General features: G+C 42.6%; 61 protein-coding genes, 1 tRNA gene and 1 riboswitch (2 of these 63 cut by a window edge). Of the genes, 47 read left to right on the top strand and 15 right to left on the bottom strand.

All coding sequences use genetic code 11. The annotated features are described in order from the left end of the window. The 4 genes from MKY17_RS27600 to MKY17_RS27585 all read left to right on the top strand — a co-directional run. Positions 1-565: the end of a DEAD/DEAH box helicase gene (locus MKY17_RS27600; protein ID WP_098370349.1), read on the top strand. It extends 1,037 nt beyond the left edge of the window; only the last 565 of its 1,602 coding nucleotides appear in the window; its start codon lies off the left edge, out of view; the stop codon is at positions 563-565. Between the two features lie 15 nt (positions 566-580). Then, positions 581-1,489, top strand: a complete 909-nt coding sequence (locus tag MKY17_RS27595; protein WP_098370253.1) for a phosphotransferase — start codon at positions 581-583, stop codon at positions 1,487-1,489. Positions 1,490-1,522: 33 nt separating this feature from the next. Next, complete coding sequence (locus MKY17_RS27590) at positions 1,523-2,710, top strand: class I SAM-dependent methyltransferase (RefSeq protein ID WP_260399669.1); 1,188 nt, start codon at positions 1,523-1,525, stop codon at positions 2,708-2,710. Positions 2,711-2,801: 91 nt separating this feature from the next. Then, positions 2,802-3,749, top strand: a complete 948-nt coding sequence (locus MKY17_RS27585; protein WP_098370252.1) for an alpha-L-glutamate ligase — start codon at positions 2,802-2,804, stop codon at positions 3,747-3,749. Positions 3,750-3,860: 111 nt separating this feature from the next. On the opposite strand, the gene MKY17_RS27580 is transcribed toward MKY17_RS27585, so the two are convergent. Next, positions 3,861-5,411, bottom strand: coding sequence for an ABC-F family ATP-binding cassette domain-containing protein (locus MKY17_RS27580; RefSeq protein ID WP_098370251.1), 1,551 nt, complete (start codon positions 5,409-5,411; stop codon positions 3,861-3,863). 214 nt (positions 5,412-5,625) lie between these two features. Here MKY17_RS27580 and MKY17_RS27575 point away from each other — a divergent pair, with 214 nt between their 5' ends. Continuing rightward, a complete protein-coding gene (locus MKY17_RS27575) occupies positions 5,626-7,818 on the top strand; it encodes a DNA topoisomerase III (protein WP_098370250.1) in 2,193 nt (730 codons plus the stop codon). Positions 7,819-7,958: 140 nt separating this feature from the next. Here the strand turns inward: MKY17_RS27575 and MKY17_RS27570 are convergent, their stop codons facing one another. Further along, positions 7,959-8,123, bottom strand: coding sequence for a hypothetical protein (locus tag MKY17_RS27570; protein ID WP_179891000.1), 165 nt, complete (start codon positions 8,121-8,123; stop codon positions 7,959-7,961). Positions 8,124-8,739: 616 nt separating this feature from the next. Between MKY17_RS27570 and MKY17_RS27565 the strand changes: the two genes are divergently transcribed. Continuing rightward, entirely contained in the window at positions 8,740-10,728 is a 1,989-nt protein-coding gene (locus MKY17_RS27565; protein ID WP_098370249.1) for an acyltransferase family protein, read from the top strand. 206 nt (positions 10,729-10,934) lie between these two features. On the opposite strand, the gene MKY17_RS27560 is transcribed toward MKY17_RS27565, so the two are convergent. Beyond that, positions 10,935-11,008: transfer RNA gene (locus tag MKY17_RS27560), tRNA-Arg, on the bottom strand. A gap of 204 nt (positions 11,009-11,212) precedes the next feature. Here MKY17_RS27560 and MKY17_RS27555 point away from each other — a divergent pair. The 22 genes from MKY17_RS27555 to MKY17_RS27450 all read left to right on the top strand — a co-directional run bounded on the left by MKY17_RS27555 (position 11,213) and on the right by MKY17_RS27450 (position 30,621). Next, entirely contained in the window at positions 11,213-12,085 is an 873-nt protein-coding gene (locus tag MKY17_RS27555) for a polysaccharide deacetylase family protein (RefSeq protein WP_260397937.1), read from the top strand. 86 nt (positions 12,086-12,171) lie between these two features. Beyond that, positions 12,172-12,347: riboswitch (cobalamin riboswitch) on the top strand. Positions 12,348-12,527: 180 nt separating this feature from the next. Further along, positions 12,528-13,493, top strand: coding sequence for an ABC transporter substrate-binding protein (locus MKY17_RS27550; RefSeq protein ID WP_098370346.1), 966 nt, complete (start codon positions 12,528-12,530; stop codon positions 13,491-13,493). Beyond that, a complete protein-coding gene (locus tag MKY17_RS27545; RefSeq protein ID WP_286176927.1) occupies positions 13,456-14,511 on the top strand; it encodes an iron ABC transporter permease in 1,056 nt (351 codons plus the stop codon). The genes MKY17_RS27550 and MKY17_RS27545 overlap by 38 nt, the downstream gene beginning before the upstream one ends. Before the next feature lie 6 nt (positions 14,512-14,517). Further along, positions 14,518-15,990, top strand: a complete 1,473-nt coding sequence (locus tag MKY17_RS27540) for a heme ABC transporter ATP-binding protein (RefSeq protein ID WP_098370248.1) — start codon at positions 14,518-14,520, stop codon at positions 15,988-15,990. Then, the gene (gene cbiB, locus MKY17_RS27535; RefSeq protein WP_098370247.1) at positions 15,987-16,952 is read left to right on the top strand and encodes an adenosylcobinamide-phosphate synthase CbiB; all 966 of its coding nucleotides are present in this window, start codon (positions 15,987-15,989) and stop codon (positions 16,950-16,952) included. The genes MKY17_RS27540 and cbiB overlap by 4 nt, the downstream gene beginning before the upstream one ends. Next, positions 16,927-18,000, top strand: coding sequence for a threonine-phosphate decarboxylase CobD (cobD, locus tag MKY17_RS27530; protein ID WP_098370246.1), 1,074 nt, complete (start codon positions 16,927-16,929; stop codon positions 17,998-18,000). The genes cbiB and cobD overlap by 26 nt, the downstream gene beginning before the upstream one ends. Next, positions 17,973-18,548 (top strand): bifunctional adenosylcobinamide kinase/adenosylcobinamide-phosphate guanylyltransferase, encoded by a 576-nt coding sequence (locus MKY17_RS27525; protein ID WP_098370245.1) that lies wholly within the window; start codon positions 17,973-17,975, stop codon positions 18,546-18,548. Before cobD ends, MKY17_RS27525 begins: the two co-directional genes overlap by 28 nt. After that, positions 18,545-19,336: an adenosylcobinamide-GDP ribazoletransferase gene (gene cobS / locus MKY17_RS27520; RefSeq protein ID WP_098370244.1), complete on the top strand. Its 792-nt coding sequence runs from the start codon at positions 18,545-18,547 to the stop codon at positions 19,334-19,336. The genes MKY17_RS27525 and cobS overlap by 4 nt, the downstream gene beginning before the upstream one ends. After that, positions 19,294-19,911 (top strand): histidine phosphatase family protein, encoded by a 618-nt coding sequence (locus MKY17_RS27515; RefSeq protein WP_339201160.1) that lies wholly within the window; start codon positions 19,294-19,296, stop codon positions 19,909-19,911. The genes cobS and MKY17_RS27515 overlap by 43 nt, the downstream gene beginning before the upstream one ends. Next, positions 19,827-20,291 (top strand): bifunctional adenosylcobinamide kinase/adenosylcobinamide-phosphate guanylyltransferase, encoded by a 465-nt coding sequence (locus MKY17_RS27510; protein ID WP_286176926.1) that lies wholly within the window; start codon positions 19,827-19,829, stop codon positions 20,289-20,291. The genes MKY17_RS27515 and MKY17_RS27510 overlap by 85 nt, the downstream gene beginning before the upstream one ends. A gap of 14 nt (positions 20,292-20,305) precedes the next feature. After that, positions 20,306-20,890 (top strand): cob(I)yrinic acid a,c-diamide adenosyltransferase, encoded by a 585-nt coding sequence (locus MKY17_RS27505; protein WP_098370242.1) that lies wholly within the window; start codon positions 20,306-20,308, stop codon positions 20,888-20,890. A gap of 2 nt (positions 20,891-20,892) precedes the next feature. After that, the gene (locus tag MKY17_RS27500) at positions 20,893-21,387 is read left to right on the top strand and encodes an ECF transporter S component (RefSeq protein WP_098370241.1); all 495 of its coding nucleotides are present in this window, start codon (positions 20,893-20,895) and stop codon (positions 21,385-21,387) included. Beyond that, complete coding sequence (locus MKY17_RS27495; RefSeq protein WP_098370240.1) at positions 21,384-22,082, top strand: ATP-binding protein; 699 nt, start codon at positions 21,384-21,386, stop codon at positions 22,080-22,082. The genes MKY17_RS27500 and MKY17_RS27495 overlap by 4 nt, the downstream gene beginning before the upstream one ends. 110 nt (positions 22,083-22,192) lie before the next feature. Further along, positions 22,193-22,357, top strand: coding sequence for a hypothetical protein (locus tag MKY17_RS27490; protein WP_142323945.1), 165 nt, complete (start codon positions 22,193-22,195; stop codon positions 22,355-22,357). 52 nt (positions 22,358-22,409) lie between these two features. Next, positions 22,410-22,796 (top strand): hypothetical protein, encoded by a 387-nt coding sequence (locus MKY17_RS27485; RefSeq protein ID WP_098370239.1) that lies wholly within the window; start codon positions 22,410-22,412, stop codon positions 22,794-22,796. Between the two features lie 156 nt (positions 22,797-22,952). Next, on the top strand, positions 22,953-24,497 hold the full coding sequence (gene gntK, locus MKY17_RS27480) for a gluconokinase (protein ID WP_098370238.1): 1,545 nt from the start codon (positions 22,953-22,955) through the stop codon (positions 24,495-24,497). 97 nt (positions 24,498-24,594) lie between these two features. After that, positions 24,595-25,071 carry a Cys-tRNA(Pro) deacylase gene (gene ybaK, locus MKY17_RS27475; RefSeq protein ID WP_098370237.1) on the top strand — a complete coding sequence of 159 codons (477 nt, stop codon included), beginning with the start codon at positions 24,595-24,597 and terminating at the stop codon, positions 25,069-25,071. An 88-nt stretch (positions 25,072-25,159) separates the two neighbouring features. Further along, the gene (locus MKY17_RS27470; RefSeq protein ID WP_098370236.1) at positions 25,160-26,278 is read left to right on the top strand and encodes a PRK06851 family protein; all 1,119 of its coding nucleotides are present in this window, start codon (positions 25,160-25,162) and stop codon (positions 26,276-26,278) included. 166 nt (positions 26,279-26,444) lie between these two features. Further along, on the top strand, positions 26,445-27,311 hold the full coding sequence (locus MKY17_RS27465; protein WP_098370235.1) for a Cof-type HAD-IIB family hydrolase: 867 nt from the start codon (positions 26,445-26,447) through the stop codon (positions 27,309-27,311). A 26-nt stretch (positions 27,312-27,337) separates the two neighbouring features. Continuing rightward, positions 27,338-28,429 carry a PQQ-dependent sugar dehydrogenase gene (locus MKY17_RS27460; protein WP_286176924.1) on the top strand — a complete coding sequence of 364 codons (1,092 nt, stop codon included), beginning with the start codon at positions 27,338-27,340 and terminating at the stop codon, positions 28,427-28,429. Between the two features lie 548 nt (positions 28,430-28,977). Beyond that, entirely contained in the window at positions 28,978-29,397 is a 420-nt protein-coding gene (locus tag MKY17_RS27455) for a MarR family transcriptional regulator (protein WP_098370233.1), read from the top strand. An 18-nt stretch (positions 29,398-29,415) separates the two neighbouring features. Continuing rightward, positions 29,416-30,621 carry an MFS transporter gene (locus MKY17_RS27450; RefSeq protein WP_098370232.1) on the top strand — a complete coding sequence of 402 codons (1,206 nt, stop codon included), beginning with the start codon at positions 29,416-29,418 and terminating at the stop codon, positions 30,619-30,621. A 146-nt stretch (positions 30,622-30,767) separates the two neighbouring features. On the opposite strand, the gene bshB2 is transcribed toward MKY17_RS27450, so the two are convergent. From bshB2 to pdxK, 3 genes are all read right to left on the bottom strand, one after another. After that, complete coding sequence (bshB2, locus tag MKY17_RS27445; protein WP_098370231.1) at positions 30,768-31,433, bottom strand: bacillithiol biosynthesis deacetylase BshB2; 666 nt, start codon at positions 31,431-31,433, stop codon at positions 30,768-30,770. A 97-nt stretch (positions 31,434-31,530) separates the two neighbouring features. Then, positions 31,531-31,878: a YojF family protein gene (locus MKY17_RS27440; RefSeq protein ID WP_076368396.1), complete on the bottom strand. Its 348-nt coding sequence runs from the start codon at positions 31,876-31,878 to the stop codon at positions 31,531-31,533. Positions 31,879-32,002: 124 nt separating this feature from the next. Further along, positions 32,003-32,830: a pyridoxine/pyridoxal/pyridoxamine kinase gene (gene pdxK / locus MKY17_RS27435; protein WP_179890999.1), complete on the bottom strand. Its 828-nt coding sequence runs from the start codon at positions 32,828-32,830 to the stop codon at positions 32,003-32,005. Between the two features lie 373 nt (positions 32,831-33,203). Here pdxK and MKY17_RS27430 point away from each other — a divergent pair, with 373 nt between their 5' ends. The 4 genes from MKY17_RS27430 to MKY17_RS27415 are packed head-to-tail and all read left to right on the top strand — an operon-like array spanning position 33,204 to position 35,563. Then, the gene (locus MKY17_RS27430; RefSeq protein WP_098370230.1) at positions 33,204-33,839 is read left to right on the top strand and encodes a molybdenum cofactor guanylyltransferase; all 636 of its coding nucleotides are present in this window, start codon (positions 33,204-33,206) and stop codon (positions 33,837-33,839) included. Next, on the top strand, positions 33,829-34,293 hold the full coding sequence (locus MKY17_RS27425; protein ID WP_098370229.1) for a molybdenum cofactor biosynthesis protein MoaE: 465 nt from the start codon (positions 33,829-33,831) through the stop codon (positions 34,291-34,293). Before MKY17_RS27430 ends, MKY17_RS27425 begins: the two co-directional genes overlap by 11 nt. After that, the gene (gene moaD / locus MKY17_RS27420; protein WP_098370228.1) at positions 34,286-34,519 is read left to right on the top strand and encodes a molybdopterin converting factor subunit 1; all 234 of its coding nucleotides are present in this window, start codon (positions 34,286-34,288) and stop codon (positions 34,517-34,519) included. Before MKY17_RS27425 ends, moaD begins: the two co-directional genes overlap by 8 nt. 24 nt (positions 34,520-34,543) lie before the next feature. Then, the gene (locus tag MKY17_RS27415) at positions 34,544-35,563 is read left to right on the top strand and encodes a MoeB/ThiF family adenylyltransferase (protein WP_098370227.1); all 1,020 of its coding nucleotides are present in this window, start codon (positions 34,544-34,546) and stop codon (positions 35,561-35,563) included. Between the two features lie 77 nt (positions 35,564-35,640). Here the strand turns inward: MKY17_RS27415 and MKY17_RS27410 are convergent, their stop codons facing one another. Together MKY17_RS27410 and MKY17_RS27405 are read right to left on the bottom strand one after the other, a co-directional pair. After that, positions 35,641-35,988: a general stress protein gene (locus MKY17_RS27410; RefSeq protein WP_098370226.1), complete on the bottom strand. Its 348-nt coding sequence runs from the start codon at positions 35,986-35,988 to the stop codon at positions 35,641-35,643. Positions 35,989-36,125: 137 nt separating this feature from the next. Then, on the bottom strand, positions 36,126-37,559 hold the full coding sequence (locus MKY17_RS27405) for a phospholipase D family protein (RefSeq protein WP_098370225.1): 1,434 nt from the start codon (positions 37,557-37,559) through the stop codon (positions 36,126-36,128). Positions 37,560-37,711: 152 nt separating this feature from the next. Between MKY17_RS27405 and MKY17_RS27400 the strand changes: the two genes are divergently transcribed. From MKY17_RS27400 to MKY17_RS27390, 3 genes are all read left to right on the top strand, one after another. Next, complete coding sequence (locus MKY17_RS27400; protein ID WP_098370224.1) at positions 37,712-38,392, top strand: uracil-DNA glycosylase; 681 nt, start codon at positions 37,712-37,714, stop codon at positions 38,390-38,392. Positions 38,393-38,584: 192 nt separating this feature from the next. Beyond that, positions 38,585-38,920 carry a YwdI family protein gene (locus tag MKY17_RS27395; RefSeq protein WP_063234197.1) on the top strand — a complete coding sequence of 112 codons (336 nt, stop codon included), beginning with the start codon at positions 38,585-38,587 and terminating at the stop codon, positions 38,918-38,920. 23 nt (positions 38,921-38,943) lie between these two features. Beyond that, the gene (locus tag MKY17_RS27390) at positions 38,944-39,312 is read left to right on the top strand and encodes a DUF423 domain-containing protein (protein ID WP_098370223.1); all 369 of its coding nucleotides are present in this window, start codon (positions 38,944-38,946) and stop codon (positions 39,310-39,312) included. 75 nt (positions 39,313-39,387) lie between these two features. Here the strand turns inward: MKY17_RS27390 and gerQ are convergent, their stop codons facing one another. Together gerQ and hemQ are read right to left on the bottom strand one after the other, a co-directional pair. Beyond that, positions 39,388-39,903, bottom strand: coding sequence for a spore coat protein GerQ (gerQ, locus tag MKY17_RS27385; protein WP_179890998.1), 516 nt, complete (start codon positions 39,901-39,903; stop codon positions 39,388-39,390). Between the two features lie 413 nt (positions 39,904-40,316). Further along, positions 40,317-41,066 (bottom strand): hydrogen peroxide-dependent heme synthase, encoded by a 750-nt coding sequence (hemQ, locus tag MKY17_RS27380; RefSeq protein ID WP_098370222.1) that lies wholly within the window; start codon positions 41,064-41,066, stop codon positions 40,317-40,319. Positions 41,067-41,325: 259 nt separating this feature from the next. Here hemQ and pta point away from each other — a divergent pair, with 259 nt between their 5' ends. After that, entirely contained in the window at positions 41,326-42,312 is a 987-nt protein-coding gene (gene pta, locus MKY17_RS27375; RefSeq protein WP_098370221.1) for a phosphate acetyltransferase, read from the top strand. A 34-nt stretch (positions 42,313-42,346) separates the two neighbouring features. Next, positions 42,347-43,195: a lipoate--protein ligase family protein gene (locus tag MKY17_RS27370; protein WP_098370220.1), complete on the top strand. Its 849-nt coding sequence runs from the start codon at positions 42,347-42,349 to the stop codon at positions 43,193-43,195. Between the two features lie 226 nt (positions 43,196-43,421). Here MKY17_RS27370 and MKY17_RS27365 read toward each other — a convergent pair whose 3' ends face one another. Then, positions 43,422-44,168, bottom strand: a complete 747-nt coding sequence (locus tag MKY17_RS27365; RefSeq protein WP_098370219.1) for an RsfA family transcriptional regulator — start codon at positions 44,166-44,168, stop codon at positions 43,422-43,424. Between the two features lie 291 nt (positions 44,169-44,459). Between MKY17_RS27365 and MKY17_RS27360 the strand changes: the two genes are divergently transcribed. The 3 genes from MKY17_RS27360 to MKY17_RS27350 all read left to right on the top strand — a co-directional run bounded on the left by MKY17_RS27360 (position 44,460) and on the right by MKY17_RS27350 (position 46,767). Then, a complete protein-coding gene (locus MKY17_RS27360; protein WP_048683566.1) occupies positions 44,460-44,681 on the top strand; it encodes a DUF1450 domain-containing protein in 222 nt (73 codons plus the stop codon). A 236-nt stretch (positions 44,682-44,917) separates the two neighbouring features. After that, positions 44,918-46,225 carry an HD domain-containing protein gene (locus MKY17_RS27355; protein WP_098370218.1) on the top strand — a complete coding sequence of 436 codons (1,308 nt, stop codon included), beginning with the start codon at positions 44,918-44,920 and terminating at the stop codon, positions 46,223-46,225. 32 nt (positions 46,226-46,257) lie between these two features. Next, positions 46,258-46,767, top strand: coding sequence for a hypothetical protein (locus tag MKY17_RS27350; RefSeq protein ID WP_076368383.1), 510 nt, complete (start codon positions 46,258-46,260; stop codon positions 46,765-46,767). 29 nt (positions 46,768-46,796) lie between these two features. Here MKY17_RS27350 and MKY17_RS27345 read toward each other — a convergent pair whose 3' ends face one another. Continuing rightward, a complete protein-coding gene (locus tag MKY17_RS27345) occupies positions 46,797-46,982 on the bottom strand; it encodes a 2-hydroxymuconate tautomerase (protein WP_034315897.1) in 186 nt (61 codons plus the stop codon). A gap of 157 nt (positions 46,983-47,139) precedes the next feature. Between MKY17_RS27345 and MKY17_RS27340 the strand changes: the two genes are divergently transcribed. Continuing rightward, entirely contained in the window at positions 47,140-47,796 is a 657-nt protein-coding gene (locus tag MKY17_RS27340) for a site-2 protease family protein (RefSeq protein ID WP_098370339.1), read from the top strand. A gap of 41 nt (positions 47,797-47,837) precedes the next feature. Further along, positions 47,838-48,347 (top strand): YwhD family protein, encoded by a 510-nt coding sequence (locus MKY17_RS27335; protein ID WP_098370217.1) that lies wholly within the window; start codon positions 47,838-47,840, stop codon positions 48,345-48,347. Between the two features lie 150 nt (positions 48,348-48,497). Here MKY17_RS27335 and MKY17_RS27330 read toward each other — a convergent pair whose 3' ends face one another. Further along, positions 48,498-50,567, bottom strand: coding sequence for a PBP1A family penicillin-binding protein (locus tag MKY17_RS27330; protein WP_098370216.1), 2,070 nt, complete (start codon positions 50,565-50,567; stop codon positions 48,498-48,500). A 207-nt stretch (positions 50,568-50,774) separates the two neighbouring features. Between MKY17_RS27330 and speE the strand changes: the two genes are divergently transcribed. From speE to argS, 4 genes are all read left to right on the top strand, one after another. Next, positions 50,775-51,602, top strand: coding sequence for a spermidine synthase (gene speE / locus MKY17_RS27325; protein WP_053348438.1), 828 nt, complete (start codon positions 50,775-50,777; stop codon positions 51,600-51,602). Positions 51,603-51,616: 14 nt separating this feature from the next. Then, positions 51,617-52,495: an agmatinase gene (gene speB, locus MKY17_RS27320; protein WP_034315888.1), complete on the top strand. Its 879-nt coding sequence runs from the start codon at positions 51,617-51,619 to the stop codon at positions 52,493-52,495. A 274-nt stretch (positions 52,496-52,769) separates the two neighbouring features. Continuing rightward, on the top strand, positions 52,770-53,210 hold the full coding sequence (locus tag MKY17_RS27315) for a DUF1934 domain-containing protein (protein WP_098370215.1): 441 nt from the start codon (positions 52,770-52,772) through the stop codon (positions 53,208-53,210). Positions 53,211-53,213: 3 nt separating this feature from the next. After that, a complete protein-coding gene (gene argS, locus MKY17_RS27310) occupies positions 53,214-54,884 on the top strand; it encodes an arginine--tRNA ligase (protein ID WP_098370214.1) in 1,671 nt (556 codons plus the stop codon). 50 nt (positions 54,885-54,934) lie between these two features. Here argS and uvsE read toward each other — a convergent pair whose 3' ends face one another. Together uvsE and cls are read right to left on the bottom strand one after the other, a co-directional pair. Then, a complete protein-coding gene (uvsE, locus tag MKY17_RS27305) occupies positions 54,935-55,888 on the bottom strand; it encodes a UV DNA damage repair endonuclease UvsE (RefSeq protein WP_098370213.1) in 954 nt (317 codons plus the stop codon). Between the two features lie 28 nt (positions 55,889-55,916). After that, positions 55,917-57,119: a cardiolipin synthase gene (cls, locus tag MKY17_RS27300; protein WP_286176923.1), complete on the bottom strand. Its 1,203-nt coding sequence runs from the start codon at positions 57,117-57,119 to the stop codon at positions 55,917-55,919. A gap of 291 nt (positions 57,120-57,410) precedes the next feature. Here cls and MKY17_RS27295 point away from each other — a divergent pair, with 291 nt between their 5' ends. After that, positions 57,411-57,671 carry the 5' portion of a (Fe-S)-binding protein gene (locus MKY17_RS27295; RefSeq protein WP_144549593.1) on the top strand. 1,869 nt of this gene lie beyond the right edge of the window, so the window shows 261 of its 2,130 coding nt (coding positions 1-261); its start codon is at positions 57,411-57,413; its stop codon lies off the right edge, out of view.

The following is a 57,671-nucleotide window of genomic DNA, read 5'->3' as shown; positions in this document are numbered from 1 at the left end:
AACGAAGGATTTACAGCTTTTAAGCGAGATTGAAAAAGGGATCTCCATGAAAATCGAAAGAAGGACGATTGAAGGCGTGAAAATGTTCCAACCCGATGAGGTGAGGCAAAAAAGGAAACGCTATGAAGACTCTTCTGATGAGGGTACCCGCCGACCGCGTTCGGGCGGGGGAAGGAAACACCGGGAACGGATAGATACGAGAGGACCGAATCGAGGCAGTCACCGTTCTGTAAATCAAGCGGACAATCGTGAATTCGAGAGGGAGAAACCAAGGGGAGGCCGGATGGAAAACAGCCACGGGCCAAAGCGTGAGGATTCACGGGGAGGTCGGATGGAAAACAGCCGCGGACCTAAACGTGAGGATTCACGGGGAGGCCGGATGGAAAACAGCCGCGGACCAAAGCGTGAGGATTCACGGGGAGGTCGGATGGAAAACAGCCGTGGACCAAAGCGTGACAATCCGCGAGGAGATCAAAGAGACAGCCGTAGAGCAAACAGTACACAAGGGCCAAGTAATCTTAGAGGTGGATCTGGCAGCAGCCCCAATAGAGGGAGAAACCGGTAAAAGGGGGAGACGGGAGTGGAAAAGCCTTGGTTGGCAGAATATCCGGTTTCGCTGGAGCTAGCGGGGAAATTGATCATGCTGCAGTTTCCGGAAATTGAGTTGAAAGAGATCAAGCAACTTGGGGAGGGCTTCGATAACACGGTCATACAAATCAATGGGCAATTTGTATTCCGTTTCCCCCGCCGCCCTATTGCGGTTACGTTGATTCAGGTGGAAAGTCAGCTTTTGCCTTCCATTGCAGGCACTTTTCCGCTTGCTATCCCTGAACCGATCTTTTTTGGGAAACCAAGTACACTGTATCCGTATCCTTTTACCGGTTATAAAATGGTAAAGGGACACTTGCCTGTAGAAGGATCAGTGGCAAATAAGGCCGAATCGGCAAAAAGGTTTGCTCATTTTTTGAAAGCTCTTCACAGTTTCCCTGTGGAAAGGGCTATGCGTTTAGGTGTGCAGCCTGATGGGATGATGAGGCTTGATGTATCCTATCGTAAGAAATCGCTAATGGAAAATGTCTCGAATCTATTAAAGCTAGGATTCTTTGAACAGGCGCATGCGGTTAAGGATTTTGTTGAAACCTTAGGTGAATTCGATGTTCAGCACCCGATTTCACTCGTTCACGGAGACATTCATATCCGGAATGTTTTACTCGATGAAGAAGGCGTTCTCGCGGGTATCATTGATTGGGGAGATGTTCATGTCGGGAATCCAGCCATTGATTTCTCCTTTTTATACAGTTATTTCCCCAAAGAAGTGCGCAGGGTTTTTTTTGATATCTATGGTGAAATCGAAAAGGAAACAGAGAATTTAGCCCGGTTCAGAGCAATATACATGCTTGTTACATTACTCGTTTATGGCATAGACCGCCATGATGAAGAGCTGATTGCCATTACGAATACGGGTTTGAAATTTGCTATAGAAGAATAATTGTCATGTTCTTTTGATGTTTAGGAGGTTCATATGAAGGTAAGTTATTATCATTCAATCACATTAATGGCGAACATGTTGGATCAAGCTAATATCCCATACCAATATACAGGTCGATCCGCTCTGTTCGTGCAAGGAGTGGACATCGATGAGTATAAGAAAATCGATATTGATGTACAATGGGATGTCTTTAATGAGGCTTTAGATCTTTTTTCCGAATACGCACCAACAAAGCCTGAAAGAAGTCCTGAGACTGCCTCCTTTCTAATGGATGTCGAGGGGGTTTCTGCCACTGTGCGCTGCCGGTTTAACACGACCATTAAAACGGACCCTTATCGTTTGTCCATTAAGATGGGCGATATGGAGGTTTGGTGCAGGTCGTTATACAGTTATTTATACGACGAAGAAATGAGAAAGTGCAGTTCCGAGATCCATGCTTACTTATCTGCCAAGCAGAAGGGGTTCACAGCGGAAAATGAACAGGCGTGGAACCAGAATAATTATTTAGCGCTGGTCAATCGTTATGGAGATCCCGTGGAATTGGCATCAAAAATCAAGCAAAACCCCAAATGGAGACTGCACCCTTTTTATAAATATATGGGAGAAATATCAGGTAAAAAAATCACTCATTTGATGGGATCGAACGGTGTTAAAGCAGTTGCCCTCGCCATATTGGGAGCTGAAGTGAAAGTCGTTGATTTTTCCCAGGAAAATGCAACGTTTGCAAATGAGCTGGCAAGTGGGGCCAATGTCTCCATCGAGTATATCGTTTCGGATGTCCTTTCACTATCATCCGAGCATGAATTAGGGAATCAGGATTTGGTTTTAATGGAGCTCGGTGTACTTCACTACTTAATAGATCTGCAGCCTTTATTTGAAAAAATTAAAAAGATGCTGAAACCTGGAGGCCGATTCGTCCTGCATGAATTTCACCCGATTTCAACAAAGCTCATTACTTCAAATGGTAAAAAACATAAAATAACAGGCAACTATTTCGCTCCGGCAATCGAAAACAATGAGGTCGCTTTTTCGAAGCATATGCCGGATGAGGAAAAAGGGAGCCTTTCAAAAGTTGTACAGCGTAAATGGACAATCGGGGAACTGATAACGTCAATAGGTCAATCAGGGCTTGTTATTAAAGTGCTCGAGGAAGAACCGAATCATAAAATCCATGATATTGGGCTTCCGAAAACATTTACATTAGTGGCGGAACGAGTGTAAGGATGCAGTCAAAAGTGTTATGCATATAAAAAGGATGTCTCTATGCCTCAGATAAAAACATAAAATTTTAAACAATCAGGAGGAACCTTTTATGAGTAAAATTTATATCATTCATGAAAATGAGGAATGGACTGCCCATTTAACCAAAAGAATGAATGAGTTAGAACTTCCCTATGAAGAATGGCATCTTGATCAGGGTGTGGTGGATTTAACAGAGGAACCGCCAGAGGGCGTTTTTTATAGCCGTATGAGTGCAAGCTCACATACTCGTGGGCACCGATTTGCGCCTGAAATGACAGAATCTGTGCTAGCGTGGCTTGAACAGCATAATCGTACAGTCTTCAATGGGTCACGAGCGCTTCGTTTAGAGGTCAGCAAAGTCAATCAATATACGGCACTGACAAAGGCTGGAATTAAGACTCCGAAAACGATCGCAGCTGTAGGTAAGGAAAATATCATGAAGGCAGCAGAGAAATTAAATGTAGCTTCGTTTATCACGAAACATAACCGTGCAGGTAAAGGACTCGGTGTTCAATTATTTCACTCAGTAGAAGCATTGAAACATTATGTGGAAGGTCCAGAATTCGATGAGCCAGTTGATGGGATTACATTAATTCAGGAATACATAAAAGCACCGGAGCCATTCATCACCCGTTGTGAATTCGTGGGTGGCAAGTTTATTTATGCGGTAGAGGTTGATACATCCGAAGGTTTCGAGCTTTGTCCTGCAGATGCATGCCAAATTGGTGACTTATTCTGCCCAATCGGTGAAGAGGTAGAAGAAAAACCAAAATTTCAAATTGTGCAAGATTTTCATGATCCGATTATTGAAAAATATGAAGCGTTTTTAAAAGCGAATGAAATTTCGATTGCAGGAATTGAATTCATTCGTAACAGCGATGGTGAAATCTCCACGTATGACATCAATACCAATACGAATTATAACAGTGACGCTGAGGAAGCAGCAGGCCAATATGGCATGCTTGAATTAGCGAAGTTTCTAGGATCCGAATTGGCGAAACAAAACTTGAACAAATAAAATAATAAAAAGTGATGCTGACTGAAAGGGGGATTTTATAACCATTTCAGTCTTTTTTGACATAAAAAGAAGGTGCCCCGTTTCAAGCGGGCACCCTCTAAATAGACCAAGTTAATTATTGTTCGACCATTCTTCAACATCCCATACTTTGGTAATCCAATCTTCATAGAAATCAGGTTCATGACAGACGAGGATAATCGTACCTTTATACTCTTTTAATGCACGTTTTAGTTCTTCTTTCGCGACAACATCCAAATGGTTCGTCGGTTCATCAAAAAGCAGCCAGTTACTTTCGGTAAGCATGAGCTTACACAAGCGGACCTTCGATTGCTCACCACCACTTAAATGGCTCATCGGACGTGTAATGTGCTCGTTTTTCAAACCGACACGGGCAAGGATCGCACGTACCTGCGGTTGGTCCAGATGCGGGAATGCATTCCATACTTCATCGATCGGCGTCGTATCGCCTGCTTTCACTTCTTGTTCAAAATAAGAAGAAAAAAGGAAATCCCCAAGTGATCTTTTACCGCCTAGAGGATCGATTTTACCCAAAATCGTTTTTAAAAGAGTGGATTTACCAACCCCATTACAGCCGACCACGGCAATTTTTTCTCCTCGTTCGATGGTCATGGATAGCTTCGGAAGCAATGGGCGGTCATATCCGATTTCCAAATCCTCCCCTTCAAATACATAACGGCTGCTCGCACGTGATTCTTTGAAGTCAAAAGTCGGTTTCATTGCAGTCTCCGGACGATCGATGCGTTCCATGCGGTTCAATTGCTTCTGACGACTCTTTGCCCGACCGGTCGTTGAGTAGCGGGCTTTATTTTTAGCAATGAAATCTTCCTGCTTTTTAATGAATTCACGCTGTTTTTCATATGCATTGATGTGCTGATTTTTATTCAATTCGGCAAGCTCCAGGAATTTTTCATAAGTTGCCGTGTAACGAGTCAATTTTGAAAATTCAAGATGGAAAATGACGTCGACGACTCCGTTCATGAACTCGGTATCATGCGAAATTAATAAGAATGCATTAGGGTATTCCTTTAAGTAGCTGCTCAACCAGCGGATATGCTCCACATCCAAGTAGTTCGTCGGTTCGTCAAGGAGCAGTACTTCAGGCTGTTCTAAAAGTAATTTGGCAAGTAAAACTTTTGTCCGTTGTCCACCGCTTAGGGCAGAAACGTCACGGTCCAATCCGATTGCATCTAATCCCAAACCGCGTGCTGCCTCTTCAATTTTAATATCTAGATTGTAAAAACCACCGGCTTCCAGCTTGTCCTGGATTTCACCCATTTGTTCTAAAAGTTCTTCAAGTTCTTCCGGTGTGGCTGTACCCATTTTTTCTGTAACTTCATTCAGTGCTTTTTCCTGCTCGAATAAAGGTAAGTATGCATCCCTTAAGACGTCGCGAATCGATTTACCTTTAGAAAGTATCGTATGTTGATCAAGATAGCCATATTCGACACCAGGTGTCCATTCCACCCGACCATCATCATGGATGAGTTGTCCTGTAATGATATTCATCATCGTTGACTTCCCGACACCATTCGCCCCTACCAGGCCTACATGTTCACCGGCCATCAGGCGGAAGGATACATCTTTGAATAAGGTACGGTCGCCAAAGCTGTGTGCTAATTTATCTATAGAAAGTAAGCTCATTTTATATTGAACCTCCCAATTAATTTGAAAAAATCCCTACGTTTCATCATACTAAAATCTGCACGGGATTGCTATCTAATCTATTAATTTACATATATGTGGGTGCGGGGAGCCCTGTTCGATCTGTTTATCAATGCCATGCTGTGCATTATCGCCCTGTCATAAATTATATGAGATAATAGAGGAACCAGTTTAAAAGCGAAAGGATGTTATTATGAGTAAAACAGTCGTACTGGCCGAGAAACCTTCGGTCGGAAGAGATATAGCTAAAGTGCTGAATTGCGGGAAAAAGGGTAATGGTTTTTTTGAAGGCGAACAGTATATCGTCACTTGGGCACTAGGTCATTTGGTCACCCATGCAGATCCGGAATCTTATGATGAAAAATATAAAACTTGGCGCCTTGAGGACCTGCCCATGTTGCCGTCTACTTTGAAGTTGGTCGTCATCAAGCAATCAGGCAAACAATTTCAATCGGTTAAAACACAATTGAACCGCAATGATGTCAAGGATGTCATCATTGCAACGGATGCAGGCCGTGAAGGGGAACTTGTTGCACGCTGGATTCTCGAAAAAGCGAATGTGAAGAAGCCGGTCAAACGGCTTTGGATTTCCTCTGTAACGGATAAAGCTATCAAAGATGGATTTAAAAACCTGAAGGATGGCAAGGAGTATGAAAACCTATTTGCCTCTGCTGTAGCAAGGGCGGAAGCAGACTGGATCGTTGGGATGAACGCGACTCGTGCCCTGACAACCAAGCACAATGCCCAGTTATCCTGCGGGAGGGTCCAAACGCCGACACTTGCGATGATTGCAAAAAAAGAAGAAGAAATAAAACAATTCCAGCCTAGGAAATATTATGGCGTTTCGGCAATAGCAGAACCTGATTTGCGCCTGATATGGCAAGATGCTCAATCAAAAGATATCCGCACATTTGATAAAAACAAGGCTGAACAGGTTCTTGCAGCCGTTAAGGGGAAAAGTGCAGAAGTCGCTGAAGTTAACAAGTCCCATAAGAAAAGTTTTGCCCCTTCTTTATATGATTTAACAGAACTTCAACGGGACGCCAATAAGAAGTTCGGCTATTCGGCGAAAGAGACGCTATCGATCATGCAACGCTTATATGAAAGCCATAAAGTCTTGACTTATCCAAGGACGGATTCACGCTTTTTATCAACGGATTTGGTTGATACGCTAAAAGAAAGATTACAAGCTGTAAGCATTAAACCATATGCCCAGTATGCATCGAGGATCCTCCGCAGCCCGATTAAGGTCAATAAATCGTTCGTGGATGATAGCAAGGTTTCTGATCACCATGCAATCATCCCCACTGAGCAAACACCGCTGCCGGGAAAACTTAGCGACAAGGAATCGAAAATCTATGATTTGGTCGTTAAAAGGTTCCTTGCTGTATTGATGCCGCCTTTTGAATATGAACAAACGACCATCACCGCAAAAATGGGGCAGGAGACATTCATGGCAAAAGGGAAGGTCGTCCTGAAGTCAGGTTGGAAGGAAGTTTATGATCACCAATTCGATGAGGAAGAAGCTAAAGATGGCCTTGCAGAGCAACTGCTTCCGAATGTTCAAAAAGGTGACCGTTTAACCATTTCGACCGTGAAACAAACAGAGGGTGAAACGAAACCGCCAGAACCATTCAATGAAGGGTCGCTTCTTTCGGCAATGGAGAATCCTGCTCGTTTCATGGCAGGGGAAAGCAAAGAGCTCATCAAGACCTTGGGTGAAACTGGCGGAATTGGAACTGTTGCAACGCGTGCTGACGTTATTGAAAAGCTGTTCAATAGCTTCCTGATAGAGAAGAGGGGAAAGGGCCTTCATGTTACCTCGAAAGGAAAACAACTTCTTCAATTGGCGCCTGAAGACTTGCGATCACCAGCTTTGACAGCTCAATGGGAGCAAAAGTTAACCGCGATTGCAAAAGGAAAGCTGCCAAAACAGGCTTTCATCGGAGATATGCGCACCTACGCTAAAAATATCGTCCATGAAATCAAAAATAGTGACCAAAAATTCAAGCATGATAACGTGTCAGGAACGAAATGCCCTGATTGCGGCAAGCTGATGCTTGAAGTGAATAGTAAAAAGGGAAAAATGCTTGTCTGCCAAGATCGTGAATGTGGCCACAAAAAAAGTGTTTCACGTGTAACAAATGCCAGATGCCCACAATGTCACAAAAAGATGGAAATGCGCGGTCAAGGAGAAGCGCAGACATTCACCTGTAAATGTGGTTTTCACGAAAAACTTTCTTCTTACAATAAACGAAGAGGGCAAAATAAAAATCAAAAAGTATCCAAAAATGAAGTCTCCAATTATATGAAAAAGCAAAATAAAGAAGAGCCGATCAATACTGCATTGGCGGATGCCTTGGCAAAACTGAAATTCGATAAATAAAAGAAAAGAGTCCTTCACCTTTAGCTCCATGGTGAAAGGGCTCTTTTCTTTTATTTGAAATGGCGAAATTCATATAAAAGAAAAAGACGGCAGAAAGGGATGGAGCGAGTGCTCCATCCCCTTCCATATATCTGCTTCTGTTAAATTTCATTCAGTACGGTGCCATGTAATTCATATTCAAGTGTTTTGTCAGTGTGTGTGTGTTTATCCGAATCTACTCGTGTGAGTGTACTGAATGGCTTCTGATCACCCGGACTGAAAATTGCTTCATCATTCTCTGGATTCCATAGGCTGTAAATACTCATGATCGTATCCTCCTCCTTTGGATGAGAAGACTAGTAATTCCCATAATTGATTATCATCTAACGCTTCAATTGACTCTAACGCTGATCACCGGGACTAAACACCGCTGCGTCATTCTCTTTGTTCCATTGGCTTCTGATTGTACTCATCATGCACATCATCTCCTTTGGTGAGAATGTCTTACAGTATTTATATACCCGGATGGGACAGGTTAAAACATATATTTTTTAAAAAAACATGATTTTATTCAGAAATCCATGTAATAAATCAAACTTCCTTTTACTATTAAACAGTTTGAATTGTATTGTTCGTTTTTGTGCGGGGATGTTCTTATGTTTGACAGTTTAACAAACCCGGTCAGTTGGAGCATGCCACGTTTTCGTTGCCCTTGGTGGACTGACTTATAAAGTAACGTTCTATTTCAATGAATGTAAAAGCGAGTGGGCTTCGTACCCAGGCAACGTACAATTTCTGTAAGGGGGGTCTGGTTGATAAGTTGGGAAAAGCTCCGAACTCGTGAAAATTAAAGAACCTTTTCTACTATATTGACAAATCATTATTGTAAAGTGATATAATTTTAAATTGTATGCATGACGAAAAAGTAGGAGATAGAATCAAATGAATCAACCATTAATTAATATTGAGAGTAAATTCAGACCCGAGATCGAAGGGCTACGCGTTGTTGCGGCACTGCTGGTAGCGGTATATCATATATGGTTAAATCGTGTTTCTGGCGGGGTTGACGTATTCTTTGTAATTTCAGGTTTTCTTATTACCACTTCAATTGTTTCCACAATTAATCGAACAGGGGAATATCGTTTTAGGCCATATGTCACAAAGTTAATAAAAAGATTACTTCCCTCTGTATTTTTTATTCTTGCAATTGTTCTGGCTTTAAGTTGGTTTTTATTACCAAAATCAATTTTAGATAAAACTATACATGAAGTATTTGCCTCAATGTTTTTTTACCAAAACTGGCAACTGGCTTTTTCTAGCACGGATTATTTAGATTCCAGCCAAATGAAAACACCGGTTGAACACTTTTGGGCTTTGTCAATACAAGGACAATTTTATATAATCTGGTTTTTAATATTCACTTTAATTTTATTTTTAATAAAAAAATATAAACTAACTAAAGTTAAAACATTAATCAATACTATTTTAGGAATATTATTTGTTTCTTCTTTTATATACTCAATATATTTAACCTCTGTCAATCAGCCATGGGCTTATTTCATTACGATGACACGTGTTTGGGAATTTGCTTTAGGCAGTTTGCTCTGTATCAATTTATCATCAATAAAGGTAAATAAATATATTGCTACCGTGATAGGCTGGCTCGGATTAATCGGTTTAATTTTAACTGGAATAGTATTCAATGTATCTGAAATGTTTCCGGGGTATATTGCCTTATGGCCAATGACCTGCGCATTATTCATTGTTTTGTCTGGTACATGCGATACGAAATATGGTGTCAAACGCTTTTTAGGTTCACCTGTAATGGTGAAGCTAGGTGGAATTGCCTTTGGAATCTATTTGTGGCATTGGGTATTATTGGAGTTCTATCGTTATAATGTCCAGGAAACTCCAGGATTCATCGTTGGTACTCTTATTATCGTTTCATCAATAGCCCTTTCGTTTTTAATGACTCGATATATAGAAGAACCAATCCGAAGCTCAAAGGACAATAAATACTCATTCAAGAGACTCGGGATAATGGGCAGTGTGAATGTACTCTTGATTGCATCTCTTTTAATTGGAGTATATATAGATCAAAATAAGCTGGAAAATAATATAAATGATAAAAATTATCCAGGAGCGTTAGCTGTCAAAAACCCTGACGATATACCTGATCAAGAACCAATTCCATCATATTCTGAAGTCTTTGATGATTTACCAAAAGCGCATTTGGACGGCAGTAACCAAGGGTTAAAGGAAAGTGACTTGAAAATTGGGGAATATGGCGAAACTGAAAATTACGATGCTACAATTGCCCTGATCGGCAGTTCCCATTCAGAGCATTGGTTAGGTGCCATTTTAGAAGCAACAAAAGATGACAATTATCGTGTATTGAATATGACTCGTTCAGGTACACGTTTTTCAACAGGTTATGCGGATGATGATTTGAAAGGTATCTGGGTCAATAATGTTCTCGATTATCTAAAGGATTCAGATGTAGATCTTGTCATTTCTCATGCCACAGCTTCTGATACGCCTAATAATAAAATACAACAACAAATGGTTGATCAGCTGCAGTATGTTAAAGATGAATATGGTATTGAAGTGTTAGCGATTCGTGATGATCCAAGATATAGTTTTAATGTACTGGAATCATTAGAAACAGATGGACTAGAAGAAACTACAAAAAAAATGAATTCAGTAGATAATCAGAAAGACGAAAGCTTTTGGAGCCAATTTGAAAAAGAGAATAAATCATTGCATAAAATTGACTTAACAGATTACTTCAAGGTAAACGGTAAATTTCAGCCCATTATTGGTAATGTTATAATTTACCGTGATAATAGACATTTAACGAATACTTATTCTGAAAGTTTCGGACCTGTTTTTGAAGAAAAAATCAACGAGATAGGCTTAGTTGAAAAGTAAGTATAGCTAAAGGGTAATTTGTTTCAAGTATAATATTGCTTATCTTGATATAAAAAATCTGAGTTCTGTGTTTTAAAGGGCTCAGATTTTTTTATATCTATAGGGATTGATGAAGTAGTGTTTACTTTGTCCAACCGCCACATAAATCACAGAAAAAACCCTGCTACTACACGGAAGAACCGCGTTGTAACAGGGTTTTTAATTAGCGTCCCAGATAGGAGTCGAACCTACGACCTACAGCTTAGGAGGCTGTCGCTCTATCCTGCTGAGCTACTGGGACATATATATAAGTCGACGACTTATTTATTATATTTCTTATAGGCAAACTTTTCAAGCTTATAGCACATACTTATGAAAAAAATTTTCATTAATGCTCAGCAGGTCACTATGCTCTCGTGTTTTCCTATTAATTCATTAAATGGAATACTTTATTATCCGCTAGTTTTCTGGTACTATTATACTAGAAAAAATTAGGGGAATGATTGTGAAAAGATATAGAGTTTTATGGATGGTGGCATTGCTGGGGATTTTAATTTTACCTGGATGTTCACAAGGGATTTTAGAGGGTATAGGCATAAAGACGGCTGCACCGATTGCGGAAGAAGACATTGAAGTGGTCGAAGCGGCTGAGAATGGGGCAGGGCAGGATTTGGAAGGCCAAATCGATACGGGAAACTGGGTAACGGCCGAGTCCGCTGTCCAGCTTCCAATCTTGATGTATCACAGCATTTCTGAAGGTAATGGCCTTCGGGTTCCAAGTGAGGAATTCCGAGCACAGATGGCTTGGCTTCGGGAGAATGGTTACTATACATTATCCCCTGAAGAAGCATACCTTGTTTTAACCGAGAATCGGATGCCAAGTGAGAAGTGCGTCTGGCTTACTTTTGATGATGGCTATACAGATAACTACACGGAGGCTTTTCCGATATTAAAAGAAAATGATATGAAAGCAACTGTCTTCATGATCGGTAAGTCCATTGATAAAGGTCATCACCTGACTGAAGATCAAATGTTGGAGATGAGCAGGAATGGGATTTCGATCGAAAGCCATACCATCAACCATTTGGAGCTGAACCGCATGACGGCAGTGCAGCAAGAAGCGGAAATGGTTCAGTCGAAGGAGCTATTCGACCGTATCCTCGGCCAGGACACGACGGTGCTTTCCTATCCGGTTGGCCGGTATAATGAAGAGAGTCTAAGGCTGTCAGAAGAAGTTGGATACAAGATGGCAGTCACTACCGAACCTGGGGGAGCTTCAAGGGACCAAGGGATGCATGCCCTGCATCGAGTTCGGATTTCACCCGGGTTATCAGTCGATGGGTTTGCGTCACTGATTGAAAATGCTTCAAAGCATTGAAGGTGGAAGGGTCATTTCGTACTTGTTCAGAAAAATCATATAATAATCGATTCTTACATGGTGTATAATGAAGGAAGTGAAAATTATATACATATGAACGATTTGGTGTCTTAATGACTTAAAAGGGAAGTTGGTGAAATGCCAACGCGGTCCCGCCACTGTATATGGGAGCTGACGGCTGTGTACCACTGTATGAGATATGGGAAGGTGCCGTTGACGATGACCATGAGCCAGGAGACCTGCCAGAATTCGTACACCTGTAACCTACGCGGATGGGAAGGTGTGTGGCAGACCCTAAGAAAGAGTCCGTAATGATATTGTTGCCATGCAAGCACCTTCCGTTTAACGGGAGGTGCTTTTTGTTTTGGGGGCATCTTCCAACCAATGCGTTTTCTTTATTTAGGTGGGAAGAAATTAAATGAAAAGATTGTGGGGAATGAAAATGAAAAAGATTTTTGGTCTGATACTGTTAATGTTGCTTACTGCAGGCTTGATGGTTGGCTGCAGTGACGCTAAGGATGAAGGAAAAGAAAAGCAGCAAACGAATCATGCTCAACACGAAGCTTTCCCGATTACGATTAAAGATGCAACTGGGGAAAAAGTAACGATAGAACAAAAACCGAAGAAAATCGTTTCATTGATACCAAGTAATACGGAAGTGGTCTTTGCACTTGGTTTGGGCAAAAAGGTCGTTGGTGTGTCCGACAATGATAATTACCCGGAAGAAACGAAAGAAATTGAAAAAGTTGGCGGAATGGAAATGAACACGGAGCTGATTGTCTCCATGAAGCCTGATCTTGTTCTTGCGCATGCATCAAGTGCCCATAATTCAAATGAGGGTTTACAGCAACTTAAGGATGCTGGAATAGATGTCCTCGTAGTCAATGATGCACAAAGCTTTGACCAAGTCTATAAGTCTATTGAGATGATTGGACAGGCAACGGGAGAACATGATAAGGCAGAAGAAATCGTTACGGATATGAAAACGAAACTCAAGGATATCCAGGAAAAGGCCAAATCCGTAAAGGAAGCGGATAGGAAGACAGTTTTAGTGGAAGTTTCGCCTTCACCGGAAATATACACACCTGGTAAAAATACTTTCATGAATGAGATGCTTACTATTATTTCAGCGGATAATGCTGCTGCAGAATTGGACGGATGGGCAAAAATTGATGAAGAGTCGATGATTGCTGCAAATCCGGATGTCATCATTACAACGTATGGTTACTATACGAAAGATTCAGTAAGTGAAGTGAAGGGCCGAAAAGGATGGCAAGACGTAAATGCTATTAAGAATGGCCAAGTCTTTGATGTCCATTCAGACTTGGTGACCCGTTCCGGTCCACGTTTAATAGAGGGAGTAGAGGAACTTGCCAAATCAGTCTATCCGAACCAATTTGACAACTAAATGGGCGTTTGCTTATTTGATTGCGTTGTTAATTTTGTTATTCGCAATGACGATAGGCATTTCCTTTGGTTCGGTGCCAGTACCGGTTCCCGTACTTATGCAAATAATCGGCAAGGAGATTTTCCATTTGCCGATTTCTGCTGATCCGGATATTATGCTTACGAATATCGTGATGAACATCCGCTTGCCGCGCGTATTGCTTGCGGGTTTGGTCGGGGCATCACTTGCGATTGCGGGTGCGGCTTTTCAGGGACTGCTCCGGAACCCGCTCGCTGATCCTTACACATTGGGTATTTCATCAGGAGCATCGGTCGGCGCCGTATTGACAATATTCTTGAATATTTCACTGCCGTTCATCGGTTTATATACTCTTCCGGCACTGAGCATCTTATGCTCAGTGCTCACGATGCTTTGTGTACTGACGTTTGCAAAAAAAATGGATCGATCGATGAAAGTGGAAACGATCATTTTAACGGGGATCATTTTTAGCTCGTTTTTAAGTGCCTTCATTTCATTGATGATTGCGCTGACGGGTGATGAATTAAGACAAATCATCGGCTGGCTGATGGGAAGCGTTTCAATGCGCGGATGGAATTACATTGCAATCATTTTGCCGTTTTTTATCATTGGTTCATTGATCTTGATCATGAATACAAGTGAATTGAATGCGATGACTTTCGGGGAAGACCGGGCAAAACACTTAGGTGTGAATGTTAAGCGGCGGAAAATGTGGATCTTGATAGCCGGTTCGACATTGACAGGTGCAGCCGTTGCCGTTTCGGGGGCGATTGGCTTTGTAGGATTGGTCATTCCTCATTTTGTCCGAAAGATTTGGGGGCCTGACCATAAACATTTACTTCCGTTGTCATTGTTGATAGGAAGCGGATTCTTAATATTGGCGGATTTTGTGGCACGAACGATCATTGCCCCATCGGAACTGCCGATCGGGGTGATCACCTCACTTATCGGGGCACCTGCATTTGCGCTGATTTTATTAAAGAGACGGAGAGAAGGGTAAAAACGGATGCTTGAAGTAAGAGGGTTAACAGGTGGATATCATAACAAAGCTGTTTTGGACTCTGTCTCTTTTGATGTACATAAAGGGGAATTATTCGGGATTCTTGGTCCAAATGGCAGCGGAAAAACGACACTTTTAAGCATGCTTAGCGGGGTGCTCGATTATAAAGGCGGAAGCGTACGGATAAGAGGTAGGGATTTGAAGGATTATTCGTCAAAGCAACTTGCACAGGTCATTGCTGTGCTCCCTCAACATTCCTCATTAGCTTTCTCTTATACAGTAAAAGAGACGGTCTCACTTGGGCGATATGCTCATCAATCAGGTTGGTTCCATAGTTGGTCCGCAGAAGATGAATCGATTGTCCAACGAGTTATGGAACAAACGGGAGTAGCTGATTTTCAGGATCTTCATTTTGAACGATTATCAGGAGGGGAGAGACAAAGGGTCTTGCTGGCACAGGCACTTGCCCAAGAGCCGGAAATCCTTTTTTTGGATGAACCTACGAACCACTTGGATCTTTCCTATCAAAAAGATCTTCTTGATCTAATGAGAAAAATGGCAAAAGAGCAGAAGTTGACCGTTATTTCAATTTTTCATGATTTGAATTTGGCAGGATTATATTGTGATCGGCTTATGTTGCTTGAGAAAGGGCAGATTCAGGTTGTTGATGTGCCGAACGAAGTGCTCCAACAGGAACGGATTCAGGATGTATATCATACGACGATCGAAAAACATCCACATCCCGCCCTTCCGAAACCACAGATGTTCATCGTTCCGGAAAAGCATGGCCATGATACTATCCCATTGGAAATCGATGGTTCTTATTTGACAGTCGGTCCTGAGATGATTCAATTGGATTCTCCGATCCCGCTTAGAACGATGTCTTCTGGAGTGACTGGTTCAGGGACGGGCTGGCATAAATATTTTGTGAATAGGCACGTCCATCATGGCTATGATTGCGAGGACCATCATGTTGAAATGGCCGACTATTTAAAGACTCATGGTTTTGAACCTCAGGAAACGGTAGGGATGATGACAGCTGTCTATCTCGATACGGTTGCTTTCAAGCTACTAAGAGCTGAAGATTTCTCGGTTTTTATTATCGTGACGGCTGGTGTAGGCAATGCCATCGACGCTTCTTTAGCAGACCGGCATTCTTGGAGTTCCGCTCCAGGAACGATAAATACTTGGGTATTCGTAAATGGGCATTTGGCAGAAGAGGCTTTCATCCACAGCATAGTTACTGCGACCGAGGCAAAAGTAAAAGCCCTTCATGATTTGCATGTCATGGATAAGGTGACAAATACATGTGCAACAGGAACATCGACAGACAGCATTTTGATTGCGGCAACTCAAAGAGGTGCAAAGCTTCAATATGCGGGCACCATCACTCCGTTAGGGAAGCTGATAAGTCGCGGTGTTTATGATTGTACAGTGGAAGCATTAAAGAATACTCGGAAACGGATTGAGGATTTATGATTTATCAGCATCTTTTTGCAGTTACGCTGGCGTTTTTCCTTGATCTATTAATTGGTGATCCGCCAAATTGGCCGCATCCAGTCAAATGGATAGGAACGATGATAAGCAAGTTGGATCTGGCATTCAATAGAGGGGCATATAAGAAACGGAATGGACTCTTCATGTTGATCATCGTCTTATCGGCGGTGTTACTGATTACTGGTCTTACCGTCTATTTGGCTTATCGGATCCATCCGCTTGCAGGTATCATTTGGGAAGCTGTTGTCATTTCTACTACGATAGCTCAGAAGGGCTTGAAGCAAGCTGGGATGGATGTTTGCCTTCCGCTTAATGAACGGGACTTTCCTGAAGCGAGGCTTAAGCTTTCCTATATCGTGGGCCGTGATACTGCTGATCTCGATGAATCCGAAATAGTCAGGGGAACCGTGGAAACCGTAGCGGAAAATACTAGTGATGGGATTACAGCACCGATGTTTTGGGCAGCATTTGGCGGTGCGCCGCTCGCGATGGTGTACAGGGCGATTAATACCTGCGATTCCATGGTAGGGTACAAAAATGATAAATATGGGCAATTCGGCTGGGCTTCAGCCAAGCTCGATGATATCGTCAACTGGATTCCCAGCCGCCTCACCGGATTCCTGATGTTGCTGAGCTCGAAATCCAGCCATCATGGATTTGGTGCCAGATGGAAGATATTATTCAATGACGCAAAAAAACATCCAAGCCCGAATAGCGGGTGGTGTGAAGCAGGCGTTGCTGCCATTTTGGGAATACAGCTTGGAGGCCGGAATATGTACAAAGGAATTGTTTCCGACCGTGCGAGGATGGGAGTTCCGCTTGTTCGATTGGAAGCAAAACATATACCAAAAACGATTACCATCATGCATCGGTCATCTTTTCTATTTCTACTGATGCTATGGCTAGGGGGACTTATTCTTGTTATTACCTTCTCATGGCTCTAATCCTCATTATCTTTACGAAGCGCTGGAAATCGAAATGCCTGAATCGGTTACCGACTTCAGTGCTAACATCAACCCATTGGGTCCGCCTTTACGCATAAAGGAACAGTGGTCTGGGTTTTTCGAAGGAATCCTTCAATACCCAGATCCGCATGCCATTGAACTGACAAAATCAATTGCAAAAAAAGAAGCACTTCCTGAGCAATCCGTTTTGATGGGGAACGGTGGTGCTGAAATAATCATGCTGGTAGCGAACGGATTAGCCAATCAAAGGGTGCTAATCATTCAGCCGGCATTTGCGGAATATGCAGAAGCTTGTTTGGCAGCCGGAAGTAAGGTCGATTTTCACCAGCTTGATGCTCCTGAGTGGCAATTGGACTTGGATCGATTGATTCCCCGATTACCCGAATATGATGCAATTTTCTTATGTACGCCTAATAATCCGACGGGTGTTTCATTTAAGCGGGATACAGTTAGGGAATTGATCATTGAATGCCAAAAAGCGGATTGCCTGGTTGTCCTGGATGAGGCTTTTTATGATTTTGCGGAGGATGCCTTTAGTTATGCTTCTTTAATCAATGTATTTCCACATTTACTCATTCTAAGATCAATGACTAAAATCTTTGCAATTCCGGGTTTGAGACTGGGCTATTTGCTTGCAGCACCTGACATCATAAAACGGGTAAGAAATTATAAACCTCATTGGAGCGTCAACCAAGTGGCACTTGAAGTAGGGAAAATCTGTCTTGCAGAAGAAGCCTATATGAGAAAGACAAGAGACTATATTGCATTGCAAAAGCAAAAACTATTCCGGTTTTATGAGGAGCAAGGGTTGCATGTCTCCGATAGCACAGTCAATTTTTATTTGGTGAAAGATGAATCCTTATCCCTTTTCCCCTTTTTGCTGAAAAAAGGAATCGTACCGCGCCATACCTATAATTTTCCCGGTTTGGATGGAAGGTGGCTTCGGTTTGCAGTGAAGAGTGAACATGATAACGAAGCACTGATGGAGGGGGTAAGACAGTGGAGAAAGCAAGGCTCTGTTTTATAACCGGGGGTGTCCGTTCCGGAAAAAGCAGCTTCGCAGAAAGAAAAGCCCTGGAGTATGCACTCCAATCGGATGGGAACTTGCATTACCTCGCCTGTGGCCGTATCAGTGATGTAGAGATGGGTGAACGCATCCTTAGGCACCGGAAAGATAGAGAAACCAGCCCGATTGCTTGGAAAACTTCCGAATACGCAACCGATATTACAAGAATAGGGGAGGACATTGATCAGGATTCCATCATTCTGCTCGATTGTCTGACAACCCTGCTTGACAACGAACTATTTGGCCCAGGTATTCCGCTTGAAGAAGAATTTTTAGATAGCGTTTTTTCAAAAATAATAACCGGAATCAATGAGATAAGAAAACAATCCAGCTGTTTAATAGTCGTGAGCAATGAACTGGTGCAGGAACCGATTTTCCAGGATGATTTCCTTCATATATACGGAAAAACACTGGGCCAGCTTCATCAAACGATCGTCGGGCAGGCCGATGAGGCCTATCTTGTAGAAGCGGGAATTCCGTTGCAAAAGAAAGGGTGCATGCAGGAATGAGCGGAGTGATTGGATTTTTAATTAACCTGCAGTTCTTTACGGTTTTTCCAATAAAGAAGCAGCTTCCGATGGAGAAGAAATATATTCACCGTGCCATTCAAACCTTTCCATTAGTAGGCCTTTTGCTAGGTTTGATATTGGGCGGTGTTTTGTATGCGCTCGTGGAATGGACCCCGTTGTCATCGCTTGCGATTGCCTTTTTCCTTTGGTTTTTGACGATGGCATTAACGGGAGGTTTGCATCTCGATGGCTGGATCGATGCAAGTGATGCTTTTTTTTCCTATCAGGATAAAGAGCGGCGATTGGAAATCATGAAGGATTCCAGGACAGGTGCATTCGGTGTCATCTCCGTCATAGTCCTATTGGCCGCCCGGTTTCTATTTATCTATGAAATTGTCGAAAGGGTAAATGAATGGACATACTTCTTGATCATTGCCCTTCCACTCTTAAGCAAATGTGTGATGGGTTATTTACTCATCCGGATGCCGCTGGCTAAAAAAGAGGGGCTCGGTGCTTTTTTTCAAAGTGCAGTAAAGAAAAGCAGTTTGCCCATTTATTGGCTGTACCTCCTATTAAGTCTGGCGATTGCCTGGATCATCGATTTTAAGCTTGTCACCTTATTTTTCATCATGTGTCTGGCTGCGGTGTTTTTCCTGGTTTATATAAAACGTAAAATCGTCAGGTGGTTCGGTGGGATAACGGGGGATGTACTGGGTGCATCCGTGGAAGGGGTTGAGCTTTGGTTATGGCTGATATTGTGGCTATTACACTACTTCGCCATGGGCTGACGGAAGCAAATGAGCGAAAGGCCTATTTAGGCTGGACGGATTCCCCATTAAGCGTCAAAGGAGAAAAGGAAATACTGGAATTGAGAGGCTCTTATCCAATATATGAAAAAATTCACAGCAGTGATTTGCTCCGCTGTGTGGAAACTGCACGACTGCTGTTTCCAAATGCAGTTCCGGTCAAAGACCCTTTGTTCCGTGAAATGAACTTCGGCAGTTGGGAAGGTCGGACGTATCATGAGTTGAAGACAGATCGAGAGTATCTTAATTGGCTGGAACGTCCCATGGAGGCCCTTGTGCCCGGGGGTGAAAGCTATCCGGCATTTTCCGAGCGAGTGAATAATGGCTGGAACCATTTGATTGCCTGTAAGGAGAACCGAATTGCCCTAATGACACATGGAGGGGTAATTCGTGATTTATTGGTCCGCTATGCCCCGAAGGAAAAGTCCTTTTTTGATTGGGGAATTTCCCATGGCAGGGGATATGAGCTGATATGGGAAGACCGGGAATGCTTAAGGAGGGGAGAACGCTGCACTTTGTTACAGGAGGCGCCTATAATGGGAAAACTAAATGGGTAAAGCAATTGTATGGTTTGGAAAATGATGTCCTTTGGCTATCCGGTTATCGAAAAGAACAGCCGGAATTGATTGATTTTCAAGGCAAGACTGTTGTATTGCAAGGATTGGATGCATGGATTCAACAAGATGCAGAAAAGATGGATTCAGATTCGATTCGAAAAAGATGGAAGGAAATCATGGCTGATTGGCGAATATGGGAGAAAGAAAAGGATGAACACAAATGCATTGTGATCGGTTCTGATATTTCCAAAGGCATTGTCCCGATCGAAGCAAAAGATCGCAGATGGCGCGATGCCTGCGGATGGGTCTTTCAAGATGTAGCATCCATATCCAGTCGCGTTGATATCATCTGGTATGGAATTAACCAGCGAATAAAGTAGAGGAGGCAATTGGGATGAAAATTTATACACGTACAGGGGATAAGGGACAAACAAGCGTAATCGGAGGTCGGCTTGATAAGGATGATATCCGTGTTGAATCTTATGGAACGGTGGATGAAGTGAATAGCTATATCGGTCTTGCGGTGACAGAATTGGATTCAGCGATATTTAAGGATGTACTGGCCGATCTAGAAAAGATCCAGCATGAGTTGTTTGACTGCGGCGGTGATTTGGCAACAGTTTCCGAGAAGGCCCCACAAAAGCTGACGGAGGAGGCCATTACCTATTTGGAAGAACGAATAGATGCCTTCATACTTGAAGCGCCGGAATTGGAAAAGTTTATCCTGCCTGGCGGCTCAAAAGCGGCTGCAACCATTCACATCGCCCGTACCGTTACAAGAAGGGCGGAACGGTTGGTCGTTTCATTGATCAAGTCTGGTGCGGCCGTTTCACCATTATCACTTCAATATTTAAATCGTTTGTCGGATTACTTCTTTGCTGTTGCACGTGTGATCAACTTCCGTCTTGGTGTGAAAGATGTGGAATATATCCGTAGCGCAAATGTATTCCGTGGAGGGAAAAGAAAGGAAAAAGAGTAAACATGGATGTAAGAAAAATTAGTGCAATTGCTATATTCATTGCCTTATCGGCTGTAGGGGCAATGATTAAAATCCCTTCCCCGATCGGGAGTATCGCTTTGGATAGTTTTCCGGCCCTTTTGGCGGCTGTCATACTTGGCCCGGTATCGGGGGCTATTGTAGCTGGGCTTGGTCATATCATTTCAGCGTTATTCGGCGGCATGCCACTTGGGCCATTCCACTTTTTGATCATGGTCGAGATGGCAGTCCTGACATGGATGTTTAGCATTTTATATACAAACGGAAAAAAAATAGGCGCATTTTTCCTCTTCTTTATCGGTAATGCCTTCGTTTTAGCCCTGCCTTTCGCATTTCTGATCAGCCCTGGTTTTTACACGTTATTGGTTCCGGGATTGACGGCAGCGACGGCGGTAAATGTAGTATTGGCTGCCCTTTTACTGCCACGCTTGGAGCTTGTCTTGAAAAAAATGATTTTTAAAGATGGACTCGCAGAATGAGTGATTCATTGATTTTGCCATTCTCCGAATCAGATTCATTGATTATTTCAAGTGATAATAGCGGCGGGATCGGCCTGAAGGAAAAAGATCTTGTCCATGTCCCTTATGAGGTCGTTGGATATTATTCCTTTCGGGTTGCCGTCATGGAATGTTTGGGCGTTGGGGGGAGTCCAGTATCCGTCGTTCTAAATAATTTCTGCGGTGATCAAGCCTGGGAGGACTTGACCAGGGGTGTCAGGAAAGGGATGAATGAACTGGGAATGGAGGATCTCCCCATTACAGGCAGCACTGAAAGTAACATGCCGCTTCTTCAATCAGCACTTGGACTTATGGTGATTGGTAAACGAGCGAATGAATCCGTTAAAAAGCAGCATCCTTTACGGAAAATAGCTCTGATCGGCAGGCCGCTCGTTGGAGAAGAAGTAATGGAACAGCAAGATTGGGTCGCGCCGTTATCTTTATATAAAAGCTTATGTGAAATGGAAGATGTTCAGGCACTTCCAGTCGGCTCCAAAGGGATAGCATATGAATGGGAGCATCTGGATCAATGTGGTGAAGGTGTATCTGTGCATATAAGTAATAAAGTCGATATTGCAAAATCATCAGGACCGTCCACCTGCTTCCTCATTGCTTATCCTGAACAACTGGAGGAAGAAATCAAGCAACGATCCGGTCCTCTTTTTATTGGTGAATGATATTTCATGACTGAATCAGGTATCGAGTTTAGTTCACAATGAACTGGTTCGATGCCTTTTTCTGTGAGAGCTTACCTTTATGGATTCCTTTCCTGATTTAGCGTGAATTAATGAATAAGATGTTTAGTTTTCTTGATCATTATCATGCCAAAGTAAAGTGGCACCCATTTATTGCGTTACTTCTCGCCTCCGTCATTTTAGGGATCATCCCACGTATGGATATTCCGGATGTTGCAGATGCTGTTCAGACAGGGGCAGGTAATAATTTTGGTTAGATAGCACTCATTGTCAGTTTAGGTACCATGCTTGGAAAGGCGATGCGAGTCGGTGAAAAACGGAATTCCCATGTTAGCTGGGCCTGCTTTTGGTTCCTGCATATTTAAAAGAATGGATGTACAAGCACCCGAGGGGCTAGCGGATCAATTCTCCAATATACATAACCGTGAGCACCCAGGTTTCGGCATAACCTTGATCGCGGTTTTAATGCCGGTCTTATTAATAGGAGCTTTCAGTGCTGTGTTTGGTGAAGATACAATATTGAATGATTGGATTGCCTTCATGGTTTCTGTGGTGGTTTCATTCTTTACATTAGGTTACGCTAGAGGTTTTAATAAAGTAGAACTAAACCAATTCAGGGCAGCCTGCCCCGCCCCAACTGCATCCATCATCTTGATTATTGGAGCCGGCGGTGCATTTGAAAATGAATTGGGGTGAAGCCAGGATTTTGGATGATCAAAGTGCTTTTTAATTTAACGGGCGCGCAAATTTTAAAGTCTTGGACGGTTATGGATACGATTATATCAGTCGTTTCACTTATCCTAATCTTACTATTGAATTCAATTGTTTAAGAGAAAGGAGCTTGATGTAAATATGGGACAATCAGGTTATATGATGGGAATCGATATTGGTACGACGAGTACGAAGGTCGTTCTTTTTTCAAAAGGGGGGGAGGTTGTCCAATCTTGTTCGAGGGGATATCCTCTTCATAGTCCAACTCCTTCCGTTGCGGAACAAGATCCCGAGGAAATTTATAAAGCGGTCATCATTGCAATAGGCGAGGTCATGATTGCAAGCGGAATAGAAAAGCAAGAACTGGGCTTCATATCGTTCAGTTCGGCGATGCATAGCTTGATCGCAATTGGTAAAGGCGGCAACCCGCTGACGAATAGCATTACATGGGCAGATAATCGAAGTGTTGCCTATGCGGAGAGTTTGAAGGCTTCGGAACAGGGGATGCAATTGTATCACAGAACGGGAACACCCATTCACCCAATGTCGCCAATCACGAAAGTAATGTGGTTAAGAAATGAGCATCCCGGGATTTTTAACGAAACGGAAAAATTTATAGGAATTAAAGAATACATCATCTATAAATTTTTCAATGAGTATGTGATGGATTATTCGCTCGCTTCTGCAACGGGCATGTTCAACTTGAATGACCTGAAGTGGGATGAAGAGGCACTCGCCATTGCTGGAATTGGGGCTGACAAGCTGCCGACGCTTGTCCCTACAACGCATATCCTCTCAGGCTTAAGTGAGGAATTAGCCGCAAAAATGAACATTCATGCTGGTACCCCGTTTGTGATTGGCGCGAGTGACGGCGTGCTTGCCAACTTAGGGCAAAACGCAATCAAGCCAGGCGTTCTGGCAGTGACAATCGGAACGAGCGGTGCGGTAAGGACCGTCAGTGACCGGCCGCTTACCGATCCCAAAGGCAGGACATTCTGCTATGCCCTTACTGAGAATCATTGGGTAATCGGCGGACCGGTCAACAACGGGGGAATCACTTTCCGATGGGCTCGCGATCAATTGGGCCGTATGGAAATTGAAAAAGCGAAGGCTTCGGGACAGGACTCCTATGAAATTCTGACGGATATGGCTTCTAATATTGCACCTGGTTCTGATGGGTTGATATTCCACCCGTATATGGCAGGGGAACGGGCACCATTATGGAGTGCCGATGCAAGGGGCTCCTTCTTTGGATTGGCGCTTCATCACACTCGTGACCATATGGTCCGGGCAGTGCTGGAGGGTGTGATGTATAACTTGTACAGTGTCCTTATTGCTGTAAAGGAGTTGACTGGTGCCCCCGAGAAGATTCATGCAAGCGGCGGATTTGTCCGCTCGAAGCTCTGGCGCCAAATCATGGCTGATATATTCAATCAAAACGTGACAATTCCTGAAAGCTTTGAGAGTTCAAGCTTAGGTGCCGCCGTTCTTGGATTATACGCTTTAGGCGAAATCGAAAGCCTTGATGAGGTTGAGGGTATGGTTGGTGAAACGAATGAACTTGTCCCGATCGAAGAGAACGTTAAAGTGTATGAAGAATTAATGTCGATTTATTTATCCGTGAGCAGGCAATTGGAAGGCGACTACAAGAGGATCGCTGATTTCCAAAGACGCCATTTAGAATAATTTTTAGGGAAAGCACAGATGAATAAGCACTGTGCTTTTCTTTTTACCCGGTATTTAAAATGGTAAGATGGTAGAAAACGATAAGGGGAATTTTCTTATGGGAGCCAGTAAAACGAATGCAATGCGAATTCTTGATAGCAAACGTATAGAGTATGGCATGATGAGTTATGATGCCCGCGATGGAAAAATCGACGGGATCACTGTTGCGGGCAAGATTGGAAAAGCGCCGGAAACCGTTTTTAAAACGCTTGTTACCCATAACGGACCGCAGCAGCTTTACGTATTTGTCATCCCTGTCGCAACCGAACTGGATTTGAAAAAAGCAGCGAAGGCCGCAGGTGCAAAAAAAATTGAAATGCTTGCGGTTAAAGATCTGCAAAAATACACAGGGTACATTCGGGGAGGCTGTTCCCCGATCGGAATGAAAAGGCAATACCCGACTTTTATTGATGAAAGTGCAACAAACCTGCCTGAAATCATCGTAAGTGGAGGGAAAATCGGTACACAGATCGTATTAAAACCGTCAGAATTCCTGGAAGTCACACAAGCGGAATCTGTAGCCCTAATAAAATAAACTGTTTGCCTTTAGGTATTCACCTATTGGGCCTTTTCTTCATACGCTGTCTTGAAGTTACATCTGTATTGTGAGGGAGAGTGTGAAAGTGACAGGAAAAGTGATGAATTATTTTGCTGGAGGCAATACGGCTAAAGGTTTTTATAGTTTATATGATTCCAATTTAAAAGGTCTGGAAAGATTATTCATATTAAAAGGCGGACCTGGTTCCGGTAAATCGACCATTATGAAAAAAATCGGCCAAGAATGGCTGGATAAAGGCTATGACATCGAGTATTTACATTGTTCGTCCGATAATGATTCCATTGATGGAGTAATCATACCGGCTTTGAAAATCGGGATCGTGGATGGGACTGCGCCGCATGTGATTGAACCGAAGGCACCAGGGGCCATTGAGGAATATGTCAATCTAGGAGCTGCCTGGAACTCCCAGCAGCTGGCTTCTGAAAGAGCGGCCATCATAAAGTTGACGAATGCGAGAAGCAAGAGTTTCGAGAAGGCATATGCCCTATTCGCTGAAGCATTGATGATTCATGATGAATGGGAAGACATTTATAAGGCAAATATTGATTTCGCAAAATTGAATGGGTTGACCAATAAATTGATAGAAGGCTTTTATAGAGATATCGTCCTTAATAAGAAGTCGGATGTTCGTCACCGATTCTTAGGTGCAGCTACACCAACGGGTGCAGTTGATTTCATCCCCAATATTACTGAGGGAATACAAAAACGGTACTTTTTAAAGGGACGTCCAGGTTCCGGTAAATCAACGATGCTGAAGAAGATTGCAAAGGCTGCGGAGCAAAGAGGCTTTGATGTGGAAATATATCATTGTGGTTTCGATCCGCATAGCTTGGACATGGTAATCGTCCGGGAGGTTGGGATCGCCATATTTGACAGCACATCCCCTCATGAATATTTCCCTAGTAGTGGAGGGGATGAAATCATTGATATATATAAAACGGCCATCCTGCCAGGAACAGATGAAATATATGCCGAACAGTTAAAGGATGTTTCCACTAGATACCGGACGAAAATGAATGAAGCGACAGCAAATCTCGCTAAGGCAAAAGATCTGCATGATGAACTCGAAAAGATTTATGTAAAAGCAATGGATTTTACAGCCATCGATGACATTCAAAAAGACATCCACGAACAGATTATTGAACGGGCCCAAGATGTCGATAGAAAAACGATTCTACATTAAGAAAACAAACTGCACCTATCTTAATTAGGTGCAGTTTATTTATATACATAATAGAATTTTTTAATGACTGAAGTCACAACAAGAATATATACGGGTTTGTTAAACGTGTTTATCCACGATCTTTCGGTTAAAATAGGGATTATATTGAAAAAAGGGGCCGATTGAATTGATAAAGACGATTGCGATTGATATGGACGGAACATTGCTTAACAAAATGCAAAAGGTCAGTGAGGAAAATAAACATGCCATCCAGAAGGCGCAAAGCGAGGGTGTGGAAGTGATCATTGCTACTGGAAGATCTTATGTGGAAGCTAGGTTTGCCTTGGATGAAGCAGGCATCGTTTGCCCTGTCATCTGTGTAAATGGTGCTGCCCTCTTCACGGAGGAAGGAAAAATTGCCGCTTCCAATCCAATGTCGGCTGCCACTGCTAAAATGGTCGCTGGATTCCTCGAAGAACAAGGGATTTATTTCGAAATATATACGAGTCAAGGTATTTATTCCAAAGACTATGAAAACGCAATATCTGTTTTGGTTGATGTTTTCGTTACAGCGAATCCTGACATTGACCCTGAGAGTATGCGGAAATATGCGGAGCAGCGTTTACAGCTTGGACAGGTAACTTCCATTTCCGATTATTCCGAGTTATTCAGCCGTTCGAATGAGGAATATTATAAAATTCTCAGCTTCTCAAAGGATTTAACTTTATTAAATCAAATTGCTTCGAAATTGAAAGGACATGGAGTTACAGTCACTTCATCGGGGCGTGAAAATGTGGAAATCATGAGTGAAACAGCACAAAAAGGTACGGCACTTGAAACATATGTGAATGGAAAATCCGGCTCGATGCAGGAAACGATGGCTATTGGGGATAATTATAATGATGTATCCATGTTTGAACGGGTAGGTTTGTCTGTCGCAATGGGAAATGCCCCGCTCGAAATTAAAAAACTGTGTGATGAAGTAACAGGCAAGAATGATGAAGCCGGTGTCGCGGAGGCCATTTTAAAGGTACTTAAACAGTCAGCCTATTAAACTCATGAATCGAAGGGGGAAAGAATTTGAAAAAACTGTTCTTTTTTTTCCTTATGGCTACATTGACTTTAACTGGTTGTAACATGAATGGCGACAGCAAAACCCAGCCGAATCCTGACAAAGAAGTGACGGGCACTTTAGGGGAGGATCCGGATGTGCTGATAACGAACCTGCAGGCCCCATGGTCGATCCAGAAGAATGGGGACACAATGTATGTGTCAGAGCGGGCAGGAACCATCGTTGAGTGGGACAAGGAAAAGATGACACGGCAAAAGGTCAACCTTAAAAAGACATTGTCAGCTAAAGCGGAAGCTGGGTTGCTTGGATTTTTGCTAGCTCCCGATTTCTCTAAAAGCGGGCAAGCTTTCGCCTATTATACCTATGAAGAAGGCGGGGATCCCATCAATCGAATCGTCATTTTAGAAAAAAATGATGATAAATGGCAGGAGATGGAGACCTTAATCGACGGAATACCAAGCGGGGACTACCACCATGGCGGCAGGATCAAGATTGGACCGGACGATAAGCTATACGCAACAACAGGCGATGCAAGAAAGGCTGAAATCGCACAGGACCTAGATTCCTTAGGCGGGAAAATTCTGCGCATGAACCTGGATGGCACCATTCCGGAAGATAATCCTTTCGGGAATTCATACGTCTATTCATACGGTCACCGCAATCCACAAGGTCTCGCCTGGGATGAAGCAGGACAGTTATATGAAAGTGAACACGGAGATTCGGCACACGATGAATTAAATAAAATTGATCCGGGTAAGAACTATGGCTGGCCAGATATAGAGGGCGATGAGCAAAAACCTGATATGGTAACATCATTGATTCTTTCCGGTGAAAATACATGGGCTCCATCTGGCATGGCCTATTTTGACGGAAAGCTCTATTTTGCAGCCTTAAGGGGTGAAGCGCTTAAGAGTTCTTATGTAAAAAGCGGAAAACTGACTGATATCATTACGGGCTCAGGAAGGATACGTGATGTATTCGTTGATGAAGGATTTCTTTATTTCATAAGCAATAATACGGACGGCCGAGGAAATCCTGATGAAAAGGATGATAAACTTTATCGTTTGCCACTATCTAGCTTAAAAGGGAATATGCCCTGAAGTTATCAATGAGAAGCTCGGAGATGTGGTATTTGTGTGATTCAAAATAGTTTTCGAATGAAATCATTCCGCAACGCAAAGATCAAATATCGGAAGCCTCGCTTTTTAATAGCGGGGTTTCCTTTTTGTTTATAGCCTCGAAGCATCGACCACGAAGAGCATGGCATGGCCCCGATTTAACCTATACCGTTTCGCCAAACTCACGAGTATTTGCTCGAAATTCACGAGTAAAAGCGCGGAATTCACGAGTAACGCCCAAACTCACGAGTAAAAGCGTGCAATTCACGAGTATTCGCTCGAAACTCACGAGAAAGAGCATGAAATTCGCGAGTATTCGCTCGAAATTCACGAGTAAAAGCGCGGAATTCACGAGTATTCGCTCCAAGCTTCCAATTAAAAGCATGAACCTCCTGAATTTTGTCCCGGAAGCAATGGAGAAGCTGAGGAAGCGGTGTGCATATGATTATTTTCGTACAGCCGAAAGCTAGACATTTCTAATGAATAGGTGTATAGTTACCTAGGTAACTACTTTTGCAGGAGGAATATCTTTGTCCTTTAATAATGGTTTTTTTCATCATAACTTACAATTTTCGAGGTCATTTACCAAAAAGTTAAATGAACAATTAGCCAAGGTTGATCTTTATCATTCCCAATGGTCGATTGTATATTATCTGAGTCAGTTTGGCTGTTCTACACTTGTTGAAATAAGCACATATCTAGATGTTGAGAAACCGACGGTAACTAGGACGGTAAATCGGTTGGAAGAACTTGATTTGATTGAACAAGTCCCAGGAAAAGATAAGCGGGAACGGAGAATACAGTTAACGGAGTCAGGTTTAAGGACTTATCACGAGGCCAAAAAGGTAGTTGAAGAATTTGAACTTCAATTAATGAGCGGTTTGGCTGAAGAGGATCGAGAGGCAACGTTACGAACGTTGATTTTCCTGAAGGAGAAATTAAAACAATAGTAAGGAAGAAGGATTGAAATGAATCAAAAACCGAAATTGTGGACGAAAGATTTCCTGATTGTTTCGTCTGCGAACTTTTTTTTATTTTTAACTTTTTATGTCTTGATGGTGACATTGACCATTTACACGATGGATAACTTTCATGCGTCGCAAGCACAAGCGGGACTTGCTTCAAGTATTTTTGTTCTCGGGGCTGTGCTTGTCAGACCGATTGCAGGGAAAAAAATTGACAAGGTCGGCCGCAGAAAGATGTTGCTTGGATCATTGGTTCTATTCCTGGTTGCATCCATAGGCTATTTCCTGGTGAATAGTTTATCCCTCTTATTGATCGACCGGCTTATTCACGGTTTTGCTTTTGGCCTTGCCACTACCGCAACTGGAACGATTGCTGCAGATATCATTCCGAATGAGAGACGCGGGGAAGGTACTGGTTACTTTGCCATGAGTACAAACTTGGCAATGGCATTCGGTCCGTTTATTGGATTGCTGATAACACAGCATTTCAGTTATTCCATCATTTTCTATGCAGCCTCCTTATTTGCCGCATTTTCTTTAGTTGCCTCATTATTCATGAATGTGCCTGAAGGGGAACAGAGCGGAGTTTCACCACAAAAAGGATTTAAAATCAGTGATTACTTTGAGAAAAGGGCACTGCCCATTTCCATTTTTATCGGGTTTGCTGGATTTACCTATTCGAGCATCTTGTCCTATTTAACGTCTTTTGCAAAGGAAATGGATTTAATGGATGCGGCAAGTTTTTTCTTCGTCGTATTTGCTGTGTTCCTTTTGGCGTCCCGTCCGTTTACAGGACGGATGTTTGATGTGAAGGGGGAAAATGCAGTTATTTACCCATCGCTCTTACTATTTGCCGTCGGTATGGTCATCCTCAGCCAATCCCATCATGGTATCACGCTTCTGATTGCCGGCGCCTTTATCGGAGTGGGGTATGGTACGTTCCAATCAAGCTGTCAAGCGATTTCGATTAAGGAAGCCCCATCAAATCGGATGGGATTAGCCACATCCACATTTTTTACAATGTATGACTTCGGTATTGGTGTTGGCCCATTCCTATTGGGATTCCTTATTCCATTTACAGGGTTCAAAGGGTTATTCATAGGAATGTCGATCTTTGCATTCGTACTTATTGGCATTTATTTCTTGGCACATGGAAAAAAAGCCTCGGCAAGAACGAAAATGCAGCATGAGGAACGCTTGTCTGCCTAATTTTTTGAATATGATTGTATAAAATGAAAAAATTTGGGGATGCTAATATTATGATTGATTTTCCAAAATATCCCCCTTTTCTCCGCCTGTAATCCACAGGCGTTTTTTTTATGCCAAAACAAAAAAACCGCCTATTGGCGGTTTCTTTAAAATTTATAGGTCCATAATCGTTCTTTGCGAATCCAGTCTAGAAAATCCGCATCCTGATTTTCGAATTTCTCTTTCCAATCGATCACCATTGCCTGTGTTTGCGAACGGTGGGCAGTGAATGCAGCTACCTTTTTTTCTTCGACGGCAGAGATATCCTGGATGATGTCAGGCTGTCCCAATTCGTCAATGCAGTTATTTGAGAAGGCGACACAATGAAGTTTAGGTCTCTCTTTCTCTTCCATTCTTTCCACGGCTCGAACCACAGCCCGTGCCGTCGCTTCATGGTCTGGATGGACACTGTATCCTGGGTAAAACGTAATGATCAATGAAGGATTCAATTCATTGATGGCATCGGTAAATAATGATGTCAGCTTTTCATCATCTTCGAATTCAATCGTCTTATCGCGCAATCCAAGCATGCGTAAATCTTGGATGCCAATCGCATTTGCTGCATCGATTAATTCCTTTTTACGAATTTTAGGGAGCGATTCCCTTGTTGCAAATGGAGGGTTTCCTAAATTACGTCCCATTTCTCCTAAAGTTAAGCATAAATAGGTGACAGGAGTGCCCGCTTCTCTATGAAGGGCAAGAGTTCCGGAGACCGAGAAGGCTTCATCATCGGGATGTGGGAATATAACTAATACATGGCGTTCTTTTTCCAAGGTATATTTCTCCTTCCGTTCTACTTACAGTGAGTATGGTTATCGGTGAATGGGAGTTTTCATCGGAACTATATGATATATATCAAGCAAGTTGTCATCATTCAAAGGGAGTGGGACTGAGCTGCATGGAGACAGCAAGCTTTCCGGAAAAATCAAGGCCTGCCAATAGCAATCTCCCCTGTTCATCCAATTCGAAGTGGTTAACGCCTTCTGCATATACCCAGCCAATATTGAGCTTCAAGCCGATGCGGTAGGGTCCATCCCCAACTATCTTCCCATGTTCATACTGTATAAAAGCATTACGAATATAAGCACCTGCCGAAAAGAAAGCTTCATCTACATGAGTGGCATAGGCGCCATTTGTCGTTTCAAGGTGAAGATATACATCTTGTCCGGCGAAAGAATCAATGGCATTTTGCACCTCTGTACGGTCTATAGGTTTCATTCTATAATTTCCTCCTTAACTGGGCGGCTAGATAAGCTTTTCCTTCTTTCTATTTTACTAAATAAAAGCAAAAAAAGCGAAAAAGGCCGCTCGATGAATTTGAGCAGCCATTAAACTTGATGTTTTATTTTTGTGTTTTTTCCGCAATTCCATATTTATGGTATGCACCATGATTGACAGGTCCAACATAGTCATTCATCTTCCAAGAATGGCGAACGGCCTCGGTAATGAAGTCTTTAGCAATGAGGATAGCCTCACGCGGGCTTTTCCCTTCAGCCAATTGAGCTGCAATAGCTGCGGAAGAAGAACAGCCCGCACCATGTGTATTGGTCGTTTCGATTTTTTCTGATTCAAGGATTTCAAATTCTTTTCCATCATATAAAAGGTCGATGGCTTTATCAAGATCCAGCTTATTACCGCCTTTGATCAAGACATATTTTGCACCAAGTTCATGAATCTTTTCAGCTGCAGCCCTCATGTCATCAATCGTCTTGATAGGCGCAGTTCCCGCTAACTGAGCGGCCTCGAACAGGTTTGGCGTGACTACAGTTGCACGTGGAACAAGCAGTTCACGCAGAGCTACAGCCGTTTCAGGGTGCAATACTTCATCTTCACCTTTACATACCATAACTGGATCGATTACGACTTTGTCCAGCTTCAACTCGTCTATTTTACGGGCAACAAGTTCAATGATTTCCACTGATCCAAGCATTCCCGTTTTCATTGCATCAATGCCGATTGATAAAATCGTTTCGATTTGGGCTTCCAAAACTTCGACCGGTGTAGGGAATACATTATGGGACCAGCCATTCTTCGGATCCATCGTCACGATTGTCGTTAAAGCGGACATACCGTAAACCCCGAATTCTTGGAATGTCTTTAAATCTGCTTGAAGACCCGCGCCGCCGCTCGAATCAGATCCGGCAACTGTCATAGCTCTTTTCATAGTCATTATGTGACCTCCTCAGGAGAATTAGATATCGATATTATCAGCATACCAGTTAATATCCTATTTTTAGAATATACCAAAATTTCTTTTATGTAAAACTTAGTTTTCACCCTAATATGAGTGTCTTAGAGAAAGAAGTGCAATGGCCTCGCATAAGTCATTTTTCGGACCTGGAATTCAGGAAATCGGATGGACGGGTAGCCTGCTTTTTTTGCTTTGGACCCTACTTTCCATCTTTTGAAATATAAAGCAAAGTTTGAGAAGGTGTCATTATTTTCAAAGTTGATTTAAAATAATATTTAAATATAGTGGACACATTTAGTATAGCTTTACCGTTCGATGCTGGATTAAACCCAAAAAGAGGAGGGGGATTCTTGTGGAATGGACAATGTTGCTTTTAGCTGGTGGGAAATCAAGCCGTATGGGAGTGAATAAGGCCCTGTTGACCATAGGCGGCGTTGTGAACATTTCAAGAGTGGCATCCGAATTGAAAAAGGTGTCAGAAAACATCATGGTCATTACGAATACATTTGAAGAATATCATTTTCTGCAACTTCCGCTAATTCCGGATTTACATAAAGGTCAAGGACCACTTGGCGGATTGCATGCAGGGTTGACCTCATCGAAAACGGAGCTTCAATTCCTTGCAGCCTGTGATATGCCGTTTGTGAGTGCAGATGCCATAAAGGATATCATTTCCCATTATGAACCTGAATTCGATGCTGTCGTTCCAGAAATAAATGGCAGGCTCCAGCCGCTTTTTGCTGTTTACCATAAAAGGTGTCTTCCTGTACTGACGGAGTGTTTATTAAAACATGAATTAAAAATGAGTCTATTTTTGGAAAAGATTTCGGTGAAAGTCATGAAAGAAACCGACTTTAAGTTATATTGCGAGAATCCTGAACATTTTCAATATCTTTTTTTCAATATGAATACGATGGAAGATTATCAAGAGGCAGGTTATATTGATCAAACTGAATTATATATAAAGGATGGTAGACATGAATTATAATATTTCAAAAGAGCCGATTGTCATCCAGGAAGTGTTTGATAAAGTAGTCAAGCGGAATGCAGGTGCCGTCACGACCTTTATTGGTACAGTGAGGGAAATGACGAAAGGAAAAAAGACTCTCTTCTTAATTTACGAAGCGTATGAACCGATGGCCATCAAGAAATTGGAGCAAATCGGATCTGAGATCAAGGAACGTTGGCCTGATGCAGAAACGGCGATCACCCATCGTGTAGGTAAACTTGAAATCACGGATATCGCAGTGGTTATTGCCGTTAGTACGCCACATCGAAATGATGCATATGAGGCGAATAGGTATGCGATTGAAAGAATTAAAGAAATCGTCCCGATCTGGAAAAAAGAACACTGGGAAGATGGGGAGACATGGGTAGGAAACCAGTTGGAAACCGTTCCATATCCATCGGGGAAACCGGAAGAGGGGGATATTGATGATTAATGTACTTTTATTTGCCCAATTGAAAGATGAGCTAGGCAAAGAGACCCTTTCTATAGAAGGAAATGGAATGAGTGTGGCGGAGCTAAAAGGAAAAATGAAGGTGGATTTTCAATTGGAAGGTCTAGAAACCGTGATGACGGCGGTCAATGAAGAATTTGCCGATGATGACACGCTTCTATCTGATGGAGATACAGTTGCTTTCATTCCACCAGTAAGTGGGGGCTAAAGCATTCGGAAGGGAGGGTTCACGGTGAAAGAGCGATATTCAAGGCAGACTTTATTCGCCCCCATTGGTGAAGGGGGCCAATTGAAAATTATGAAGAAGCATGTCTTGCTTCTTGGTGCAGGGGCTTTGGGATCTGCTAATGCCGAGGCCCTTACTCGGGCAGGAGTAGGGAAGCTTACCATTGTCGACAGGGATTATGTCGAGACCAGTAATTTACAGCGCCAACAATTGTATACGGAACGGGATGTCGAGGAGAAACTGCCAAAAGCAGAAGCGGCAAAGCGTCATTTATTTGATATCAATCATGAAGTTGAAGTGAATGCCATCATCATGGACGCAACTGCCCAGAACCTCGAACATCTGCTTGGTGATGTTGATTTGATATTGGATGCAACCGATAACTTTGAGACACGGATGATCATTAATGATTTATCACAAAAGCTTCATATACCGTGGATTTATGGGGCATGTGTGGGGAGTGTTGGCATGACTTTGACGATCCTTCCCGGACAGACTCCATGTTTGCACTGTTTGCTTAAAGCAATCCCCATTCAAGGAATGACCTGTGACACAGGAGGAATCATATCACCGGCTGTAACGATGGTAGTGGCACACCAAACTGCCGAAGCTTTGAAAATCCTTGTTGAAGATTGGGAATCGGTACGGCTTGCACTTGTTTCTTTTGATCTGTGGAGAAATCAATACCAAACCGTTAAATTGACAAAAGCGAAAAAGAAAGATTGTCTCTCATGCGGAGAGCAGAGGACATACCCCTTTTTAACACAGGAAAATGCAACGAAAACGGCTGTTCTTTGCGGGAGGGATACTGTACAGGTAAGACCGCCAAATCCTTTGGAACTGCAACTCGAGAAACTAGCCAAAGATCTGGACGGCAGCGGCTATTTGGTGAAATTCAATCCATTTCTTCTCTCTTGTGAAAAAGCTGGGGAGCGTATCGTCATTTTCAAGGATGGCCGGGCGTTGATTCACGGTACTAAGGACATGGTCCATGCAAAGGCCACGTACCAAAGCATCCTGGGATAATGAATATAAAAAACGAGGCTGCCGGTTAAGGAGCCTCGCTTTTTTATGAATCCATATAGGGTAATGGTTATCGGGTATTAGTGTGTAACCCCGTCTTTATTATCTTGTTTGGAAGCAACGATGACGACTTTCCCTTCGTCAAGTACTTCCTCGTATCGTTCTGCTTCCATATCCGTAAGACCAAGATTGCTCATTCGATTACGAAGTTCGTCTCCACGTGATTTAAAGAGATTTCCAACCGTATCAAGGAAGCCTTGTTCCTTCATGCCTACATCTTCCGTATTTGTATTCTCAGTGAGGTGCTTCGAACGCGTTTTATCATGGGCAAACAAATATACATCGTCCTTCGTATATCCTGAAGTAACTAATTGATCGATTTTTTCCTTTGCTTGTAAACCGTTTTCTACTACGTGTACTTGATACATATAAACTCCTCCTTGAATTTTAGTGTAAGATTCCCTTGAAAATAGGTAAATGGAATCTTGCTTATCGTGGTTGTTGATTGGCTATAGTAGTATATAACCTTGTTTGGGCATCGATAAACATCATTTACCGAAATAATTTAGTAAGTGGTGAAGCGGAACACCTTTTGAATGCGATAGGTCAAATATTTGAAAACAGGTAGTTTCTTTTGATATTCACTATAATCTACAGTGTATGTTCCATCTTGATTTGTCCAAAGTCTTTGAAAATAGTTTTCTACATCATTAGAAACGTCCGCATCATTTGGAGCATGGATTTCAATATTAGCTTCAAGATTATAGTCATCTAGATTGCGTGAAGTGTAATTAGCCGATCCACCAAGAACAATCGTTTCTTTAGGCTTTTTGATCATCATCAGCTTTGTATGGAACTGTTCTTTTTCTGTTTTATACCAGCGGATCGAGATGTTATCATCCCCCAGTTTATCGAATTCAGCGGCAACTGGAAGATTAGGAAGTCCGATTTTTTCACTTCCGAACGCGTTTTGATTCGGATCCAATATCATTTGAATCTTCACACCGCGTTTAGCTGCATCCGTTAGCGACTCGACAACCTCGCGATCTGCAATGTAAAACATGGCAAGATGGATCTTGTCCCCTTTTTCTGTATCCCTTATTGACTTAAGGACATGTTTATTAATTTTTCCTTCCGTTAGCAATTGTACGGATATAGGTCCTTTATCTGCTGATGTCCCTTTGAACTCAGGAAATGACTTCGGTCCTCCCGAGAATTTCGAAGCGGCTTCTTCGGCTTTAACAAAATCTCCGATGATATTCCCATCCATCTGGAACGCAATATTGGAATGGAATCCACTTGCGTCATGAGGATTGGCAGATGAGATGATGGCCGTTTTTTCAGTAGCGACCACTTTTCTGTGATTGGCTTTGATATTCATCAGTCTAAGATAAGAACGCAAGGTGACCTTTGGAGCGCTTTTTGCCATTGGATTCACAATCCAGCCTTTCCCGCTTTCACCGAACCATTGGAAAAAGGTCCGATATACACCTGAATAGAGAGGATTAGGATCCCGGAGGCGGTCTAAGTTGGTAACAATGACATCAATGCCATTTTTCTTCATCGTTTCCAATGCCTCTAGCTGGTAGGCATTATAGGAAGTATTCACTTCATCAGTAATGAAAATAACCTGGAGGCCAGGTTTCTTTTTCTTTTGTTCAACCAGATTATCCTTCAGAGTCTCGGTTAGCTTCGGGAAGTTTATCTTTTCATCATAAAAAGCATTAAACAAAAACATGTCGATTACGATATAAGAATCAGCCTCTTCTATGGCTTGATTTATGGTTCGGAAAATTCGCTGCTCATGTTGCATATCCCCTTGTTCATCGTGATAGGAAAGGTCATAGATGAAATCGATATCCTTGACATGGTGAACCTTTCCTTCATAGGAAATACCATCGGGGAGAGGCTTGTAGCTGTTATAGACGATTACGAGTGCAATGACGATCAAAATGCTGACAAGCAGATAAAATCGTTTTCTTTTGTACCATTTTTTCATAGGGAATCCTCCAACATGGTTAAATTGCTTGCTAACTTTCTACTTTCCCACTTTTGGGGTATATAGAAACATAAATCGTAATCTATGGAAAAAGACAAGGCGATGTAGTTTGATATAATGTAGTTTCAAAAAGTGGAGAGGTGCTGTGGCAGATGGCAAAGCAGTTATTAACAAATGATTGGTGGCCTCTATTGAAAGAGGAATTCAAAAAAGAATATTACCAGGAGCTAAGGGAATTCATAAAGCAAGAGTACAGTCAGCAAGTCGTTCATCCCGATCAGGACGATATTTTCAATGCACTTCACTATACTCCTTATGAAGAAGTAAAGGTTGTCATCCTTGGACAGGACCCTTACCATGGCCCTGGTCAAGCGCATGGCCTTAGTTTTTCAGTTAAGCCGGAGGTTCGCATCCCACCTTCTTTAAGAAATATTTTTAAAGAGTTACACACCGATCTAGGCTATGAGGTTCCGAATAATGGTTACCTAGTCGAATGGGCAAAACAGGGAGTGCTTCTATTGAATACCGTCATGACTGTTCGTGAGGGAGAGGCAAACTCACACCGCGGAAAAGGATGGGAAATCTTTACGAATCAAGTTATTCGCCTATTGAATGACCGTCCGAAACCTGTTGTATTCATCCTGTGGGGGAAACCTGCACAAACCAAAATCCCTTTGATTGATGAGACCCGTCATAAAATCATTAAGTCCGTACATCCAAGTCCGCTGTCGGCTTCCCGTGGTTTCTTTGGCACCAAACCTTTTTCCACAACAAATCAATTGCTGATGGAAATGGGGGAATCCCCAATTGATTGGAAAATCTCGAACCGATGATATGGGCAAGAAAACGAAACGGGTGAATTGTATGGCGTGCCGTCATTTCTATATAACTTGGGATCCCAGTTTTCCAAAGGGCTGCCGTGCTTTTCAATTTAAAACATCAAACCAGCCTTCTCTTGATGTCTTTCATTCTTCAGGACAGCCATGCATGAAATTTCAGGCCAAGCCAATTAAGAGGTAGGAAATATGCAAGGTGTTTTCTTCTCTGATTTTTGCTATGCTAGTTATGATAGTTTTGACCTGTATATAGACGAGGTGGTAAAGTTGGATATTTCATCAAGACAAATGTTGGATAAAATTGAAGAGCTTGTTTTAAAAGCGAAACAGGCAAATTCAGAGGATAAGGTGCAGGGGTATGTAATCGCCATTAAGTCCCTTTGTGAAGTAATGGTGGATGAAAAAGCAGCGAACATCAGCATACCGAAGCCAATCACATTGACCCAGCCCGTTATGTCGGCTACACCGAATGTAGAACCGGTTAAAATGGATGAGGCCAATGGGGAGTCCTTGTTCGATTTTTAAATTAGGGAAGGGGAGCGAAATAATTGAAACTGTTCATCATTTTAGGTGCATTGAATGGGTTTATTGCTGTGGCACTAGGTGCATTCGGTGCACACGGACTGGAAGGGAAAATTCCTGATAAATATTTAGAAACCTGGCAAACCGCTGTTCAATATCAAATGTTCCATGCGGTGGGTTTATTGGTAATTGGAATATTGGCTGGGAAGATTTCAAGTCCGCTGATCAACTGGTCCGGCTGGCTTATGCTAATAGGAATTATCCTGTTTTCCGGAAGCCTATTCGTTCTAAGCGTTACGCAAATCAAAGTCCTTGGTGCCATCACACCGCTTGGCGGGGTTTCATTCTTGGTTGCTTGGGTCTTAATGATCATTGCTGCATATAAATACTTGTAAAGAAAAAAGTCATTCCAATATAAGAAGAGCCTCAAAATCAAATAGATTCTGAGGCTCTTCTTTATTGGATTTTAATCACCTTGGCGAATAGGTGGTAAGCCCAGCGCCTCCAAATGGATATTCATATTCGATTTCTTCATCAAACGATATATAATCTAAGTATACCATCGGGATTAAGTATCGTTTTCCCGTTTGAGGATCGCTTATGATTAAGTGATCGCGTCCTGCAGCCTCGATGATTCCTTTGAAGATCTTGGCATTCCATTCCTTGTTGTTTTCAAACGTTGTATAAACAGTGGCCAATTTCCCTTTATTCAAACGCAAGATGTTCTCGATGTACGACTGTTCGACCGGAAGCATGCCGGGTATCTGTGGTCCGGAAGTGGCTGGACTCACCTGCATCGGCACTGGTTGTGGCGTGCCTGCCATAGTGGGCTGTTGTGGCTGGTATGATGGTTGTTGGTATCCTTGCTGTGGGTAACCTTGTTGCGGGTTAGGATTCTGCTGCCTTAGTTCAGGCTCATTATTCTCATAGGGGTAATAGGGGCTTCCCCCGTACGGGTAGTTACCATAAGGATTATTTTGTGACATTGCATTCCCTCCTAAATTCAAGGTTTAGTTGATGCTGTGGAATTTGGACAATCCAAGAGTGTGGACTGGGAGAAACTGTGAGATTTATAGCGACCGGTAGTATTGTATATGTTTTCTGGACAATCCCCGGGTGGCTTAAAAAACCACAATGAAAGTTAAGCGATACATAACGGCTGCCGTTAATGATATAAACCATACCCTTTTGCGGCCAATGAATAGAAGTAACGTTCCTTCACCTCGCTGGAGTCAGGAATTGCCTTGATCAATTTTCCTGAAGCTGAATGGGACTGTGAAAAAATAAATTCATCACTATTGAAAATGTATGGGATGTGGATTGGATTTATTCCATAGCTTGGGAAAAATAAAAAGGAGGGGACGCAAAAAAAGCTTCCGGAAACCGGAAGCCCATCGTCTTATACGTATAGGAATGAAGGTACGTTTTCTTCCGGCAGGATATTGCCTACAAAGAAAGAACCAAATGCAGCGTAACGTGCACTCACTTCATCAAAACGCATTTCATAGATTAATTTTTTAAATTGAAGGACATCATCTGCGAATAGTGTAACGCCCCATTCATAATCGTCAAAACCGACAGAACCCGAAATGATTTGTTTCACTTTACCGGCATAACTGCGGCCAATCAAGCCGTGGGAACGCATTAAGCCTTTGCGCTCTTCCATGGAAAGCATATACCAGTTATCATCGCCATCACGACGCTTGTCCATTGGATAGAAGCACACATGTTTCGCTTTTGGAAGTATCGGATAAAGTCTTGAACGGACATGAGGGTTCTGGTAAGGGTCCTCACCATCTCCTCCAGCTAAGTAATTGCTTAATTCCACGACGGAAACGTATGAATAAGCAGGAACTGTATATTCCGCAAGCTTCGTTTTGTTGAATTCGTTTTCAATTGCATTCAATTCCTCCATGGTTGGGCGGGCAAACATAAGCATGAAGTCCGCTTTCTGACCAACGATGGAATATAGGGCATGGCTGCCTTCATTGTCGCTTTGTGTCATATTCCATTTATCCACTAAACCTTGGAATTCTGAGATGGCCAATTGGCGTTCGTCGCTTGATAACGTTTTCCAAGAAGCCCAGTCGATCAGACGGAAATCATGTAAACAATACCAGCCGTCCAGTGTTTGTGCTGCTTCACTCATTACGATCACTCCTAAGTCTTATTATAACTTTAATATAACATAGTTTCAGTATAAGGAAATTTATATCAACCCGCAAACACCATCACTGTTTTTCGGTGTTCAAACAATTTTCAAATTTGCGGATTGGCAGGGGACCAAAGTGGCTGGAAATTACCTGGCTGCTAGAGTATTCTTAAAAGAAGACGACTATGGATTTTCACCGGATGGTTAAATATAGAAGGAAATAGGGAAAACGTATCTAAAAAAGGAGGAAGAGCCAATGGGTGATTTATTTGAAATATTGGAAGCGAAAGTTATGGGGCATAATTTAAAGATCGTTTTTCCAGAAGGGCTGGATGAACGGATTTTGGGAGCGGCAGCAAGGCTTGCCAAAGCTAAACTGGTGACACCGGTATTGATCGGGGATATCGGGTCGATTCAAGAGAAGGCAAAAGATATGAAAATCTCCCTTGATGCAATCGAAATATATGATCCGAAGAATTATATCATGATGGACGAAATGGTTGAAGCGTTCGTGAAGGTCCGTGAGGGTAAAGCGACCGAGGTACAAGCACGTGAAATCTTAATGGATGAGAACTACTTTGGAACCATGCTCGTCCATATGAAACAGGCACATGGAATGGTGAGTGGTGCAACGCATTCGACTGCCGATACGGTTCGTCCCGCCTTAAGGATCATAAAAACAAAGCCAGGCGTCCAAAAAACATCGGGAGTATTCATCATGGTCCGGGATGAAGAAAAATATGTGTTCGCGGATTGTGCGATCAATATAAACCCCAATTCCCAAGACCTGGCTGAAATTGCTATAGAAAGTGCGAAGACTGCACTAATGTTCGATATCGAACCGCGTGTGGCAATGCTGAGCTTTTCGACGAAGGGGTCGGCAACATCCCCCGAAACCTTAAAAGTGGCTGATGCTGTCGATTTGGCAAAAGAAATGGACCCTGAAGTAATTCTTGATGGGGAATTTCAGTTTGACGCGGCTTTCGTTCCTTCGGTAGCAAGAAAAAAAGCGCCGGATTCCCTTATTCAGGGGGATGCGAATGTTTTTATTTTCCCAAGTCTCGAAGCAGGGAACATTAGCTATAAGATGGTACAGCGCTTGGGTGGCTTCGAAGCGGTCGGTCCGATCCTACAGGGGCTGAACCGTCCGGTGAATGACCTTTCGAGGGGATGCAGTGAAGAGGATGTATATAAACTGGCTGTCATTACAGCGGCACAGGGATTTGTGGCGCAGTATCAATAGGCAGCTTGAGGATTAAATGTAGAGGGAGATTCGTATGAGTGAAACAGATTCATTATTAATGCAGCAAGAGTGGAGGATTATTGATCAGTCTTCCGTTGGACCTCAGTTTCCAGCTCTGGAGTCCTTTGCGATGGATGATACATTTTGTGCTTCTGTAGGGGCAGGTAATTCAGCGGCCGTAGCCAGGGCGTGGGTACATCATCGAACCATCGTCATGGGTATACAGGATACGAAGTTGCCTTTTCTTAAAAAGGGTTTGGATCATTTAGAAGAACATGGTTTTCAGGCCATCGTGAGGAATTCCGGAGGGCTGGCAGTCGTGCTGGATGAGGGTGTCCTTAATTTGTCGCTCATTTTTCCTGAAAACGAGCAGAAAATTGAAATCAATCGTGGATATGATGCGATGTGGGAGCTTGTCCAATTGATGTTTGCCGATTTCCCGGTCACGATGGAGGCAAGGGAAATCGTCGGTTCCTATTGTCCTGGAAGTTATGATTTAAGTATAAATGGGCAAAAGTTTGCCGGTATATCCCAACGCAGGATTCGCAATGGCGTAGCGGTGCAAATCTATTTGTGTGTCAATGGAAGCGGGGCTGAACGTGCCAGTCTCGTGAAGGGTTTTTATGATGCAGCTAAAGGAAATGAAGAAACCAAATTCGCTTATCCCGATATCGTCCCTTCGGTAATGGCGTCCCTAACGGAATTGTTGGGCGTGCAATTGAGTGTTCAGGACGTTATGCTCAGATTCCTGCATGTATTGAAGGAACATAGCGAAAGGATATTCTCTGACACTCTTTCCGTTCAGGAATGGCCGATGTATGAGGCATACTTGACAAGAGTGATGGAACGCAATGATAAAGTATTCGATGCATTAAAGGATTGATATGAAAGAAGCCGTTCCGGTAATTCAGGAACGGCTTTTTCATTAAATACGACTTTAGCATTCACTGAAACTTTAAAAGGCCTGTATGATAGGCGGAGATATTATTGATTCTTTCTTGAAACAATGAAAAAAAGAGCCTTGTCGGCTCCCTTTTTTAAGATAAACATGGGTGAAACGGCCTTTGGCATGTGGTTGATCTATTATAACTGAACCCCACATTATCTTATTACTCGGCCATTTTTTCCAAATTGCCATTCCGGTCCATCTTGAACTTCGTTGCCGGACGTTCCTCTTCCTCTAACAAGACCAGCTTTCTTGCTCGATTCATGATATTCATCAAAGTTTCATAATCTTCCTGCATCAAGCCGCTGTTTTGTTCCAGGTGGCTGATTTTATTCTCCAAATCTTCGTTTCGCTTTTTCAGCCCTTTAATTTCAAGCTTCAATCTTTCATTTTCGGTTTTTAATACTTCAGCTTGAAGCATGCGGCCGTTCATAGATTCCAAATAGGCGATGACGGCATCAAGGCTCATGGCCGTTTCCAAAGTCACTGGTGTTTGCTGTGTCATAGGAGCGAGGGCTTCAGCCACGACGAATTCCTCTGCTGCTTCATAATTGGTAGTATCGACTTCGGACTTCAACTCTAGTTCCTCTTCTTGTACATGGGGAACCATTATGTCGGAAATCGTTGGGGACGGCGGTGTATAAAGAAGCCGTTTTTTCCCTCCTTGATCTTTTCCAAGGATCCTTTGCCGCTGCTTACGCTGTTTCTTGGCTAGGGAAAGCGCCTTATCATAATTATGGCGGACAACTGCATTCCAGCGGAATCCGCATGCTGCAGAGGTGCGATTCAACTTATCTCCTACCTCTTCAAAAGCATTAAGCTGAGTGCTGCCTTCCCGCACATGGCGCAATACCGTTTCAGCCAAAAGCAAATCATCTTCTTCTGTCCAGGCGTCTTGACGAACCTTCATTTCTACATACTCCCTTTCTGGTAACTTTTAAAATAAATAACTATATAAAATATCGTGTGGCAGTGATTTATGGAGTGTTCTACTAGCATTTTGGACAAAATCTGGATTTTTTATACAAAAAGGTTAAAAGGATACTAGTTTTTTGATTAATTACATCCTTTTACAGCGGCTGCCCTTTCCTTTTCACATGTTCAAGCCCTCTTGATATTCATAAGTAGAAGCGGTAAAATACCCTTTAGTCATATAAATGGATGAAAAATAGTTTGTCATGGAAAGGATGGTGACCGGAGGATGTCCAATGAATTCAGAGTGTGCGATGACTGCTTGGCGGTAAACATTAAAACATTGATCCCGCGTCTTGAAAAGCTTGATCCCGACGCGAAAATTGAAGTGGGCTGTCAATCCTATTGCGGTCCTGGCAGAAAGAAGTCTTTTGCCTTTGTCAATAACCGTCCAGTTGCTGCACCGACAGAAGACGAGTTACTAGATAAAATCAATAAAAAACTAAAGTAGGATCCATGATATATAGGTAGAGTGGATTGTTTGCTTATGATAAATGGAACAAGTAATCATCACCCAGATTCAACACACTGCGGTGATTTTTTATTTTCTTATTTTCAAGACAAAATCAGACCGAAACTTCCGTTTTCTTACAAAAGGACCCCTCTTACTAGCAAGGTGGATGTTAGGGTTTTTTGTCAAAACACGCTATAATGAGTGCATCGAGATTATGAAAAAGAGGGTAGTTCATGGAATATTCCGGCGAAAAATTACAAGAAGAAAAAGTATTCAAGGACCCGGTGCACCGATATATACATGTTCGTGACCGGGTCATATGGGATTTAATAGGGACGAAGGAATTCCAGCGTCTTAGAAGGATCAAACAGCTGGGGACGACTTATTTGACCTTTCATGGTGCGGAACATAGCCGGCTTAGCCATTCGCTTGGAGTATATGAGATTGTCCGGAGAATCGTGGATGATGTTTTCGAGGGCAGACCGGAATGGAAACCCGAGGAACGGCTACTATCCTTGTGCGCAGCACTGCTGCATGATTTGGGTCATGGTCCTTTCTCTCATTCTTTTGAAAAAGTGTTTGACCTGGATCATGAGCAATTCACACGGCAAATAATCCTCGGCGATACGGAAGTGAATAAGATCCTCCTTAGAGTTGGACGTGATTTTCCTAAAAAAGTGGCAGAAGTCATAGCGAAAACCTATAAAGGCAAATTAGTAGTCAGCTTGATTTCAAGTCAGATCGATGCTGATAGAATGGATTATTTACAGCGTGATGCTTACTTCACTGGCGTTAGTTATGGACATTTCGATATGGAAAGGCTTTTGCGTGTAATGAGGCCAAGGGAAGAACATGCCGTCATAAAGCAAAGCGGGATGCATGCGGTTGAGGATTATATCATGAGTCGTTACCAAATGTACTGGCAGGTTTATTTCCATCCAGTTACGAGAAGTGCGGAGGTCATACTTACCAAGATTCTGCATAGGGCGAAACATTTATATGAATCCGGTTATGAGTTTGCTCAAGAACCGCACCATTTTTATTCATTGTTCAAGGGAGAAGTGACTTTAAATGACTACTTGAAAATGGATGAAGCGGTGATGCTCTATTATTTCGAAGCATGGGAAGAGGAGAACGATGCGATTTTAAAAGATTTATGCACTCGCTTCGTTAACCGTAAATTATTTAAATATGTTGAATTCCATCCATCGAACAGTCAAATGAACAGGTTGATGGAATTAAGGACGCTATTCAAGAAGGCAGGCATCGATCCGGATTATTATCTTGTCGTCGATTCTTCTTCAGATCTGCCGTATGATTTTTACCGGCCAGGTGAGGAAGAGGAGAGACTGCCGATTCACTTGCTGAAAAATAATGGCGAAATTCGTGAATTATCGCGTGAATCCGAAATTGTCGATGCAATTTCAGGGAAAAGAAGAACGGATCATAAGTTGTATTATCCAGCGGATTTATTGCGTGATGAATCTACGAAGAAAAATATAAAAAAACAGATTCGCAAGCTTTTAGAGCTATCGGATTAAAGTGGTACATTTTTGGTGAGGAGTGACGAGCCTTGTTTAAGGATCATGCAAACATAATCAATGCAATTTCTACTGCAGGTGAAATCTCGGGTCGGAAAAAATTACAAAAAATCGTTTATATCGCAAAAAAGCTGTCCTTCCCATTTCATGAAAAGTTCCAGTTTCACTTTTATGGACCGTATTCGGAGGAGTTGACCTTACGGATTGAAGAGCTCTGCGAGATGGGTTACTTGAATGAAGTGAGGGAAAAAAAAGCAGGCTATTATCAATATTGTTATTCGATAACGGATGCCGGCCAGGATTTCCTATCCATTCAGGAAGTGGAGATGCCGGCACTCGAGGCATGCCTACTGGATATGAACGAACAGAATGCCCGGTTTTTGGAGCTGGTTTCAACGGTGTTATACTTCGACACGCTTGAAAAAGAGGAAGTCACCGAGAAAATTTTCACGCTGAAAAGCAAACAAAAATATACGCTTGAAGAAATTGATGAGGCATATGAATATATTGAGCAGTTAAAAACAAAAGCTAAGCCGAATTGATGGCTTAGCTTTTCCCCATTATGTAAATCTTATAAATCGCTTTTACGGACACCGGCTACTGCTAAATGATTTTTTGACATTTCTTCAATGAAAATCGTCACGGCTTCAGCTGGTGCGCCAGTTGTTTCCGTAACGGCTGCAGTCACCTTTTCGACTAAAGCCTTTTTTTGTTCGTCTGTACGGCCTTCAAGCATTTTGACTGTTACATATGGCATCTCTTTTCCCCCCTTCCTCTCTTATCTTGTAGTGTTTCACAATGGAAAAAGAATTGCAAGACACGGAAGTCAGAGTTTTTTCACTTCTTGGACTTTTGATGTATACTAACGGTAATAAACAATGGGGGAGAAGCTATCGATGGAATTCTTTGATCAAATAGAACAGTTTTTGGCTTATAGGTTGGAAGAACTTCCATATGTCATTGTGTCACTGTTAATCGCATTTACGGTTCATGAATTTTCCCATGCTTATGTGGCCTATAAGTTCGGTGACCCGACTGCAAAGAATGAAGGAAGAGTCACATTGAATCCGATTTCTCATTTGGATCCGATCGGAACATTGCTGATATTAATAGCCGGATTTGGTTGGGCTAGACCTGTACCGGTTAATCGTTTTCATTTCAAGAATCCAAAATTGGCAGGAGTGCTCGTCTCTTTTGCCGGTCCGTTCAGTAATTTGATTGTTGCAATTTTGGGTTTTTTAATTTTTTACGGATTGCTTGCAGCAGGCGTTGGACCTGATTTACCGTTTTTCGTCGAGCCCTTCTTAAATATACTCATAAATTTAAATGTCCTTTTATTTGTATTTAATCTGATACCGCTGCCGCCGCTCGATGGTTATAGGATCGTACAGGATCTTGTTTCAGCGGACTTGCGGGCAAAAATGACCCAGTATGAACAATATGGCTCCCTGATTTTTTTGATTTTGATCATCACACCGCTGAGCGATTATACAATTAGACCGATTATGGATACCGGTATTAAATTTGTGGGAGGCATCCTGAGTCAATTTTTTTCACTTTTGTTTTTTTAACCAATAATAAGGAATGACAAACGATAAAGGGGGATACAAACATGGAAGAACAACCAAAGAAAAAGGTAGGCTTCAATATTATAAAAAACGACCCTACAGAAGGTCATGGCGGATATGGAGCAGGGGTGTTAACGCTCGATAATATTTCTCCGGTCATCATTGATGTGGATGCAGGTGAAGCAGAGGTCGATATCGGCGCGATGCATGCCAGAAGTGCAGTGGAAAAAGGGATCAAGTTTTTAAAAACTAAAGAGGAAGTCCCGAATGCTAAACCTTACTGGCTTGTTTGGGTGACCATTGAAGCAACTCAAAACGGTCCGCACTATGCAGGTGTAACAGCATGTGAAATGAAGGTCGACAGGTCAATTAGACGCGGTTACAAGTCGCTTCCGGAACATGTCAACAGGATGGATAAGTCGCTGAAACGAAAAATCATCGTCGAGGACATGGACGATAAATCAAAGCGTGTGCTTGCAGACTTCCTGAAAAATCATGATGCAGGAATGTGGGAGCGCTCTTCAGATCAGCTGAAGGAGTCATTGACGGTTTGAATCTCGTTTAATGGATGAAATGTTAAGTTTAGTGAAAAATGCACTTGTAGGAAAGCGATAAAATCAGTAAACTTAAAGACAGCAGTTTAGTCACTGTGGAACTAGGACAGAAAAACCCCCGAAGCCGCTGCCGGCTTCGGGGGTTTTTCGTTATCCCCAAGGTTTTAGGACTTTTTTGTACCACGGGGCCTTTTTATGTTCTTCTTCTTTTGGGGCATGTTTCGGATTCTCACCCTTAAAGTGCTCGGCACAGTATTCGACAGGCTCGGTGCCTTTAACATAATAAGTCAATCTTGAGACAGGACAATCCTTTGTGGCCAATTTTCCGCTTACGGGATTCACGTTTACCCCGATTACGTTTTTGGTTTCCTTAAACGCTTTTGCCGGTTTCCCTTGCAGGCCCTTCTCCATATAGGAAGCCCAGATTTTCTTTGCATAGCCTTTTTCAGCAGGGATCTCGATCTTTTTACCTTGATCATATCCAGTCCATACTCCTGCAACAAGCCCCGGTGTGTAACCAATCATCCAGCTATCCGTCGGGGTGGAGCCTGATTTGCCGGCATATGGGCGAGTCAGCTGGGAACTGATGGTGCTGCCGGTCACTTTCGTATAGCCATTTAAGGTTTCATCGAAAACACCTGTAAGCATCTGGGTCATGACAAATGCCTTGTCCTCATCCAAAATCTGTTCCGGTTTCTCATTTTCATCAAAAATCACTTCACCTTTTTGATTTTCAACCTTTTTGATAAACACGGGTTTAACCTTTTTGCCGCCGTTAGCCAGAATGCTATATGCGTTCACCATTTCAATCGCCCTTACACCTGACGTACCGAGTGCCAGGGAAGGAACCGCATCCATCTTGGCCGTGATTCCGAAACGATGCGCCGTATCGACCAATGTCTGTTCCCCAAGGAACAAGTGCGTTTTTACGGCGAAGATATTATCGGAAAGAGCAATGGCCTGGGCCATCGTGATTTCGCCTTCCGCATATTGATGGTTGTAATTATGCGGTGTGTAAGATGAGTGACCATCATCGAAAGAAAATGTAGTTGTCTCGCTTTTTAAGGTGGTGGACGGTGTGAAACCGTTCTCCAGCGCTGAATAGTATAGCAATGGCTTCATGGTTGAACCAGGCTGGCGAACGGCCTGTGTAGCCCGATTGAATGGTGACTCGGAATAATCTTTACCGCCGACCAGCGCACGGACCTCCCCGGTATCCGGATTCATTGCCACGATCGAGGCTTGAATGCCTGAAGACTTGGGTATGGTATTGGAAAGAACCTCTTCGGCAGCATCCTGCTGGGTTTCGTCCAGTGTGGTATAGACCCTAAGCCCGCCGAGCTCGATCGTCCGGTCATCCAAATGAAGCTGAGACTTTAAAGCTTGTTTGACGGCATCTTGGAAATAGGGAGCGGTCTTATTAGTGACCGTTCCGTGCTCTCCCTTTAATGTAAGGGATGTTCGCAACGCTTCCGCGATATTTTTTCCTGAAATGTAGTTTTTGTTTTTCATGGCTTGCAGGACAACTTTCTGCCTTGATTTCGCTTTTTCAAAGTTATCCAATGGTGAATAGTTTGACGGCCCTTTTGGTATTCCAGCCAGCATGCTCGCTTCAGGAAGAGTCAAATCCTTGGCATCCTTGCCAAAGTAATATTGACTTGCAGCTTGGGCTCCATATGCGCCGTGGCCATAGTAAATCGTATTTAAATAGCCTTCTAGAATTTCCTTTTTGGAGTAGTTCATTTCTAAACGTATCGTATAAAAGGCCTCATTAAACTTACGCGACCACGTTTTGTCATGCCCAAGAAACAGGTTCCTGGCATACTGCTGGGTAATGGTGCTTGCACCCTGGACTTTGGACATTGCCTTAATATCAGCAAGGATGGCACCGCCGATCCGCTTTATATCAAATCCGTTATGAGTGTAAAACTGACGGTCCTCAACGGCGACAGTCGCTTTGATGAGCTGTGGCGAAATCGACTCCATTCCGGCCCAATAACGTTTCTGGCCATTATCTGTTTCACCGATCACATTTCCATCATCACTATAATAGAGAGTGGACTGCGGCACGACCAAGGGGGGAGGACCTAATATTTTTGCATAAATCAGTAAAGAGAGAAGCAATACAAAGAGTATCGTGAGCCCGATTGCGGCAAGGATGATGAAGGCCCGTACATATTTAGTTGTCCTTTTAAATCGTTCGCTTGGAATCAATTCCATTGCTTTCACCTCTCTTATCAGGTAAGAATCTAGTATCTATTACTATTATGGAAAAAAAAGAAAATTTTAAACATAAGAACTGCATTTATGAAATTTATCTTGCAATTCTGCTAGATTCGTCTATAATTTTTCTAGCTAATGACTATACCGATTTTGGGGAACCTATAAGGTGACTGACAATATGAAATGGAAAAGGAGCGTTAATAAATGAGCATTTGGTTTACTGAAAAACAAACAGAGAATTTTGGTATTACGATGAAAGTGAATCGTACTTTACATACGGAGCAAACTGAGTTTCAAAAGCTTGATATGATTGAAACGGAAGAGTGGGGCAATATGCTATTGCTGGATGACATGGTAATGACTTCACAGCGCGATGAGTTCGTTTACCATGAAATGGTAGCCCATGTTCCTTTATTTACCCATCCTAATCCAGAGAACGTTTTGGTTGTAGGTGGAGGGGACGGAGGAGTTATCCGTGAAATCCTAAAACACCCAAGTGTAAAAAAAGCTACATTGGTGGATATCGATGGGAAAGTTATCGAATACTCAAAGAAATTCCTGCCTGAGATTGCAGGCATGCTTGAAGATCCGCGTGTAGACGTACAAGTTGGGGATGGCTTCATGCACATCGCCAAAAGTGAAAATGAATATGACGTGATCATGGTTGACTCGACTGAACCTGTCGGACCTGCTGTCAATTTATTCACAAAAGGTTTTTATGCCGGGATTTCCAAAGCTTTGAAAGAAGACGGAATTTTTGTGGCACAATCCGACAACCCTTGGTTTAAAGCGGACTTAATTCGCGATGTACAACGTGATGTGAAAGAAATATTCCCGATCACCAGCCTGTATTTAGCGAATATCCCGACGTATCCAAGCGGCCTTTGGGCGTTCACGATCGGGTCGAAAAAATATAATCCATTAGAAGTGACTGAAGACCGTTTCCATGAAATAGAAACGAAATATTATACAAAAGAACTTCATAAAGCAGCTTTCGTACTGCCTAAATTCGTTCAAGATTTAGTGAAATAAGGGAGGCATGGACCATGAAATTCGATGAAGCCTATTCAGGCAATGTATTCATTAAAAGCCACCCTGTTTTTGAGGAATCAGAAGCTGTACTATACGGCATGCCGATGGACTGGACGGTAAGTTTCCGTCCGGGTTCTCGATTCGGCCCTACCCGGATTCGTGAAGTTTCGATTGGTTTGGAAGAGTACAGTCCATATTTAGATCGTGAATTAGAGGAAGTTAAATTCTTTGATGCCGGGGATATTCCATTACCATTCGGCAATCCGCAGCGCAGTATCGATATGATTGAAAAATTTGTCGACAGCTTGTTGGATGCAGGCAAGTTCCCAATGGGTATGGGAGGGGAACATCTTGTCACATGGCCAGTCATTAAAGCCATGTTCAAAAAGTATCCCGATATGGCCATCATCCATATGGATGCCCATACAGATTTACGTGAGGATTATGAGGGAGAGCCGCTTTCCCATGCGTCCATCATCCGTAAATCCGCAGAACTTATCGGCCCGAAAAATGTATACTCTTTCGGCATTCGTTCCGGTCTGAAGGAAGAATTCCAATGGGCAAAAGAAAATGGCATGCACATCTCTAAATTTGAAGTTCTTGAACCTCTGAAAGAAGTACTGCCGCAGTTAGCTGGTCGTCCTGTATATGTGACGATCGACATCGATGTTCTTGATCCTGCGCATGCGCCAGGGACAGGCACCGTAGATTGTGGAGGCATCACTTCCAAAGAGCTTTTGGCTTCGATTCATGAGATAGCACGGTCTGAGATTAATGTAGTCGGCTGCGATTTAGTAGAAGTGGCACCGATTTATGATCCATCCGAGCAAACTGCGAACACGGCTAGCAAGCTGATTCGCGAAATGATTCTAGGTTGGGTTCAAAAAGGTTAATGATGGAAGACTTGACTGTTCCCGTTTTTTAGCGGGAATGGTCTTTTTTTATCCATTCAGGAAAAGAATTTTACATCTGAAGGACCCTTTTTGAATAATTCCGCCCCAATGAGTCATTATTGCGTTAAAATCAAATGAATTGCAACAACATGATTTCGACAGTTTATCCTCACACTTTTGGATTTACACTTTATTTTCCGCTCCAAGTTGAAACTTCCTTGAAGAATATTTATACTTATAAAGTTAAGAACGACATGATGAAGGAAGTGTAGCTTTGACTCTTCATGATATAGATAAGCATGCTATTAAAGTGACTTTACAGACAAAAATCATGCACGGCTCAGAAACGGAAACGTATGAGCTGGTGACATTTGGTACAAAAATGTATAAAGGTGCAGATTTATATTTGCAATATAAAGAGGAAAATGAAGCCGGTCAAACACAAACGACCATTAAGCACAAACCGGATGAAACGATCCTGCTTAGAAATGGCGCCATTAAAATGAGACAGCTTTTCCGCCTGCAGGAAGCGACAAATGGACATTATGAAAGTATATATGGCAGGTTAGGATTACGGACGACCGCGAAGAAGATACATCATCAATGGGATGAACAGACCAAACAAGGGAAACTTGTCCTTAAATATATGTTACATATGCAGGGAAGCGAACCCGGTCAATATGAGATGACGATTTCCTACAAGGAGGAAGCATAGCGCATGAATATAGTAAAAGAGGTACAGGAAAAACTGAAAGAAGAGATTAAAGCGGCGGTCATTAAAGCTGGTTTAGCAACGGAAGAGCAGATTCCAAATGTTGTATTGGAACTGCCGAGAGATAAGACACACGGAGATTATTCCACGAATATGGCCATGCAATTAACGAAGATTGCAAAGAAAGCGCCAAAGATGATAGCAGAGGCAATCATCGAAAACTTTGACAACTCAAAAGCATCCATCGAAAAAATCGAGATTGCAGGACCTGGTTTCATCAACTTCTACATGAATAATTCCTATTTGACAGAATTGGTCCCTGTCATTTTGAAAGTGGATGAAGCATATGGGGAAAGTGACTTTGGTAAAGGCGAAAAAATCCAAGTGGAGTTCGTTTCAGCGAACCCGACCGGTGATCTTCACCTTGGGCATGCCCGTGGTGCAGCAGTAGGTGATACGTTATGTAATATCCTCTCTAAAGCAGGTTATGATGTTTCACGTGAATACTATATCAATGACGCAGGAAACCAAATTAATAATTTGGCCATTTCCATAGAAGCCCGCTATTTCCAGGCACTTGGCCTCGAAAAGGATATGCCGGAGGGCGGTTATCATGGCGAAGATATCATTGGCATCGGTAAGACGCTTGCCAGTGAATATGGAGATAAATATGTAAATGCCGATGAAAAGGAACGTTTTGAATTTTTCCGTGAGTACGGCTTGAAATATGAAATGGAAAAACTGAAAACGGACTTGGGTAATTTCCGTGTCGGATTCGATGTATGGTACTCCGAAACATCTCTATATCAAGACGGTAAAATTGATGAGGCACTCAAAGTGTTGAGGGACAGGGGCCATGTTTACGAGGAAGATGGGGCTACATGGTTCCGCTCTACGGAACTAGGCGATGATAAAGACCGGGTGCTTATTAAGCAGGATGGGTCTTACACATATCTGACACCGGATATTGCCTATCACCGTAATAAATTGGAGCGCGGCTTTGAAACGCTGATCAATATCTGGGGTGCAGACCACCACGGCTATATACCGCGTATGAAAGCGGCGATCGAAGCATTAGGGTACAAACGCGAGCAGCTTGAAGTGGAAATCATCCAGCTTGTTCACCTGTACAAGGATGGCGAGAAAATGAAGATGAGTAAGCGTACCGGTAAAGCAGTTACGATGCGTGACCTTATTGATGAAGTAGGTCTGGATGCAACCCGTTATTTCTTTGCGATGAGAAGTGCGGATACTCACATGGATTTCGATTTGGATCTTGCGGTATCGCAGTCCAATGAAAACCCGGTTTATTATGCACAGTATGCCCATGCCCGGATTTCCAGCATTTTACGCCAAGGTGTGGAACAAGGGATCAGCTATGAAGGCGTCACTGATTTCTCTGCCCTAGCTACTGAAAAAGAAGTGGAGCTTTTGAAGAAATTAGGAGATTTTCCGCAGGCAATTGCGGAAGCAGCCGAAAAACGGATGCCTCACCGCATGACGAATTATATATTCGACCTGGCTTCTACATTCCACAGTTTCTACAATGCAGATAAGGTTTTGGATGTTGAAAAGATGGAAAGAAGTAAGGCGCGTTTAGGACTGGTCAAATCCGTCCAAATTACTTTAAAGAATGCATTAGCTATAATCGGGGTTTCGGCACCGGAAAAAATGTAATGGAAAAAGCGGCTGTTTCTAACGAAACAAGCCGCTTTTTTTTAGGTTAATTAGCACTCGACGGCACCGCCGCTCACCCTTTTTACACCACGAACCTTAGCTATATCTTCAATCAGCTGCAACATTGCCCGATCCTTCATCTTGGCTTCGATCATGAAATCGACGTCCTGTCCAAGATCCTTAAGCACTTTAAAAAGGGGCATGATGAAGTCCAAATCAATATAATCTGCATGCGAGCGAAATTCACCTGCCGATTTTGGGGATGAAATATGAATCTTTGGTACCGCTCCTGCTTGCCTCCAAGTGGTGAACACATCGGTGAGCAGCTCGTTTAGCGGCTCATCTGAAAGGTTTGCTAGATGATGGTGGTAATCGAATACAAGTGGGATGCCTTCCCTCTTACATACGCTCAGGGTTTCAGATGCTGTATAGGTTTTATCATCATTCTCAAAAGTCATTCTTTCCTTGACGTGCATAGGCAGCGATTTAAGGTTGTCATGAACCCTTACAAGGGCGGACTCTTTATCACCATAGGCCCCACCGACATGGATATTTATGAAAGAGGTGTCCGCAATGCCCATTGCATCATGCATTTTATAATGGAACTCCATATCTTTTACGGCATTTTGTGTAATCTCGGGCTTAGGGCTGGTAAACAGCGTAAACTGATTGGGATGAAAGCTGATCCTCATCTTGTGTGCAGTGGCCCAATCGCCAAGCTGTTTCCACTCTTTTTTTAAAGGTGTAACGAAATCCCATTCTATTTCGGGATGTGTGGCTAAAGGAACAATGGAACTGGACATCCGGTATATTTCTATTTGGTGTGCCGTGTTATATTGAAGGACCCTTAAGGTATTTTCAATGTTCTGCCTTGTCACATCCAGGAGTTTTTCCATTCCTTTTTCCGCGCCAAGTGAGCTATATCGCTTGTAAGTAAGTGTCTTAGCCGGAGAAGCTTCCCATAAACAGGTGGCATTGGATACGAATCCAAATCTTATTTTCATTATATTTTTCTCCTTGAGCAACGGGATGTCAAAGAAAAGGAGAAAGGATGGCAGCCAGCGATTCTTTTGCTGAACGGACTACATTCATGTTGGAAATCTCGTCCCCGTTTAGCGGCTTGGATTCGGCTAGGTCCACTGCCAACTCCTTTTCTACATCTTCTATGAATGTCCGGTCAAATACGATGCAATTGATTTCACTATTTAAAAAACAACTGCGTTTATCAAAATTAGCCGTACCGATATCACACATTATATCATCAATCAGAATCACTTTAGAATGGTAGAACCCTCTTTGAAATTGCATGATTTCAGCCCCTTCTTTTATTAGTACCCGGAAATAGGGAAAAGAAGCTTCCTTGACAAGGGCATGGTCTGAAATTTCAGGTACGATGATCGTAAGGGAAACATTGCGTGCAAGTGCTTCCCTTAATTCTTGAAATAAAGTTTCACTGGGAATGAAATATGGGGTCCCGATAATGATTTTTTTAGTGGCTTGCCGAATTATGTGTGTAAGTGACTGTTCAAGATCACTGCCATTCGTGACGACAAATTGCTGTGCCTGCGTCCCGGGTGTCAATGTCGGGAAATAGGCAGGCGTTCCTCTGTAATCCTCGTTTGTATCATAGAACCAATCCGAGAGGAAGACTTCCTGAAGGTCCTTTACACCTTCCCCGGTCATTTTTAAATGGTAATCTCTCCACGGGTTTAGCTTCTCCCCTTGGTTTATATACTCCTTACCGATATTAAAGCCGCCAAGATAGCCGATTTTTCCATCTATCACCGTGATCTTACGGTGATTTCTTTTTTGTATTGTATAGAAAAGGAAGGGGAGTTTCGGTTTAAAGCTGAAAGAAAAATGAACGCCGCTTTTAGTTAGTTCCTGAATGACTTGGCGGGACATCCCTTTACTTCCTACCCAATCGGCTAAAAGCCGCACTTCCACGCCCTCTTTCGCTTTTGACTGCAGTAACTTCAAAAAGTCCTTGCTGAATTTATCATTTTTTACAATATAAAAAAGGATATGGATGGAGTCCTTAGCTTGCTTTACTTCCTTCATGTAATCATCAAACAGGATTTTCCCTGATGTGAATACAGTCATGTCGCTGTTCCGAGGCGGATATTTTATGTTGGCTGCGTGCTTCAAATAACGCTTATGCCCTACCTTAAGATCAACCCAGCACCAAGAGAAGATCAATAAAAATATAGAGGCAATCGTAGTGATTATCTTCAAAAAAATCCCCCCTAAATGATTATATTTAGTTTGGCTCTAATTCCCTGTTAGTAACCATTAAAAAGCGGGGAGAGGGTCCTCATTTTTTTAGAATGCAGAAGGGTAATACACGAAATTGTCGAATTATATAATTAAGGTCCAGAAAAATTAAATAGTTTTAGAAAGAAAAAAGTTGACTGAATGCTCATTCATTATATAATGGAATTAATTAAATTTCAGAAAAATGCCAAATTTCCCAAAATGGTACCTGGCATTTGCAATTTACTAAAGAGGGGGAAAGACTGCATGGAAATGAATGGTTTACTGTGGATCAACTTAGTTGCATTCCTGCTTGTAACCGCTTACGCCGCCGGTTTGTTTGTCTACTTGATAAAGACCCGTATAGCTTATATAAAACTTGGCAAAAAAGTGGAATTCGATAACCGTGTGAAAGATCGTCTTGTTAAAATCGGGGTTTATGTATTTGGACAGAAGAAGCTCTTTAAAGATAAAAAGAGCGGGATCATTCATGCCATGTTATTTTATGGTTTCATCTTAGTGCAATTTGGTGCA

This window comes from Peribacillus sp. FSL P2-0133 (genome assembly GCF_037975445.1).
GTDB classification, from domain to species: domain Bacteria; phylum Bacillota; class Bacilli; order Bacillales; family DSM-1321; genus Peribacillus; species Peribacillus simplex_E.
The sequence above is the reverse complement of the archived record's forward strand: the minus strand, read 5'-3'. Positions and strand labels throughout refer to the sequence as shown.

What these genes read in the sequence shown, in the direction of transcription:
- MKY17_RS27590 (WP_260399669.1), top strand. Translation starts at nt 1,523, where the DNA reads ATGAAGGTAAGTTATTATCATTCAATCACATTAATGGCGAACATGTTG.
- MKY17_RS27490 (WP_142323945.1), top strand. Translation starts at nt 22,193, where the DNA reads ATGAATAAGATGTTTAGTTTTCTTGATCATTATCATGCCAAAGTAAAG.
- speB (WP_034315888.1), top strand. Translation starts at nt 51,617, where the DNA reads ATGAAATTCGATGAAGCCTATTCAGGCAATGTATTCATTAAAAGCCAC.
- uvsE (WP_098370213.1), bottom strand. Translation starts at nt 55,888, where the DNA reads ATGAAAATAAGATTTGGATTCGTATCCAATGCCACCTGTTTATGGGAA.
- MKY17_RS27345 (WP_034315897.1), bottom strand. Translation starts at nt 46,982, where the DNA reads ATGCCATATGTAACAGTCAAAATGCTTGAAGGCCGTACAGACGAACAA.
- cobS (WP_098370244.1), top strand. Translation starts at nt 18,545, where the DNA reads ATGAGCGGAGTGATTGGATTTTTAATTAACCTGCAGTTCTTTACGGTT.
- MKY17_RS27575 (WP_098370250.1), top strand. Translation starts at nt 5,626, where the DNA reads ATGAGTAAAACAGTCGTACTGGCCGAGAAACCTTCGGTCGGAAGAGAT.
- MKY17_RS27495 (WP_098370240.1), top strand. Translation starts at nt 21,384, where the DNA reads ATGAGTGATTCATTGATTTTGCCATTCTCCGAATCAGATTCATTGATT.
- MKY17_RS27405 (WP_098370225.1), bottom strand. Translation starts at nt 37,559, where the DNA reads ATGAAAAAATGGTACAAAAGAAAACGATTTTATCTGCTTGTCAGCATT.
- MKY17_RS27570 (WP_179891000.1), bottom strand. Translation starts at nt 8,123, where the DNA reads ATGAGTATTTACAGCCTATGGAATCCAGAGAATGATGAAGCAATTTTC.
- MKY17_RS27330 (WP_098370216.1), bottom strand. Translation starts at nt 50,567, where the DNA reads ATGGAATTGATTCCAAGCGAACGATTTAAAAGGACAACTAAATATGTA.
- MKY17_RS27395 (WP_063234197.1), top strand. Translation starts at nt 38,585, where the DNA reads ATGCAAGGTGTTTTCTTCTCTGATTTTTGCTATGCTAGTTATGATAGT.
- MKY17_RS27550 (WP_098370346.1), top strand. Translation starts at nt 12,528, where the DNA reads ATGAAAAAGATTTTTGGTCTGATACTGTTAATGTTGCTTACTGCAGGC.
- MKY17_RS27360 (WP_048683566.1), top strand. Translation starts at nt 44,460, where the DNA reads ATGTCCAATGAATTCAGAGTGTGCGATGACTGCTTGGCGGTAAACATT.
- MKY17_RS27365 (WP_098370219.1), bottom strand. Translation starts at nt 44,168, where the DNA reads ATGAAGGTTCGTCAAGACGCCTGGACAGAAGAAGATGATTTGCTTTTG.
- MKY17_RS27355 (WP_098370218.1), top strand. Translation starts at nt 44,918, where the DNA reads ATGGAATATTCCGGCGAAAAATTACAAGAAGAAAAAGTATTCAAGGAC.
- MKY17_RS27425 (WP_098370229.1), top strand. Translation starts at nt 33,829, where the DNA reads ATGAATTATAATATTTCAAAAGAGCCGATTGTCATCCAGGAAGTGTTT.
- hemQ (WP_098370222.1), bottom strand. Translation starts at nt 41,066, where the DNA reads ATGAGTGAAGCAGCACAAACACTGGACGGCTGGTATTGTTTACATGAT.
- MKY17_RS27500 (WP_098370241.1), top strand. Translation starts at nt 20,893, where the DNA reads ATGGATGTAAGAAAAATTAGTGCAATTGCTATATTCATTGCCTTATCG.
- gntK (WP_098370238.1), top strand. Translation starts at nt 22,953, where the DNA reads ATGGGACAATCAGGTTATATGATGGGAATCGATATTGGTACGACGAGT.
- MKY17_RS27540 (WP_098370248.1), top strand. Translation starts at nt 14,518, where the DNA reads ATGCTTGAAGTAAGAGGGTTAACAGGTGGATATCATAACAAAGCTGTT.
- pta (WP_098370221.1), top strand. Translation starts at nt 41,326, where the DNA reads ATGGGTGATTTATTTGAAATATTGGAAGCGAAAGTTATGGGGCATAAT.
- MKY17_RS27510 (WP_286176926.1), top strand. Translation starts at nt 19,827, where the DNA reads ATGGGAAGACCGGGAATGCTTAAGGAGGGGAGAACGCTGCACTTTGTT.
- MKY17_RS27450 (WP_098370232.1), top strand. Translation starts at nt 29,416, where the DNA reads ATGAATCAAAAACCGAAATTGTGGACGAAAGATTTCCTGATTGTTTCG.
- MKY17_RS27400 (WP_098370224.1), top strand. Translation starts at nt 37,712, where the DNA reads ATGGCAAAGCAGTTATTAACAAATGATTGGTGGCCTCTATTGAAAGAG.
- MKY17_RS27440 (WP_076368396.1), bottom strand. Translation starts at nt 31,878, where the DNA reads ATGAAACCTATAGACCGTACAGAGGTGCAAAATGCCATTGATTCTTTC.
- MKY17_RS27565 (WP_098370249.1), top strand. Translation starts at nt 8,740, where the DNA reads ATGAATCAACCATTAATTAATATTGAGAGTAAATTCAGACCCGAGATC.
- ybaK (WP_098370237.1), top strand. Translation starts at nt 24,595, where the DNA reads ATGGGAGCCAGTAAAACGAATGCAATGCGAATTCTTGATAGCAAACGT.
- MKY17_RS27515 (WP_339201160.1), top strand. Translation starts at nt 19,294, where the DNA reads ATGGCTGATATTGTGGCTATTACACTACTTCGCCATGGGCTGACGGAA.
- pdxK (WP_179890999.1), bottom strand. Translation starts at nt 32,830, where the DNA reads ATGACTATGAAAAGAGCTATGACAGTTGCCGGATCTGATTCGAGCGGC.
- MKY17_RS27580 (WP_098370251.1), bottom strand. Translation starts at nt 5,411, where the DNA reads ATGAGCTTACTTTCTATAGATAAATTAGCACACAGCTTTGGCGACCGT.
- MKY17_RS27335 (WP_098370217.1), top strand. Translation starts at nt 47,838, where the DNA reads ATGGAAGAACAACCAAAGAAAAAGGTAGGCTTCAATATTATAAAAAAC.
- MKY17_RS27585 (WP_098370252.1), top strand. Translation starts at nt 2,802, where the DNA reads ATGAGTAAAATTTATATCATTCATGAAAATGAGGAATGGACTGCCCAT.
- speE (WP_053348438.1), top strand. Translation starts at nt 50,775, where the DNA reads ATGAGCATTTGGTTTACTGAAAAACAAACAGAGAATTTTGGTATTACG.
- MKY17_RS27505 (WP_098370242.1), top strand. Translation starts at nt 20,306, where the DNA reads ATGAAAATTTATACACGTACAGGGGATAAGGGACAAACAAGCGTAATC.
- MKY17_RS27410 (WP_098370226.1), bottom strand. Translation starts at nt 35,988, where the DNA reads ATGTATCAAGTACACGTAGTAGAAAACGGTTTACAAGCAAAGGAAAAA.
- cbiB (WP_098370247.1), top strand. Translation starts at nt 15,987, where the DNA reads ATGATTTATCAGCATCTTTTTGCAGTTACGCTGGCGTTTTTCCTTGAT.
- gerQ (WP_179890998.1), bottom strand. Translation starts at nt 39,903, where the DNA reads ATGTCACAAAATAATCCTTATGGTAACTACCCGTACGGGGGAAGCCCC.
- moaD (WP_098370228.1), top strand. Translation starts at nt 34,286, where the DNA reads ATGATTAATGTACTTTTATTTGCCCAATTGAAAGATGAGCTAGGCAAA.
- argS (WP_098370214.1), top strand. Translation starts at nt 53,214, where the DNA reads ATGAATATAGTAAAAGAGGTACAGGAAAAACTGAAAGAAGAGATTAAA.
- MKY17_RS27370 (WP_098370220.1), top strand. Translation starts at nt 42,347, where the DNA reads ATGAGTGAAACAGATTCATTATTAATGCAGCAAGAGTGGAGGATTATT.